This window comes from Streptomyces sp. NPDC002851 (assembly GCF_053591935.1).
Map to the genome: position 1 here is coordinate 56,094 of NZ_JBSFUT010000028.1, position 54,874 is coordinate 110,967.

A 54,874-nucleotide genomic window follows, 5' to 3' on the forward strand; every position below is an offset into this window, starting at 1 on the left:
CGCCGCAGGCGGCACACTGGGAGCATGACGACCGGCATTCCGACCCCGCCCACCCGTCCGGCCCGGCGCTCCGCCCTGCGCAGGTATCTGCCGCTCGGCGTCGCCGCAGGTGCGGTGCTCGAGATCTGGCTGCTCACCGTGGTGGCCCGCGTGGCCGGCGGGTTCACCGTCTTCCTGCTCGTGGCGGCCGGGATCGTGCTCGGCGCCGCGGTGATCAAGCGGGCCGGACGGCGCGCCTTCCGCACCCTGAACGAACAGGTGCAGCAGGTCCAGCGCGGTGAGGTCCCGGCGGAGCCCGCGAAGGGCGGCGGTAACGCCCTGACGATGCTGGCCGGGCTGCTCCTGATGATGCCGGGCCTGATCTCCGACGTGCTCGGCCTGCTCTGCCTGCTGCCGCCGGTGCGCTCGGTGCTCGGCCGGTACGCGGAGCGCGCCCTGGAGCGGCGGATGCGCGCGGCCACGCCCGGCAGCGTCGAGGACATGGTCCAGCAGGCCCGGATGCATCGGCCCGACGGCAAGGTGGTCCCGGGCGAGGTCATTCGCGACGACGACGCCGAGCCGCGCCGCGAGGACGACGGGCCCCGTCCGCCGCTCACCGGCTGACGGCCGCCGCCCCCTGGCACAGAGACGCGTTAAGGCCCCGCCCGGCACAGAGGCCCGGGCGGGGCCTACGCGTGCAAGGGGCCGCCCTCCGCGTGCAGGGCCTCCGCATGCGGGGCCTGCGCGGGCACGGCCTCAGGGCATAACAAAACCGCGGGGGACGGCACGCGCTCGGCGTGACGTCCCCCGCGGCGCTGTTGTTCGGCCGCCCGCGGGGTTATGCGGACTTGCGGCTGTCGCGCGGGTGCACGGCGATGTTCATGGCACCGGAACGCAGGATCGCCAGGCGCTCGGCCAGGACCTCCTCCAGCTCCTCGCGGGTGCGCCGCTCCATGAGCATGTCCCAGTGCGTACGCGCGGGCTTGCCCTTCTTCTCCTCCGGGCCGTCGCCATCAACGAGGAGTGCCTGGGCCCCGCAGACCTTGCACTCCCACTCCGGCGGGATTTCCGCCTCTACCGAGAACGGCATCTCAAAGCGATGTCCGTTCTGGCATGCGTACTCCACGGCCTGGCGCGGGGCCAGGTCGATGCCGCGGTCCGTCTCGTAGCTGGTCACCACGAGGCGCGTGCCGCGAAGAGCTCGCTCACTCATGAATCGTGCCTCCCGGGCTTGTCGCCCACAGGACAGGTGTCGCTGTCGTCGTCATCCGGTCAACGTCCGGTCGGCGCTGAAGATTCCCGTTGCGGGTCAGGTGTCGCCGTCGTAGCCGCAGCCTTTTCAACCAGTCAGTACCCACCGTCGCCCGATTTGTCACATGTGGCAGGAGATGTCACTCGGTGTCACTCGGTGTGCCACCTGCTCCACGTGACGTGTCGTGCTTTGGCGCGCAGTAACGGTCCGCCTGGTAGGCCAAAGGCGTATACTACCGGGCTTTGACCTCGCCTGTTAAATCCGGTCCGGAATCGGGTTCCCCGCGGCCGCCACAGCACGGCGGATCGGCACCCGCGCCAGGAGCAGAAAGCCCAGGGCGAAGAAGGCCACGAGCGAGACGATCGCGTCCCGATAGCTGCCGGTCAGCTGGTAGGTCAGGCCGAAAACCAGCGGTCCGAGCCAGCTCATGCCCCGGTCGCTCATCTCGTACGCGGCGAAGTACTCGGCCTCCTTGCCGCTCGGTACCAGGTGCGAGAACAGCGAACGTGACAGCGCCTGCGTACCGCCGAGCACCAGGCCGATCCCGACGGCCAGGGCGAAGAACCAGACCGGCGCGCGCTCCGGTAGAAAATATCCGGCCCCGATCGTCAGGGTCCAGGCCACCAGCGAGCCGAGAATGGTGCGCTTCGCGCCGTACCTCCGTGCGAGCCGCCCCATCGCGAGCGCCCCGGCCACCGCGAGCAGCTGCACCAGGAGCACCGCCACGATGAGGGTCGTCTGGTCCAGGCCCAGCTCCTCGGAGCCGTACACGGACGCCTGCGAGATCACCGTCTGCACCCCGTCGTTGTAGAAGAGGTACGCGAGCAGGAACGCGAGGGTGAGCGGGTGGCGGCGCATATCGCGCAGCGTCGCCGTCAGCTGCCGCCAGCCGCCGACGGCCGGGGTCGCGCGCTCCACCCCGTCCGCCCCGCCCGCGCCCGTACGCCGGTCCCGCAGCCGGCGCAGCGGGATCAGGGCGAAGGCGCCCCACCACACGCCCGCGGAGGCGAGGCAGATCCGTACGGCGGTCGCCTCCGACAGGCCGAAGGAGTCGTGCGCGGTGTAGAGCACCAGGTTCAGGACGAGCACCAGGGCGCCGGACGCATAGCCGAAGGCCCAGCCGCGCGAGGAGACCGCGTCGCGCTCCTCGGGCCCGGCGATCTCCGGCAGGTACGCGTTGTACAGGGCCATCGAGACGGCGAGCGACGCGTTGGCGACGACGAGCAGGAGGCCGCCGAGCAGATAGCGGTCGCCGTCCAGGAAGAACATGCCCGCCGTGGCGCCCGCGCCCAGATACGCGGCCACCGCGAGCAGCGGCTTCTTGCGGCCGCTGCGGTCGGCGGCCGCGGCGGTGAGCGGCATCACGAGGATCGCCACGATCACCGACAGGGACACGCTGTACGCGAAGAACGACCCGGCCCGCACCGGGATGCCGAGCGGGTGCACGAATCCGTCCGGGTCCGCGGCGGAGCGCGCGACCGACGTCAGATAGGGCCCGAGGAACACGGTGAGCACGCTCGTCGAGTAGACCGAGCAGGCCCAGTCGTAGAAGTACCAGCCGCGCTGCTCGCGCCGTCGCCTGCCGGTCTCGTCCGGCTCCCCCGCCCGCACGGTGTCCGCGCCCACCCGTGGCCCCTCGGTGTCGTGTCGTCCCCGTCGTATGGAGCGCGAGGCCGCCGCGGGCCGGTCACTCCCAGGCGCCGCGCTCCTTGAACACCTCGGTCAGTGTGCCGAGATGATCGGTCATGATGCCATCGACCCCGAGATCCAGGAGAGCCCCCATCCGTGCGCGGTCGTTCACGGTCCACACGTGCACCTGGAGTCCCAGGGCATGCGCGGTGCGTACGAAACGGTGGTCCACCACGCGCACCCCGGACTGGCTCTCCGGCACCTGGGCGCAGACGGCCGAGCGGCGCAGCCGGGCCGGGATCCCGTACGAGCGCAGGCGCAGCGCGAGGACGCCGCGCACGCCGTACGAGGTCGCCAGGCGCGGGCCCGCGAGGAGCTGCGCCCGGGCGACACGTGACTCGTTGAACGATCCGACACACACCCGATCCCACGCGCCGGTGCGGCGGATCAGCTCGACCAGCGGGACCAGCGCGGGCTCGGCCTTGATGTCCACGTTCCAGCGGGCCTCGGGGAACTCTTCGAGGAGGTCCTCGAAGAGCGGCACCGGCTCGCTGCCCGCCACGCGCGCGTGCCGCACGTCCGACCAGGGCAGGTCGGCGATGCGGCCGCGGGCGTCGGTGACCCGGTCGAGGGTCGCGTCGTGGAACGCCACGAGCCGGCCGTCGGCGGTGGCGTGGACGTCGGTCTCCAGATAGCGGTAGCCGGAGTCGACCGCGCGCCGGAAGGCGGCCGCCGTGTTCTCCAAGCCGTCCGCCGCGCCGCCCCGGTGGGCGAACGCGAGCGGGCCCGGGTGGTCCAGAAACGGGTGACGGATCTGTCGGGGATGCTGCTCTCTGCCGGTGCTCACGGTCGCAGTATCGCGCCCCCGCGTTGCGTCCCGGCGACCACGATGCTGCCGCCGCCCGCACCCGGGATGGCGAACACCCGCAGGAACAGCTGGGCGAGCGGCCCGATGGCCAAGGCGTACGCGACCGTGCCGATGCCGACCGTGCCGCCGAGGACGAAGCCGGTGGCGACCACGGCGACCTCCACACAGGTGCGCATCAGGCGGATCGAGCGGCCGGTGACCTGGTGCAGGCCGGTCATCAGGCCGTCGCGCGGCCCGGGCCCGAAGCGGGCCGAGATGTAGAGCCCGGTGGCCGCGCCGTTCAGGACGATGCCCGCGGCCAGGAGCGGGATCTGGAACGCCAGGCCGTGCGCGTCCGGCACCAGGGCGAGCGTGCCGTCCATCGCGAGGCCGACGACGAACACATTGGAGACCGTGCCGAGGCCCGGGCGCTGCCTGAGCGGTATCCACAGAAGAAGGACCGCCGCGCCGATGACGATCGAGACGACTCCGATGGTCAGGCCGGTCAGCTCGGCGAGGCCCTGATGCAGGACGTTCCACGGCTCGAGGCCGAGCCCGGCGCGCACCAGGAGGGCCGAGCTGGCGCCGTACAGGACGAGACCGGCGTAGAGCTGGATCAGGCGGCGGGTAAGGAGCGGGCCGCCGGGCCGCGGGCCCTGTGGGCGGCGCGGGCTCCGCGGCGGACGGCTTCCGGAAGGGGCGGGCTCGGGTTCGGAGGCGGGTTCGGGCACGGGTTCTCCCCCTGAGGTGCGGTGGACGGATCCGGACCCCGGCTGGTGGCAGTGGCCCGACCCGTGACACTCTGTGGCTTGGAATACGAGGCCAACCATGGCCAATTCGGGGAAGGTGGACTGGTCGCCATGGCCCAGTGGACATCAGCGGTAGGGGCCGCGCAGCTTGCCCGGCTCATCGCCTCCCAGCAGGAGCGGCCGACCGCGCCCGGCGGGCGCCGCCCACCCGCGTACCGGGCCCTGGCCGACGGCATCAGGCTGCTCGTCCTGGAGGGCCGGGTTCCGGTCGCCGCCCGGCTGCCCGCCGAGCGCGAACTGGCCGTGGCGCTCAACGTCAGCCGTACTACTGTTGCGGCCGCTTACGAGGCGCTGCGCGCCGAGGGCTTCCTGGAGTCCCGCCGTGGCGCCGGGAGTTGGACCGCCGTCCCCGCGGGCAACCCGCTGCCCGCGCGCGGCCTCGAGCCGCTGCCCCCGGAAGCACTCGGCTCCATGATCGACCTCGGCTGCGCCGCGCTGCCCGCCCCCGAGCCCTGGCTCACCCGCTCCGTACAGGGCGCCCTGGAGGAACTCCCGCCGTACGCGCACACGCACGGCGACTACCCCGCCGGGCTGCCCGCGCTGCGCCGGATGCTGGCCGACCGGTACACCGAGCGCGGCATCCCCACCATGCCCGAGCAGATCATGGTCACCACCGGCGCGATGGGCGCCATCGACGCGATCTGCCACCTCTTCGCGGGCCGCGGCGAACGCATCGCCGTGGAGTCGCCTTCGTACGCCAACATCCTCCAGCTCATGCGCGTGGCAGGGGCCCGCCTCGTGCCCGTCGCGATGGCCGAGGGGCTCGCGGGCTGGGACATGGACCGCTGGCGTCAGGTCCTTCGCGACGCCGCGCCCCGGCTCGGCTACGTGGTCGCCGACTTCCACAACCCGACCGGCGCGCTGCCCGGCGACGATCAGCGGCGCGCCCTGGTCGAGGCGGCCCGTTCGGCGGGCACGGTCCTGGTCGCCGACGAGACCATGTCCGAGCTCTGGCTCGACCCGGAGCTCGAGATGCCCCGCCCCGTCTGCGCGTTCGATCCCGGCGGCGCCACCGTGATCACGGTCGGCTCGGCGAGCAAGGCGTTCTGGGCGGGCATGCGGATCGGCTGGGTCCGGGCCGCGCCCGACGTGATCCGCAGCCTGGTCGCCGCCCGCGCCTACGCCGACCTGGGCACCCCCGTCCTGGAGCAGCTGGCGGTCACCTGGCTGCTCGGCACCGGCGGATGGGAGGAGGCCGTGGACGTGCGCAGGACTCAGGCCCGGGAGAACCGGGACGCCCTGGTCGCCGCTGTGCGCCGGGAGTTGCCGGACTGGGAGTTCGAAGTGCCGGGCGGCGGCCTGACGTTGTGGGTCCGGGCCGGTGGGCTCTCCGGCTCGCGGCTCGCGGAGGTGGGGGAGCGGGTCGGGGTGCGGGTGCCGTCCGGGCCGCGCTTCGGCGTCGACGGCGCCTTCGAGGGTTTCGTACGCCTGCCGTTCACGGTCGGCGGACCGCTCGCGGAGGAGGCGGCGTCCCGACTCGCGGCGGCGGCCCGCCTGGTGCGTGAGGGGGCGGCTACGGGGGCGGAGCCCCCCAGGACGTTCGTGGCCTGAGCTGTCCCAGCCCGTCCGGCGTTTGAGGACGAGCGCCTTCGGCGCGACAGTGGGGGTCCGGGGGCGCAGCCCCCAGGGGCGGTAACCAAGCCGACGGGTGCCTCAACCTTCCGCGACCACCGGTTCCGGCTCGTCCGCGTCGTCCGCCAGGTCTGCCGGAGCAGCACGTTCCGGAAGCAGCGCAAGCACCGCGCAGCGGTGTGCGTCGCTCGTAGCGTCGTCGTACGGGTCGGGCGTGGCCGGGACCTGGAGGCGGTGCACCGGCCCGGTGCCGAGGCGGGCGTAGCCGCGGCCGGGCGGCAGCTCGGGCGTCGGCGTGGTGCGCGGCGCGGCGCCGAGGAACTCGGCCAGCTGGTCCGGCGCCGCCGGGCCGAGCACCACGCGCGCGCGGGTGTGCTGCCGCACGGGCTCGCTCAGTGCGTCCAGGCTGTCGAACTGCTCGGCCACGACGACCGTCACATGTGCCGCCCGGCCGTGCCGCAGCGGCACCTGGAGCAGCGCCTGCGGGTCGCGCTGCCCGTCGGCGGCGGCCAGGTGGGCGAGCACGCTGGGCCGGTCGAGGAGGATCCACAGGGGCCGCTTGCTGTCCTCGGGCGGCGGGTCGCCCGCCTGCCGGGCCAGGTTCGCGGCGATCAGGCGGCGCTCGGTCTCCTGGGCGGCCCACTCCAGGGCGGCCAGGGCGCCGGAGAGCCCGCACTCCACGGCGAGTACGCCGCTGCGCCCGGTCAGACACGCGTACTCGCCGGTGCCCGCGCCCTCGACGATCAGGACCTCGCCGCCGTGCTGCAGCGCCTGGAGGGCCACCGAGCGCATCAGGGTCGTGGTGCCGCTGCCCGGCTGGCCGGTGGCGAGCAGGTGCGGCTCGGTGGAGCGGATGCCGGTGCGCCAGACGACGGGCGGTACGTCGCGCTGCTCCTCGCCGTGCGTCGCCACGGGCAGCGTGCGGCGCACGGTGGTCTTGTCGGTGAAGCCGAGCACGGTCTCGCCGGGGCCGGTGACGAAGGGCTGGGCCGCGATGTCGGTGGGCAGCGGCGGCAGCACCGTGACGGTGAGCCGGTTGTCCTCCTCGTCCCAACCGAAGTGGTACTCGCGGCCGCGGCCCGCCTTGGCGTGCAGGAGCTGCTCGATCCGGGCGCGGGACGCGGGCTCGCCGTCGGTGAAGTAGGCCGGGTAGCGGATCTCCAGGCGTGCGACTCGGCCGTCGCCGTCGAAGTCGTACGAGGCGAAGACCTGCTCCCACTCGCCGCCGTGCGCGTACATCGGGCTCGGGTCCTCGGGCACCGAGAAGTACGGCACCAGGGCCTCGTAGATGGCTTGGAGGCGCTGCACCTGTGCCTCGTCGGGCCCGGCCGGGCGTGCGGGTGTGCGGTCGTGGCCGGACCAGGCGGCGGCGCCCATCAGCGTGATCAGGCCGAGCAGCGGACCGTACGGAATGAGGACCACGACGAGGAGCACCGAGGCCGCGAGGAAGAGCAGCGGTCCGCGGCGGTCCTTGGGGGTGTCGGTCCACTTGCGCCGCCCGGCGGCAGCGAGGCGGCGCAGTCCCCGAGTGACGGTGATCAGAGGGTGCAGGACGTCGGTGGCGCTGTCAGCAGCCGATCTCGCCAGCTCCCTGCTCCGGGCGATCTGGGCGGTGCCGCTGGTCAGAATGCGGGGGAGTGGTCGCCTGGCCACGTCGTACTCCTGAAGGGGTGGTCTTGGGGATCGACGGTCAGAATTTGATCCCGCCGACCAGGCTGGCCAGGCTCGCGCCGCCCGCCTCGATGCTCGGGGCGATGGCCGTGCCCGCGAGATAGAAGCCGAAGAGCGCACAGACGACGGCGTGCGAGGCCTTGAGGCCGTCTTTGCGGAAGAAGAGGAAGACGATGATTCCGAAGAGGACGACGCCTGAGATGGACAGGATCATGAGGGTTCTCCTGGTCGAGGGGGACAGTCACCATGAGTTGTTCCAGGCTCACAGGATGTATCCATACGATAAAAGGTGCAACAGGGTGAATTTCCGCTGATTTCCCTAAGTTGGCGTAGTGCTCCTCGGCCACCCGGAGTCCTCCGGGTCCCCGGCCGGACGAAGCCGGGGACTGCGACGATCTTTGCCGTGGGCGGGCGCGGTCATGTGCCCAAAGGGGCAGTACGCTGGCGATTCACCCGTACGGCCGCACGGCCCGCGCCACCCCGGGACACGCGAACTCCGCGGCGTCCCGGAACCCACCCCCGTACAACCGACGCAGCGAAAGGCGGACCTGTCGATGACCGACGCACCCGACCCCGAGGTCGTGGAGCTCGCCACGAAGATCTTCGATCTGGCTCGGCAGGGCGAGACCGAGGCGCTCGCCGCATACGTCGACGCGGGCGTGCCGGTGAACCTCACCAACGACCGCGGCGACTCGCTCGTCATGCTCGCCGCCTACCACGGCCACGCCCCGGCCGTCCGCGCCCTCCTTGAGCGTGGCGCGGACGCCAACCGCGTCAACGACCGCGGCCAGACCCCGCTCGCCGGTGCCGTCTTCAAGGGCGAGCACGAGGTGATCAAGGCGCTGCTCGACGGCGGCGCGGACCCCACGGCCGGTACCCCGTCCGCCGTGGACACGGCTCGGATGTTCGACAAGGCCGAGCTCCTGGAGCTGTTCGGCGCCTGACGCCGCACCCGGGGCGCGGCCCGGTCTGCGGGGTCCGCGCCGATACGGGCGGAAATCTGGTCGCGGCGGGCGAAGCCGCTGGTCCATCATGACGTCGTGATTCACGGACACGACTGCTGGGCAGACGCTGCAGCACGCGGACCGTGAACGGCCCGTTCCGGGTCATCGACGAGAGGCAGAGGAAGATGGTCTTCAGCAAGCAAGAGACGACGGGCCGCCGTACGTGTTGTCGCGTGGCGAGGTAGTACGCGAACCCCTGCCCGGTCGACAGCTTGATGTGAGGCTCTTTCCATGTTCGACACAGTCATAGCGCCCAGCGGCACGCTGCTCGGGCTGCTCCAGCGGGGGCGCGGCGACGGCACGCTGCACGCCCTGACGGCGCCGCGCGCCGAGGCGCTCGCGGCCCTCGACCACTGTGTGCGCAGCGACCCCCGGCACGACTGGCAGGTGGAGAACCGCTCCCTCTACTACGCCCGGCTCTACCTCGATCTGCACGGTGGGCTCGGCGAGATCGAACGGCACCTGTTCTCCGCCGAGGACGTCCTCGACACCGACGAGACCCGAACCGGCCTCGCCCTCGCGGTCCTCGGCCACCTCGCCTCGTACGGCAGGGGCGACGCGCTCGCGCTGCTCCGCCGTTACGCCGCCACCGGCGCCAACTGGGCCTGGGCCCTGGACGAACTCGCCCTGCGGGACGAGGACACCGGCCTGCGCGCCCTTGCTGAGCCGGTCCTCGACCGCTTCCCGCGCACCCCCGAGGGCGAGGCCGAACTCGCCGCCGCGGTGCGGGACGCCTTCGAGCCACGGCCCTGGCGGCTGTGGGCCGAGGACCCGCGCGAGGCCGTCGGCGCCCGGGTGCGCGCCGCCCAGGAACGCGGCTCCTTCGACCAGTGGCAGCGGCAGCTCAGCCCCTCCGGGCCACGGCCCGGCTGGAGCGTGCGGGCCGTGCTCGACTGGGCCGACGAGGGCATCGACCGCGGCGCCCGGCTCCACGTACCCGCCGCGCGCTGTCTCAGCGCCGTCGCCGGGCCCGAGGACCGGGACGAGATCGTCCAGGCGGCCCTCGTCGGCGGGGACGGCGCGCGCGGCACCGCGCTGCGTTTCCTCTCCGGGCAGCGGGACCCCGAGGTCCTCGCGCTCATCGAGGCCGCCGTGAGCGACGGCTCCCGGATCGTCGTGGACGCCGCCCTGGACGCCTTCGAACGGATGCCCGGCGAGGCCGCCGTCGAGCGGGCCCGCGCCTGGGTGCACCGGCCCGACGAACTCGGCGCCGCCGCGGGCCGGGTACTCGCCTGCCGGGGCGGTGAGGCCGACGCGAAGCTGGTCCTCGGGGCGCTGCGCGAGGCGGTGCGCGCCGAAGGGCCCGACGCACCGACCCTGTGGTGCCTCGTCGACGGCGCCGGGCGGCTCGGCATCGCCTGCGCCGCGCCGGTCCTGCGCCATATCTACCGCGAGACCGCCTCCTCCCATCTGCGCGGCCGCGCCGCCCGCGCGCTCGCCGCCACCGACCCGTCGTTCGCCGCCGGATTCGCCGTCGAATGCCTGTGGGACTGCGAGGAATCCACCCGCGAAGTCGCCGCGCGGCACGCGGAGACCGGAGACGCGCGCGTCGTCGACCAGCTCAGGCGACTCGCCGCGGATCCCGCGGAAGAGGCCGAGGTGCAGACCGCGGTCCGCAGCCGGATCGGGCCGGACGCGTCTGCCGTGTAGCTGCTTCGTAGTTCATGGCTGCTTCATAGCTGCTCCATGGCTGCTTCGGTTCGGCGTCGCTTCTTCTGTGCGGCCGCTTCTCCTGTCCACCGCTCCTTCTGTAGTGGCCGCTTTTCCTGTCCGCCGCTTCTCTGTAGCGGCCGACTCTCCTGCGCGCCGCTTCTTCTGTAGTACGGGTTTACGGTTCGCGCCGCCGTGTGCTGCCGGGGCGCACACCGGAACGCTCATGGGACGTTCCACGTCAGGAAAGATCGACGTTGATGTGGCCATGCCGCGGGCGTGGACAACACGAGTATGCGTGTCGTCATCGTCACCGAATCCTTTCCGCCCGACGTCAACGGCGTGGCGCACTGCGCCCTGCAGACCGCCCGGCACCTCGCCGCCCGCGGTCATGACCCGCTCGTCGTCGCCCCGACCGTCGCAGGTGCCGCCGGTCCCGACGGAGCAGTCTTCGACGCCGCCGCCCCCTGCCCCGTGATCCGCGTCCGCTCCCTGCCCCTGCCCGGATACCCGCAGGTGCGGGTGGCGCTGCCCAGCCGCCGGGTGGCCGCGGCGCTCGCCGCGTCCCGGGCCGAACTCGTCCATCTGGCCAGCCCGTTCGTGCTCGGCGTGCGCGGCATGGCGGCCGCCGCGCGCCTTGGCATCCCCGCCGTCGCCGTCTACCAGACCGACCTCGCCGGATACGCCCGTACGTACGTCGGCGCGGGCGAGGCCGCCGCCTGGCGCCGCATCCGCAGCGTGCACGCCGCCGCCGACCGCACCCTCGCCCCCTCCACGGCCGCACTGCGCGACCTGACCGCACACGGTGTGCCGCGCGTGCACCTGTGGCCCCGTGGCGTGGACACCGACCGCTTCCGGCCGGACCGCCGCGATGATGCCCTGCGCCGCGAACTCGCCCCGAACGGCGAGCGGATCGTCGGCTACGTAGGACGGCTCGCCCCCGAGAAGCAGATCGAGCTCCTCGCGGAGGCCTGCGCCCTCGACGGCGTCCGCGTGGTCGTCGTCGGCGACGGACCCACCGAGGGCACGCTGCGCTCGGCGCTGCCCGGCGCGGTCTTCCTCGGCCGCCGCACCGGCACCGAACTCGCCCGGATCTACGCCTCGTTCGACGTCTTCGCGCACACCGGGCCGTACGAAACGTTCTGCCAGACCGTGCAGGAAGCCATGGCCAGCGGTCTGCCCGTGGTCGCGCCCGCCGCCGGAGGCCCGCTCGACCTCGTCGACCACGGCCGCACCGGGCTGCTCGTGCCGCCCGGCGACCCGGCCGCCCTGGCCGGGGCCGTACGCACGCTCACCACCGACCCCGCGCTGCGCGCGGCGTACGGGTCGGCGGCGCGCGCGGCGGTCGCCGGACGCACCTGGGAGGCCGTCGGCGACCGGCTGCTCGAGCACTACGCGGACGTGCTCGGCGGGCCACGGACGGCGGTGGCGGCATGAGCCTGCGCATTGTCAGACTCGCCAACTTCGTCGCCCCGGCCTCCGGCGGCCTGCGCACCGCACTGCACCAACTGGGCGCCGGGTACCGCGCCGCGGGCCACGAACCCGTGCTCGTCGTGCCGGGCGAGCGGGCCGAGGAGTACGACAGTGCGCAGGGGCGGGTGCACGTGCTGCCCGGACCCGTCCTGCCCGGCACCGGCGGCTACCGGGTCCTCGCCGACCGCCGCCGGGTGCGCCGCCTGCTCGAAGACCTCGCCCCCGACCGCCTGGAGGTCGGTGACCGCACCACACTGCGGTGGACCGGTGAGTGGGCCCGGCGTGCCCGCGTCCCGGCCGTGATGGTCTCGCACGAGACCGCCGACGGCGTGCTGCGCGCCTGGGGCCTGCCCCGGGCCGCCGCACGCCGCGCCGCCGACGCACTGAACTCCCGTACCGCCCACGCCTATGCACGCGTCGTGTGCACCACCGGATGGGCCGAGCAGGAGTTCTTGCGGATCGGGGCGCGCAACGTCGTACGCGCGCCGCTCGGTGTCGACCTGGAGCGCTGCCGTCCGGGGCTGCGCGAGCGGGCGGTACGGGAGCGGCACGCGCGCGTGGGGGAGGTGCTGCTCGTGGTGTGCTCCCGCCTGTCCGTGGAGAAACGTCCCGGCACCGCGCTCGACGCGCTCGGCGTGCTGCGCGAACGCGGCATTCCGGCCCGCCTGGTGGTCGCCGGGGACGGGCCGCTACGGGCGCGCCTGAGCGAACGCGCGCACACGCGCGGGCTTCCCGTCACCTTCCTCGGCCACCTCGCGGACCGGCACGCCCTGGCCGCCCTCCAGGCCACCGCCGACGTGTGCCTGGCACCCGGCCCGGCCGAGACCTTCGGGCTCGCCGCCCTGGAGGCCCTGGCCTGCGGCACGCCCGTAGTGGCCAGCGCGTCATCCGCGCTGCCCGAGGTCATCGGCTCGGCGGGCGCCGCCGCCCACGACCGGGGCGAGGCGTTCGCCGACGCGGTCGAGGCGCTGCTCGCCGTCCCCGAGACGGACCGCCGACAGGCGGCACGCGCGCGTGCCGAGGGCTTCTCCTGGGACCGGTCGGTGGCCGCCTTCCTCGCGGCGCACGATGCCGCGCCGGTACACCAGGGCGTACGACCGGACGCTCCAAGGCCGCACGTACCGACGGTGGGGCGGCCTGCCGTGAACGGTGTGCGGGGTGCGGTGTGAGCGGGATGACGCAGTCCGAAGTCAGCCGTGCCGTGCCGCCCTCCGGCGCGCGCGGGGCGGGGCGGCCGTTGCGGTTCGCCGCGCTCGGGGACTCGCTCACCGAGGGCGTCGGCGACCGGGTCGGGGGCGCCTGGCGGGGCTGGGCGGCGCTGCTCGCCGCCGGGCTCGCGCCCGCCGGACAGCCCGTGGAATTCCGTAACTTCGCGGTCAGCGGGGCGCAGTCCCGGGACGTGTACGAGGGGCAGCTGCCCGCCGCACGCGGCTTCGCGCCCGATGTCGCCGCCGTCGTGGTGGGCGTCAACGACACCCTGCGCCGCACCTTCGACATCCGGGCGCTCGCCGCCCGCCTCGACACGGTGTACGCCGCGTTCGCCGGGCACGGCGCGGTGCTGCTCACCGCCTGCCTGCCCGACCCCGGCACGATGCTCGGGCTCCCCGGGGTGCTCGGGCGTCCGCTCGCCCGGCGGCAGCGCGCCGTCAACGCCGTGGTGCACGCACTGTCCGAGCGGTACGGGGCCGTGCACCTGCACGCCGCCGACGGGGCGTGGGTCGCGGACCGCACCATGTGGAGCGCGGACCGCCTGCACCCCGGGGAGCGCGGGCACCGGCTGCTCGCGGCCCGTTTCCACGACCGGCTCGCGGCCGTCGGGGCGCCCAAGGGGCGGGAGTTGGGGCCGCGGCCCTCCTGCGAGCCGGAGCAGCCGCCACCGGGCCGCGCGGCCGGGGCGTGGTGGCTGGCCACGGCGGGCACCGGGTGGGTCGCGCGGCGCTGCACCGATCTGCTGCCCCAACTCCTCGGCCTCGCCGCGGACGAGGCCCGGCACGCGCTGCGCGGCACGAGCAGGAGCCTCGACGTGCGGGCCGCGCGGGCCGTGTCGGGGGCGTTGGCGGCGATCCAGGGGGCTTCGCGTCCTGGGGCGGTTTCTGGTACGGGGGTCGGGGCGGATGTGGGGGTGGAGGTGGCTTGACGAGGCCCGGGCCCTGGGGCGTGTCCGGCGGATCTTGGCGCCTGCGGCGGGCCCTTTCTCCTACCCGCCCTTCCCCCAATTGGGGCCCTGCCCCAGACCCTTGGGGTCCAGGGGGCGAAGCCTCCGGCTGGGGGTCTGGGAGGGCGGAAGCCCTCGGTGGGAGTTAGGGGCGAAGCCCCCAAAGGGGGCCTGGGGTCGCAGGCCCCCAGTTTCGGGAAGAGGCGGGTGAGGGGAAAGATTCGCCGGACAGGCCCGAGCCGCGCCCTCACACGAACCGGACCGGTGTGCCCGGGCGGGCCTGGGCCGCCGCTGCCAGGTCCGGGGCGCTGACCACCGCCACCACTGGGTAGCCGCCCGTCGTCGGGTGGTCGGCCAGGAACACCACCGGGCGGCCGTCCGGGGGGACTTGGACCGCGCCGGGGATCAGGCCCTCGCTGGGGAGCTCGCCGTGGTGTGCGCGCTCCAGTGGGGGGCCTTCCGTGCGCAGGCCGATGCGGTTGCTCGCCGGGGACACCCGGTACGCGCGCGTGGTGAGGGTGCGCAGGGCCGCGGGCGTGAACCAGTCGGCGCGCGGGCCCGGGGTGGTGCGCAGGACCAGTTCGGTGGGCGGGGCGGCCTGGGGGGCCACGTCCACGCGCGCGTGCGGCGGTCCGGGCGGGGCGCCCAGGGGCAGCACCGCGGCGTCGGTGAGCGGGGCCGGGCCGAGCCCCGAGAGCAGATCCGTGGCCCGGCTGCCCAGGACGGGCTCCACCGCCACGCCACCCGCCACGGCGACGTACGACCGCACGCCCCGCACGGCCGCCCCCACGTCGAGCACGGCCCCCGCCGGTACCCGCACCGGCGCCCCCCACGGCGCGGGCCGCCCGTCGACCGTGACCGGGCAGGGCGCGCCGGTCACGGCGACCGTGACGGCGCAACGGGGCCGCAGCGCACAGCCGTTGAGCGTGGTCTCCAAGAGCGCCGCGTCGGCGGCGTTGCCCACGAGCCGGTTGGCGAGCAGCCCCGCGGGCCGGTCCAGGGTGCCGGAGCGGGGCACCCCGAGATGGGCGTGCCCGGGTCGGCCGAGGTCCTGCACCGTGGTGAGCGCTCCGGCGCGTACGACGGCGAGTGCGCGGTCGGTCATGCCGCCGCCTCCGCCTCGATGGGTACGAATCGGACCAGGGTGCCCGGCGAGAGCAGCGCCGCGGGCGTGCGGGTCGCGTCCCAGAGGACCGTGTCCGTCGTACCGATGAGCTGCCAACCACCCGGCGACGAGCGCGGATAGACACCTGTGTACGGCCCGGCGAGCGCCACCGAGCCGGGTGGCACCGTGGTGCGCGGCGTGGCCCGGCGCGGTACCGCGTACCGCTCGGGCAGGCCGGTCAGATAGCCGAAGCCGGGCGCGAACCCGCAGAAGGCGACGCGGAATTCGGTACCGGAGTGGATCCGGGCGACCTCGTGCGGCGGCACGTCCCAGTGCACCGCGACGTCGGCCAGGTCGGGGCCGTCGTAGCGGACGGGGATCTCCACGGCCCGCTGCGCGCGCGGGGAGAGCGGTGGGATCTCCCAGGTGGCGAGGCGCGCCGCGAACCCCGCGGGGTCGTCGAGGCCGTCGAGGAGCACGGTGCGGGCCGCGGGGACGATGTCGCGTACGGGCGGCAGGGTGCCGTCCGCGCGGCGCCGGAGCAGTGCGGCGTGCAGCGCCTCGGCCGCGGCCCCGCTGTCCACCTCTACGAGGAGCGCGCGTTCGCCCATGGGCAGCATCCGCATCCCCGTACCGGTACGCATCGCGGACGTACTCATGCGAAGGCCGCCACGTCGACCCCGGCCGCCTCCAGGCGCGCCCGTACCTCGCGGGCCAGGTCCACCGCGCCCGGGGTGTCGCCGTGCAGGCACAGGGAGCGGGCGGGCACGTCGACCGTGCGGCCGGACTCGGTCGTGACCACGCCGTCCCGGGCCAGGCCGACCGAGCGGGCGACGACCGCCTCCGGGTCGGTGACGACGGCACCGGCACGCGCGCGTGGCACCAGAGTTCCCTCGTCGGTGTAGGCGCGGTCCGCGAACGCCTCGGTCACGACCGGCAGTCCGGCCTTCTCCGCCAGGCCGAGCAGCCGGGAGCCGGGCAGGCCGAGCACGGGCCGCGCGCCGCCCGCGAGGAGCACCCCGTCGACCACGGCGGCGGCCTGTTCCTCGTCGTGGACGACGCGGTTGTAGAGCGCGCCGTGCGGCTTCACGTACGACACGCGTGCGCCCGCCGCCTGCGCGAAGACCTCCAAAGCGCCTATCTGGTAGGCGACTTCGGCGGTCAGCTCGTCGGCGGGCACGTCCATGGCCCGGCGCCCGAACCCGGCCAGGTCCCGGTAGGACACCTGCGCGCCGATGCGCACCCCGCGGGCGGCCGCGAGCTCGCACACCCGGCGCATGGTCGCGGCGTCCCCCGCGTGGAAGCCACAGGCCACATTGGCGCTGGTCACGACGGAGAGCAGGCGCTCGTCGTCGGTGAGGCGCCAGCGGCCGAAGCCCTCGCCCAGGTCGGCGTTGAGGTCGATCACTGCTCGGGTCATGGGGGTGCGTACGTCTTTCGTGCTCGGGTTCCGGGGTGTACGGGTCGTGCGGCGGCGCTCAGGTTCCAGGTCTCACGGCAGCAGCTCCTTGCCGCGGGTCTCGGGCAGGCCGAACAGGGCGAGGACCGCGATCCCGTACGCGACCGCGCCGAAGATCAGCGCACCGCCGACGCCCCAGCTCTCCGCGAGGAAGCCCACCAGGGTCGGGAAGGCCGCGCCCACGCCCCGGCCGACGTTGTACGTGAAGCCCTGCCCCGTACCGCGTACCGCCGTCGGATACAGCTCGCTGAGGAACGAACCGAATCCACTGAAGATGGCCGACATACAGAAGCCCAGCGGGAAACTCACCACCAGGAGCAGTCCGTTGGCCCCTTCGGGGAGATACGAGAATGTCAGGATGCAGCCCGCGGAGAGGAACGCGAAGAGCGTGATGTTCTTCTTGCGGCCGAGCACGTCGGTGAGGTGACCGCCGGTCAGATAGCCGAGGAAGGCGCCGGAAATCAGCACGGCCAGATAGCCGCCGGTGCCCACGACGGACAGGCCGCGCTCGGTCTTCAGATACGTCGGCACCCAGGTGGACAGCGTGTAGTAGCCGCCCTGCACACCCGTCGAGAGCAGCGCCGCGTACACCGTGGTGCGCAGCAGGCCCGGCCGCAGGATGGCCACGAACGAGGCGCTCGCCCGCTCGCTTCGGCGCTCCGCGCGCGCGTGCGCGGCCTGCGGGGCGTCGGTGACGTTGCGGCGTACGTAGATGACCAGGAGCGCGGGCAGGGCGCCGGTGAAGAACATCACGCGCCAGGCCAGGTCCGCGTCGAGGAACTGGTAGACCAGCGTGTACGCGACCACCGCGAGGGCCCAGCCGACCGCCCAGGCGCTCTGCACGGCGCCCAGGGTGCGGCCGCGGTGCTTGGCGGTGGCGTACTCCGCGACCAGGATCGCGCCGACCGCCCACTCGCCGCCGAAGCCGAGCCCCTGGAGGGCGCGGAAGACAAGCAGCGTCTCGTAGTTGGGGGCCAGGCCGCACAGGACGGTGAAGACGGCGTACGTGATCACCGTGATCATCAGCGCGGGCACCCGGCCCAGGCGGTCGGCGAGCACCCCGGCGAGCGCGCCGCCGACGGCGGAGACGAGCAGGGTGACCGTGGTGAGCAGTCCGGTCTGGCCGCTGTCCAGGGAGAAGTAGGCCGAGATGGCCACCATGCTCAGGGGCAGCGTGAAGTAGTCGTACGAGTCCAGGGCATAGCCACCGAACGCGCCGCCGAAGGCGCGCCGGCCGCGCGGCCCCAGGGCCTTCAGCCAGCCGAACGGGCCGTTGTCGTCGCGGAGTTCGGCCGGGGCCGGTGGCGCGTCGGTGGCCGTGCGGCGGGGCGGTGGGGTCGTGCTCATCCGGCACCTCGCAGGGGTGGGAGGAGGAGAGGGGTACGTGCCGCCCGTCAACGTAGAGGATTGTTGAACAATCCCTCAATACCCTGGAGAGGATTGTTGAACGAGCCCACAATCCTCATGTTGTTTCGTCCCCGTGGAGTGCGCTTGAATTCGGGTATGACCGACCTGGCGGACCATCGCCCATCCCTGGACCGCACCAGCACCGCGCAGCGGGTCGCGGACGTCCTGCGTGGCCGCATCGCCGAGGGGTACTTCGTGCCCGGCGAGCAGCTCTCCGAGGCGGGGATCGGTGGCGCGCTGAAGGTGTCGCGGAACACCCTGCGGGAGGCGTTCCGGCTGCTCACCCATGAGCGGCTGCTCGTCCATGAGCTCAACCGGGGCGTGTTCGTCCGCAAATTGAATATCGAGGACATCGAGGACATTTATCGCGTACGGCAGCTTGTCGAGTGCGCCGTCGTGCGTGGCCTCGGCGAACCCCCGTACGCCCTCGACGAGGTGGCCCGCGCCGTGGACGCAGGCCGCCGTGCCGCCCACAAGCGGAACTGGAAGGCCGTCGGCACCGCCAACATCCGCTTCCACGCCCAACTGGTCGCCCTCGCGGGCAGCACCCGCACCAACGAGCTGATGCGCAGCGTCCTCGCCGAACTCCGCCTGGCCTTCCACGTAGTGGCCGACCCCCGCATCCTGCACGAGCCGTACGTCGACCGGAACCAGGCGATCCTCGACGCGCTCCTCGACGGGGACCAGGAGCGTGCTGTCCGGCTGCTCGCCGCGTATCTGGAGGACTCCCGGCTTGCCCTGGTCCACGCGTACGCGGTGGCCTCGCAGGACGCGGAGTAGCCCGGGGCGGGATCTGCCCGTTTCGGCCGTTGTCAGTGGCACCGCCTAATCTTTCCGTCGTGACTGCATCTGCCCAGGCCAACACCGCCCCCGGCGCCGGCACCCCCCGGCCCCCGGGCGGCTTCGCGTCCCCGGCCCCGGGCCCGGCCGCCGACGAGGGCCTGGCCCGCCGCCTTCGCGCCCTCGCCTGCACCGCGCCACTGCACGACCTCGACGTACGCAAGGCCAACCTCGCGGGCGAGTACTCGGTGTACGCGATGGCGGAGGTCGCCCTGGCCGCCATCGACCTCGTCACGCTGAACATGGACTTCGACACCGGCGCCGATCCCGACCAGGTCGTGGCCCGCCTGATCCCGCGCGTCGCCGCCCAGGCCCCGCAGCGGCCCGCCGCCGAGCACGAGCGGGTGGCCCGCTGGGTCCTGGAGAACCTGATCAACGTCGGCAGTGTCGACCGTGGCTTCCGCGCGGTGTACGGCACCTTCGGGCCCGACGGCTCCTATGTGCGCCGGGACTACGACTTCAAGCTCATCGAGGAGGTCCCCGCGTACGGCGGCGGGGTCTGCCTGCGCACCACCGACGAGGCGGTCAACGTCCTGGTCGGCGCCCTCGACACCGATGTGACCAGCGCCCAGATCGCCGCTGAGGTCAAGCTGGAGGTGCTGATCAGCCGCGGCCGCCTCGCCGACGCCCAGCTCGCCGCCGAGCAGGCCCGGTACCGCACGGTGCAGTACTCCGAGACCCTCCGCCGAGCCCTGGACGCCACCCGGCGGAACGTACGGGCGGTGGACTGGCTCGAGGCCGTCCCCGACATGATCGCCGAGGCCCTGGAGCACGTCGCCGACCGCTACCGGCACGAGAACGCGATACTGACCAACATCCGCAAGGCCCGGGACGAGGCCGAGACCGGCGCCGACCCGCGCACCGCCGAGCACAAGCGCCGCGCCGCCGAGCTGGTCGACATCGTCAAGGACTGCATCCGGCGCCATACGCAGTTGCAGTCCCGGCTCCTGGAGGCCGGGCCGCTGTTCCGCGCCGAGCAGGACCGGCAGGCGTTCGCGGCGCCCGCCGCGCGTGCGGGGCTCGATGTGTACGGGCAGTTGGTCGCCCCGGTGCTTCCGCTGCCCGTGGAGCAGGCGCTTCGGGTGACCGACGCGTTCTTCGCGCGCGGCACGGGGCTGCGGACGCCGTCTTCGGTACGGGTGGGGGACCTGGTCGACCTGCTGCTCACGCCGCCCGTGGAGCGGGAGCACCTCGGCGCGGAGATGCCGGAGCCCGATCTGATCGCCACGCCGGACGACAGCCGGTTCAGCGAGGAGCAGCTGGGGGCGGCGATGGAACTGCTCGACCTGGAGCATGACGCTCCGCGGCGGTTGTCCGGGCTGCTTGCCGAGGCTCGGCGGCGCGATCCTGAACTGCCCTATCTGGTGGCGCTGTTGGCGGTGCATGCGGCCAGTCCGCCGGTCGGTACCGCGTACCGGCAGGGGGAGCGGAAATTGTTGTTCGCCGTGGATGACGGGGTGCAGCTGGATGATCCCGAGTTCGGTGGGGCCGATCTGATTGTGGGGACCGCCTTGTTGGACGCGGTGGGGATGGCTACGGAGCGGGCGGAGGTGGCCTGATGCGGAGCGCGCCCCGAGACCTCACCGAAGCACGCAGCCCCGATCAAGGAGCAGTACCCGTGACCGACCACCACGCCGACACCCCCGGGTGGAGCGAGCCCGAGGCCCGCCCCGCTCCGGCAGCCGTCACCCCGGCCGACGCCGCCGATGCCGCGCGGCTCGTGTCGTTCGGGCTTCAGCCCAAGCTGCAGCCCGCGCGGGACGCGGAGTACACCGAGCTGCTGCGGCGGTACCGGGAGGATCCGGCGTTCGCGCGGCTCGCCGATGCCGTTGCCACCGGGCTCGGGCTTGTCGTGCTCGAGGTGTCGCCGCGGGCCGGGATGGCCGTGACCGCCGCCGAGGACTCCGTGTTCGCCGTCCGTATGGGCGACTACGCGCGGCGGGCCTCCTCCGATGCGGGGGACCGGTTTCTGCACGGCCTCGCCCATCTCGCCGTCGCCGCGCTGGCGTTCCCGCGGCCCGAGGACCTGGCCGATGACGGGTACATCGGGCGGCTCTCCGTGAACGGTGTCGACGCGTTCGTACGCCAGGCCTGTCGTCGTCTGGAGGAGCGCGCCGAGGAGCAGGGGGAGAACACCGACCCCGCGACCGATGCCCCCGGGCTCGAAGCGGCCTGGCGGATCTGGGCGCGGCGCAGCGCCACCGGGGCCACCAAGGACGCGCGCAGGCTCGCCGGTTCCACCACCGGCATCGTCGCCAAGGCGGTCGCCTTCCTGACCGACTCCGGCTTCCTGCAGCGCACCGGCGACGACGCCGGGGGTACGTACCGCACCACCGCCCGGTACCAGCTCCAGGTCCGTGACATGGCGGGCAGCGCCGCCATGGCCGAGCTGCTCGAACTCGGCGTGGTGCCCGTGACCGACGGCTCCGCCAGTCTGCTCCCGGCCCCCGAGGGCGAGGATCTGGAGCTGGTCGCCGGGGCCGGGCTGCCGTTCCACGCCGAGGAACGCACCTGATGTCCGGGTAACGCCGCCCGCCGCCCCTGTCGCCTCACCACGCCTTACGACGAGAGTCCGCCGCCATGTACGAGCTGTCCCGGGTCCGCCTCTACTCCATTGGTCCTGCCGGTGCGCGCTATGCCGACACCGTGCTCGACCTGCGCGGAGTGGGCGAGGCCGTGCCCGAACCCGCCCCCACCCAGGCGGAGTTCTTCGAGGAGGAGCCCACCGGTCCGCCGCGCCGCCCCGCGCCCGCCGGAGTGCTCTTCCTGGAGAACGGCGGCGGCAAGTCCGTACTGCTCAAGCTGATCTTCTCGGTGATGCTGCCCGGCCACCGGAACACCCTGGGCGGCGCCAGCTCCGGCGTACTGCGGAAGTTCCTGCTCGCCGACGACTGCGGGCACGTCGCCCTGGAGTGGCAGCACACCCAGACCGGCGAGTGCGTGGTCGTCGGCAAGGTCAGCGAGTGGCGCGGGCGGCAGGTCTCCAACGACCCGCGGAAGTTCGCCGAGAGCTGGTACTCGTTCCGGCCCGGGCCCGGGCTCAGCCTGGACAGCCTGCCCGTCGCCGAGTCCACGGCGGTACGGCCGATCGCCGAGGGCGCCTCCGGGGCGCAGGGGCGGCGCCGCACCATGAAGGGCTTCCGGGACGCGATGGTCGAGGCCGGCAAGGCGTACCCCCACCTCGAAGTGCACTGGGAGGAGATCCACGACCGCTGGAACGAGCACCTGGGCGACCTCGGCCTCGACCCCGAACTCTTCCGCTACCAGCGGGAGATGAACGCCGACGAGGGCGAGGCGGCCGGGCTCTTCGCGGTCAAGAAGGACTCCGACTTCACCGATCTGCTGCTGCGCGCCGTCACCGACACCCGGGACACCGACGGCCTCGCCGACCTGGTCAGCGGCTTCGGGAACAAGCTGGGGCGGCGCGCCGAGCTCATCGCCGAACGCGACTTCACCGCGGGCTCCGTCGACCTGCTCGGCCGGATCGTCGAGGCCACCGGGACCCGGGCACGCGCGCGTGACGTGCACGCGGGCGCCGAGCGCCGCACCCGCACCCTGGCCCGCCGCCTCTCCGCCCGCGCCGCCCAGGAGCGCGGCCGCGCCGCCGACCTCTCCCAGGAGGTCACCGCCGCCGCGCACACCGTCACCGCGGCCGAGGACGCCCGCGGCCGCAGCGCCCTGATCGCCGCCGAACTCGCCTACCGGCACGCCTCGTTGGCGCTGTCCGCCGCCGAGAAGGCCGCGGCCGCGCAGAAGCGCGAGCTGGCCGACGCGCGCACCCTGCACTCCGCCTGGCAGGCCGCCGAGGCGGTGCTCCGGCACCGCGCCGCCGCCGACCGCTCCGCGCGCGTGGCCGCCGCGATCCGGGAGGCCGAGCGGGACGCGGCGCCCGCGCTCGCCGCCCGCGCGAAGGCCGCCGCCGACCTGGTGCGCGCGCTGCACGCCGCCGCCGAGGACGGCGAGCGGCTCGCCAACGAGGAGGAGGAGCGCTCCGCCGCCCTCCAGGAGGTGGGCGAGGTCGCGCACCGCGACGCCACCGCCGCCGCCACCGACGCGCAGCGCGCCCGCAGCGAGGCCGAGCACCTGCGCCAGCGGCTCGCCGAGGTGGAGCAGGAGACCGCCGAGGCCGTCCGCGCGGGCTGGCTGGACGACGCGGCGCCGGACGCCGATCCGGCCCGCGCGGCGCTCGCCGCCAGCGACGCCGAGAAGACCGCGGTCGCCGCCTGGGACGAGGCCCGGGAGGTCGCACGGACCGCCACCGAGCGCGCCAAGGAGGCCGCCGCGGCCCAGTCCCGCGCCGAACTCACCGCCGCCCGCGCCGCGGACGCCGCGGACGCCGCCGAGCAGGCCCACGACGCGGAGCGCCGCGCGGCCGACGCCCTTGCGGGCGAGGAGCGCCTTGCGGAGCTGCTCGGGCTGCCGGGCGCGGTGGATCCGGTGGGCCCCCAGGGACGCAGTGCTGTTCCGCAGCCGCGGACCGCGGGGCCCGACGAGGCCGGAGCCTCCGATTCCACCACGCCGCCCGACGCCGCCGAGCCCACGGGCACCACGGACACCCCGGGCCGTCCGCTCACCGCAGCGGAGCTGGACCGCTTCGCCGACGACCTGAAGGACCTCCTGGACCAGGGCGTGGCCGCCGCCGAGCGGCAGCTCTTCGAGCTGCGCACCGCCGCCGCTGACGACTCCCGCATCCTCGGCGCCCTCGGCGACGGCGGCCTGCTGCCCCCGGGCCCGGACGTCCTCGCCACCGTCGAATACCTGGGTGAGCACGGCATCCCCGCGCTGCCCGGCTGGCGCTACCTCGCCCAGGCCGTCGACCCGGCCGACCACGCGCGCGTGCTCGCCGCCCGCCCCGAGCTGGTCGACGGCGTGGTCATCACCGACCCCGAGACACACGCCCGGGCCCGCGAAGCCCTCGGCGCCGCCGCCCTGTTGCCCCGCTCCGCCGTCGCCGTCGGCACCGCCGCCGCACTCGTCGCGCCCGTCCCGGACCAGGGCGCGGACGCGGCGAACGGCGCCGTTTTTCTCGTACCGCCGAACCCGGCCATGCACGACGAGCACGCCGCCGACGAGGAGCGGCAGGCGCTGCGGGACCGCGCCGCCCGCCGGGACGAGGAGATCCGCGCGCTCGCCGCCCGGCTCGGCAAGGACCGGGAGCTGGCGGCCCGGCTCGCCTCCTGGCGCTCCGGCTGCCCGGCGGGCCGCCTCGCCGAGCTGGCCGAAGCGGCCCGCACGGCCCGGGAGTTCGCCGAGGAGGCCGAGGCGGAGCTGGCCGAGGCCCGCACGGCGCGCGCCGAGGCCGACGAGGCCGCCGCCGACGCCGTCCGGGTCAGGGACGAGCGGCAGGAGGCCGCCCAGCGCGCGCGGCGCGCCGCCGACGCCCTCGCGGGCCTGGCGTTCCGGCTGCGTGAACGGGCCGGTTGGCAGGCCCGCCTCCGTGAACTCGCCGACGAGGCGGCCGAGTCGGAGGCCAAGGCCCAGCTCTGCCTGGAGCGCGCCCGCGCCGCCGACGAGGACCGCCGCGCCGCCCAGCGTGCCGCCGACGACGCCCACCGCACCGCCCGCACCCTGCGCGCCGAGCGCGCCGACATCGCGGGCGCCCCCGAGGACGTATCCCTCGAGGCAGAGCCGCCCAAGGCGCCGCTCGCCGCGCTGCGCGAGGCCTACCGCGCGGCGTCCCAGCTGTACGAGAAGGTCGGCGTCGGCGCCGACCTGCGGGCCGAACAGGCCCGCGCCGAGGGCGACGAGTCCGCCGCGCTCGCCGAACTCGACCGGCTCAGCAACAAGGTGCGCACCCGCGCCGCCCAGCTCCTCGAGGGCACCGACGGCGCCGACGGGCCGTCCCGGCAGGCCGCGGCCGCCCGCGCCGAGTCTCTCGTACAGACCCTGGAGACCCGCGCGTCCAGTGCGAGCGAGCAGCTCGGCCGCCTGCGCGGCGAGGCCGAACGCCTCGCGCCCGAGGACGGATCGGCCCACACCGAGCTGCCCGACGACCTGGTGCCGACCGACGCCGAGCACGCCCAGGCGCTTCTGCGTACCGCCACCGCCGAGCTCAACTTCCGTACGGAAGCGCTCACTCAGGCCCGTGACGCGCACGCCGAGCTGCTTCAGGCGCACCGCGCGGCCGAGGACGGCGCGAGCGGCTTCGACGAGACGGCCGCCCTGCTCAGGGACCTCCTCAGGGATCACCACGAGGACGAGGCGGCGGCCGAGGAGCCCGAGCCGTATCCGGGCAGCCCGGAGGAGGCGCGGCAGGCCGCCGCCGAGGCCCGCCGCTCGCTGCGCGGCTGCGCCGCCGACCTGTCCGCCGCCGAGGCCGCCGTGCGCGAGGCGAGCGACGTGCTCGTACGCCATGCCAACTCCACCCGGTACGAGCAGGTACGCACCCCCGCGCGGCAGCAGATCCGCGAGCTGCCCGCCTCCGCGCTGCCCGAGCACGCCGCCAAGTGGGCCGAGGCCTTCGCGCCCCGACTGCGGGTACTCACGGACGAGTTGGAGCAGCTGGAGCGCAACCGGGACTCGATCGTGGACCGGCTGCGCGGCCTGGTCGAGTCCGCGCTCGCCACGCTGCGCTCCGCACAGCGTCTGTCCCGCCTCCCCGAAGGACTCGGCGAGTGGTCGGGCCAGGAGTTCCTGCGCATCCGCTTCGACGAACCGGACCAGGCGACGCTCATCGAGCGGCTCGGCGAGGTCATCGACGACGCCACCCGCGCGGCCGTGAAGAAGAACTCCGATCTGCGGCGCGACGGAATGTCCCTGCTGCTCAGGGGAGTTCAGGCCGCCATCGAACCGCGCGGCGTGGCCGTGGAGATCCTCAAGCCGGACGCCGTGCTGCGCGCCGAGCGCGTGCCCGTCGGGCAGATGGGCGATGTGTTCTCCGGCGGCCAGCTGCTCACCGCGGCCATCGCCCTGTACTGCACGATGGCCGCGCTGCGCTCGAACGACCGGGGCCGGGACAAGCACCGGCACGCGGGCACCCTGTTCCTGGACAACCCGATCGGCCGCGCCAACGCCACGTACCTCTTGGAGCTGCAGCGCGCCGTCGCCGACGCGCTCGGCGTCCAACTCCTCTACACCACCGGCCTGTTCGACACCACGGCGCTCGCGGAGTTCCCGCTGGTGATCCGGCTGCGGAACGACGCGGACCTGCGGGCGGGCCTGAAGTACATCAGCGTGGAGGAACACCTGCGCCCGGGCCTGCCGCAGCAGGACCCGGACGGCGAGACGGTACACGGCGAGATCACGGCGACCCGGATGTACAAGCGCCCGGCGGCGACCGCTACGACGTGACCACCTCGCTCATCACAGGACCTCCCTCATCACAGCACCACCACCGAGCGCAGCACCTCGGAGCGTTGCATCTTGGCGAAGGCGTCCTCCACGCCGTCGAGCCCGATCGTCTCGCTGATGAAGGCGCCGAGCTCGAGGCGGCCGCTGAGGTACTGGTCGATGAGCATCGGGAAGTCCCGGGACGGCAGACAGTCCCCGTACCAGGACGACTTGATGGCGCCGCCGCGCGAGAAGGCGTCGATCAGGGGGATCTCGAGCTTCGCGTCCGGGTCCGGTACGCCGACCTGGACGAGGGTGCCCGCGTGGTCGCGCATGTAGAAGGCCTGGAGATACGTCTCCGGGCGGCCGACCGCGTCGATGGCGATGTCGACCCCGAAGCCGCCGGTCAGCTCGCGCACCGCCGCGACGGGGTCGGTGCCGCGGGAGTTGACGGTGTGCGTGGCGCCGAACCGTTCCGCCCCGTCGAGCTTGGCGTCGTCGATGTCGACGGCGATCACCCGGCGGGCACCGGCGAGCGAGGCCCCGGCGATCGCCGCGTTGCCGACGCCGCCGCAGCCGATCACGGCCACCGTGTCGCCCTGGCCGACGCCGCCGGTGTGCACGGCCGCGCCGTACCCGGCCATCACGCCGCAGCCGACCAGACCGGCCGCCTGGGGGCGCGCTGCCGGGTCGACCTTGACCGCCTGACCGGCGGCGACCAGGGTCTTCTCGGCGAAGGCGCCGATGCCGAGCGCGGGTGACAGCGGCGTGCCGTCGAGCAGTGTCATGGGCTGCCGGGCGTTCTGCGAGTCGAAGCAGTACCAGGGGCGGCCGCGGCGGCAGGAGCGGCACGCGCCGCACGGGGCGCGCCAGGCGAGCACCACGTAGTCGCCCGGGGCGAGTTGGGAGACGCCGGGCCCGACCGCGTCGATGGTGCCCGCCGCCTCATGCCCGAGCAGGAACGGGAAGTCGTCGTTGATCGCGCCCTCCCGGTAGTGCAGGTCGGTGTGGCACACCCCGCAGGCCTGCACGTCGACGAGCACCTCACCGGGCCCCGGATCCGGCACGGCGATCGTCTGCACCTCGACGGGTGCGCCCTTCTTGACGGCGACGACTGCCCGGACCTCGTGCGACACCACCCTCACCCCCTTCGTTGTCGCGCTCTGCACGTTGTGTTGCGTGATGAGAGACATAGTGGGAACGGCATCGAGAGGCCGTCAAGGGGGTCGAGTTAACGCGGGAAAATCCATGGAGCGGTGGCGAAACGACTCGGACGCACGGGGCCCGGCGCGGGCCGGGAGTGGCGGGGCGGCGCCGGGGGAGGGGCTGTCTTGCCTGGTCCGCGCAGACGAGAGCGGGGCCGGTCGCTGCTCGGCCCCGCTCTCGTACGTACGTCGTCCCAGGTGTCCGTCAGAAGCCGTAGCCCATCCGGCGCGACAGGTCGCCGGCGACCACGACCGCGCGCTTGGCCAGCTCGCCGAGCCGGTCCTCGGTGAGCCGGTAGACCGGTCCGGAGACGCTGATCGCGCCGATCACCTTGCCGTCGTGGGCCCACACCGGCGCCGCCACGGCCGTCAGGCCGACCTCCAACTCCTCCATGGCGAGGGCGAATCCCTGCTCGACCACGGCCTCGAGCTCGGTACGCAGGACCGCCGTGCCGGTCACGGTGCGCTCGGTGAACCGGGGCAGCGTCCGGGCTATCAGGCCCTCGCGCAGCGCGGGCGGGAGGTGTGCGAGCAGCACCTTGCCGCTGGAGGTGGCGTGCAGCGGGGTGCGGCGGCCGAGCCAGTTCTGCGCGGTGACGGAGGCCGAGCCGCGGGCCTGCATGACGTTGACCGCGGCGTCGTCGTCGAGCACCGCGATGTTGACCGTCTCGCCCAGCTCGTCGGCGAGTTCGCGGCAGACCGGGGCGCCCTCCTGGGAGATGTCCAGACGCACCGCGGCCGCCCCGGCCAGGCGAAGCACGCCCGCCCCGAGGTAGTACTTGCCGCGGTCCGCGGACTGGGTCACGAGCCCTCGGTTCTCAAGCACGCCTAGCAGCCGGAAGGCCGTGGAGCGGTGCACGCCGAGCGTGTCCGCGAGCTCCGCGGCCCCGGCCTCGCCATGCTCGGCGAGCAGCTCGAGGACGCTGACCGCCCGGTCCACGGACTGCACGGCACTGGCCGCGGCTCCCGTGGTCTTGCCCTGCTTGCCGGACGGGGGCTTCTTGGTGGGCTTGGTCCCGTCGCTGGTTCGTGGCTTCTTTGTGGGCTTGGTCTCGTCGCTGGTTCGTGGCTTCTTCTGTTGCCTTTCGTTCTTCCTGTTTTCGCTGGTCATGGCCTCTTCCTGGTCGCGCCTCATGGCTCGGCTCCCACCCCTGGCAGCCCGGTTCACGCCGCATCCGCGGGAAGAGCTTGACGTGGCTCGCTTCCCGCCCTGATTCTGTTGCGCAGAGCACGCGTGCGCGCGTCATACGCAACAAGGTGTTACCGAACAGTCGTAGTTCCGTGTCCGGGCAGACGGCCGGGCAATCGCTCGGATCATCCGCTCGTGCCGCCGCTCCGAGTCCCGCCCGCCATCCGACGTGCCATCCAAGTCGCGCACCCACAGGGGGATTCCGTGATGTTCGCTTGCCGCCTCGAAGACCTCCCCGCCGGCGAATCCGTCCGCCTCGACACCACCCCGCCCATCGCCGTCTTCAACGCCGACGGCGAGCTCTACGCCATCGACGACACCTGCAGCCACCAGGACGCCTCGCTCTCCGAGGGATGGCTGGAGGGCTGTCAGGTCGAATGCCCGCTGCACGCCGCGTCATTCGACCTGCGCACCGGGGAGCCGACCTGCCTGCCCGCGCGCCGCCCGGTGCGCACCCACGCGGTGACGGTGGCCGACGGCATGGTGTACGTCCACCAGAACGTGACCACGGCGCCGGTCCCCGCCTCCGTGGGCGCCGTGGCCGAAGAGGGCAACGCCGCCTGACTCCGCTAGGGCCCGCGGGCCCGCGAAGATCGAGGAGACGGGCCCTAGGCCTCCGAAAGCCCGCCGTGTCCCACCGCGGCCCCGCCGGTACTGCCAGGAGGCCGACCGCGGGCCGCCGCCCGGGCGGCGCGGCGGGCGCGGCGGCGTTCGCGGCGGAGACGGCGGGCTGTGCTGCGGGGCGTCGAGATCACGCCGTGGCGCTGGTTCCACACCTGCCGGGTCACCCATACGTCGAGCACCGCCCATGTGGCGAACACCGTGCCCGTCACGCTGCCGACCACCATCGGGAAGGCCAGCCAGGATCCGGCGAGGGAGCACAGAAACGCGATCACGCCCTGTATCAACGTCAGGGCCGTGATGATCACCGCGCGGACCGCCGCCGTCCGCACCGGATCCGGCAGCCGCTTCCGGCCCACCGGCTCCTCCACCCAGAGCGGTCGCCGCCCGCCCTCCGGGTCGCGCCCCCGCGGCGTCCCCCGCTCCACCGAACCCGTCACACTCTTCTCCCCATCACCGCGCAGCCGTACATCCGGAGCCCTCCCGTCCGGCAGCTCCCGCCCGACTCCTGAGTGACTGCCCGTCTTGCGCCGAAATACTCCGCCCTGTCCGACCCTTCGTCCGCACCAGGGAATCCCCAATTCCGCTCTGTTGGCCGCAGCTGGCGTTTTCCGTACCGACTCTCCGTACTCAACTCTCTGTGCCGAAACTCAACTCTCCGTGCCGATCTCGCGCCGACCTTCATACCAACTCGCCGAACTTCCTTACCTGCACGACGAATGGCGCCCCGCGAAGATTCCCGTTACTAATCAGTACGTCGAAACATTCCGGCCAACCAGCCTCTCCGTATGGCGAGATGCACACCCACGGCCATGGCTCCGCGACGGGTGGTCATCTCCCGGTAAGAGGGGACAACTCGGGGCGCCCCGCGCGCGTACGGGCAAAAATGCGGCCGGAGGTAACTGGACGTGTCTTCGAGTTGGTCATCCGGCAGTAGTAGGCTCGCGCCGTTTAAAGCCGTAAGTGCCCCCCGGAATCGGGGGTTGAGCTGGGGGAGGCCATGCGCTTTCGCGGGAAGTCCATCCGCCGGAAGATCGTGGCGTTGCTACTCGTGCCGCTGATTGCCCTCACCGCAATCTGGGGCTTCGCCACCGCCCTCACCTGGCGCGAGGCCGCTCAACTCCTCGATGTGAGCCATGTCGGGGAGGAAGTCGGCTCCCCCGTCGAGCGCGCCGTACGGGTCATTCAGGCCGAGCGCCGCCAGACCCTGGTCTATCTGGCCGATCCGCGTGCCTCCGACGCTCTCCCCGAACTCCGCCGCACGCGCGAGGCCACCGACGCCATGGTGGCGAAGGTCCGCAAGAACGCCGAAGACCCGGATGTCCAGGACAAGTTGGTCGATGACTCCGAGCACCGGCTCGCCTCCATCCTGGAGGCATTCGAGGGCATCGACGCGCTGCGCCGCACCGTCGAGGACGGCCCGATCAGCGCACAGCAGGCGCTGAAGTCGTACAACGACCTGGTCGACCCCTGCTACAGCTTTCTCCTGACCCTGCACGGCCTCGACGACCCGGAGCTCGACCGGCAGGCCCGGGCCCTCGTCGGACTGGCCCGCTCCCGCGAACTCCTCGCCCGCGAGGACGCGTTGCTCGGCGCCGCCCTCGTCGCGGACCGCCTGGACCGGACCCAACTGCGGCAGTTCTCCGACCTCGTGGCCCAGCGCGAGCTGCGCAACCAGATCGCCCTCGAGGTGCTGCCCGCCGACGAGCGCGCCCGCTTCGAGCGCTACTGGAAGAGCCCCGCCACCACCCCCTTGCACGAGCTGGAGAAGGCCGTCCTCAAGGCCGAACCCGGCGAACCGCGCGGCCTCACGGCGGAGAGCTGGGACAAGGCCGCGGGCAAGGTCCTAGACGACCTCGCCGAGCGCAACAGCGCCGCGGGCGACCGCTACCAGGAGCGGGTCATGCCCGAGGCCTTCGGCGTGCTCGCCCGGGCCGGCGTGGTCGGCGGCCTCGGCCTGATCGCGCTGCTCTTCTCGGTGTTCCTCTCCGTACGCATCGGCCGCGGCCTCGTCCGCGACCTGACCCGGCTCCGCAAGGACGCCCACGAGGTCTCCGGGGTCCGGCTGCCCAGCGTGATGCGCAGGCTCGCCGCGGGCGAACAGGTCGACGTGGAGACCGAGGCGCCCCGACTCGAATACGAGAAGGACGAGTTGGGCCAGGTCGGCCACGCCCTGAACACCCTTCAGCGGGCCGCCGTCGAGGCCGCCGTCAAGCAGGCCGACATGCGCCGCGGCGTCTCCGAGGTGTTCGTGAACCTCGCCCGGCGCAGCCAGGTCCTGCTGCACAAGCAGCTCACCCTGCTCGACACCATGGAGCGGCGCACCGACGACACCGAGGAACTGGGCGACCTCTTCCGGCTCGACCACCTCACCACCCGCATGCGGCGGCACGCCGAGGGCCTCGTGATCCTCTCCGGGGCCGCCCCGTCCCGGCAGTGGCGCAAGCCCGTCCAGCTGATGGACGTGGTGCGCGCGGCGGTCGCCGAGGTCGAGGACTACGAGCGGATCGAGGTACGCCGCCTCGCCCGGGTCGCCGTGACCGGACCGGCCGTCGCCGACCTCACCCACCTCACCGCCGAACTCCTGGAGAACGCCACGGTGTTCTCGCCCCCGCACACCGCGGTGCAGGTGCACGGCGAGCGGGTCGCCAACGGCTTCACCCTGGAGATCCACGACCGCGGCCTCGGCATGACGCCCGACGCGCTTCTTGAAGCCAATCTGCGCCTCGCGGAGACCCCCGAGTTCGAGCTCTCCGACACCGACCGGCTCGGCCTGTTCGTGGTCAGCCGCCTCGCGCAGCGGCAGAACGTGCGCGTTTCCCTCCAGCCTTCGCCGTACGGCGGTACGACGGCCGTGGTCTTCATCCCGGACGCCCTGCTCACCGACCCGCCGGACTCCGACTCCGTGGGCGGCGCGGGCATCCGCCTGGACCGCGCCCGCGGCTCCGCGCGGCAGGACGGCAACGGCACGTCCGACCAGCGCGGCGGCCCGCTCTCCCGTACGCCCCTGGTGCTGCCGGGAATCTCGCCGTCCGTCTTCGACGGCCCGGTCGAGCTGGAGGCACCGGTCGGCGCCACCGGACGTGGCCGCGGCCTGGGGCTCGGCCTCGGCGACTCCGCGCGGGACACGGGGGAGCTCGGCGTGGTCGACGGCATCGGCGCCGCGGGCGAGCTGGGTGACCTGGGCGAGCTTGGCGACCTCGAAGACATCGAGGACGACGACAGCGAGCGCGGTGGCCTGTTCCGGCCGCGCCGCCGCCCGGCCCCGGACGGCCGCACCGCCGAGTACCAGCAGGCCCGGGACAGGGACGCCAGGGACGGCTCCGGCGGCAGCTCCCGCCCCGGTGGCGGCGGCCCGGTGCCGCTGCCGCGCCGCCGCACCCCGAAGCTGGTCAGCTCGCACGGCCGCCCCGTGACCGGCACCGACCGGCCCCGCCCGAGTGCGCCGTCCCGCACCGCCGAGCGCCCCGCACCGCCGGCCGACGGTCCCGACCCGACCGCCCCGGCCCCCGACCCGGCGCCGGACGACCCCACCGTGGCCCTGCCCCGCCGCGTCCGGCAGGCCTCCCTGGCCCCGCAGTTGAAGGAGAGCCAGGGCCCCGAGCCCGTACGCGAAGAGGACACGGGCGAGCGGGACGCCGAGCAGGTCCGCAGCCGGATGGCCTCCCTTCAGCGCGGCTGGCAGCGCGGCCGCCGCGAGAACGGGGAGCCCGAGTCGGGACGGCCGACGGAGCCGCGGGCGTCGGACTCGGCGGGCGCCGACGCCGACGACGTACGAGAAGCCGACGACGAACGTGACGACGTACGTAAAGACCCGCAAGACCCGCAAGACCCGCAAGACCCGCAAGACCCGCAAGACCCGCAAGACCCGCAAGACCCGCAAGACCCGCGCGTCGACGCCGACATACGCGACCTGCCGCGACCGGACGCCGCGTCGCCCGCCCCGAACGCCACACCCCGACCACACCGCACAAGCACCACACCCGAGGGGGACGGTCTATGACCGCACCGAAGACCGCCACAGGAACCGGAAGCCGGGTCTCGGGCGAGCTGAACTGGCTGCTCGACGAGCTGGTCGCGCGCGTGGGGAGCATCCGCAAGGCGGTGGTGCTCTCCGGGGACGGCCTGCCCACCGGCGTCTCGGCCGACCTGACCCGCGAGGACGGCGAGCACCTGGCGGCCGTCGCCTCCGGGTTCCACAGCCTGGCCAAGGGCGTCGGGCGGCACTTCGACGCGGGCCGGGTCCGGCAGACCGTGGTCGAACTGGACGATGCCTTCCTGTTCGTCACGGCCGCGGGCGACGGCAGCTGCCTCGCGGTGCTCGCGGACGCGGACTCCGACGTGGGCCTGGTGGCGTACGAGATGACGCTCCTGGTGAAGCGGGTGGGCGTACATCTGGGCACCGCGCCGCGTACCGATCTGCCCGCCGGTGGGTAGTGGAATGGCATGACCATCCACGGGAACGACGGTCACGGGGCGCGCCACTGGTTCGACGACGACGCGGGCCCTGTGGTGCGTCCGTACGCCATGACGCGCGGCCGTACGAGCAGCGCGGGCCAGCACCGCCTCGACCTGATCGCCGTAGTGGTCGCGGAGGCCCGCGCGGACGACCCGGAGGCGGACCAGAGCCTCGCGCCCGAGCACGTCGACATCGTCGAACTGTGCCGCGCGGCCCCGCAGTCCGTGGCCGAGCTGGCCTCCGAGCTCGACCTGCCGATCGGCGTGGTCCGGGTCCTGGTCGGCGACCTGGTCGCCCAGGAGTTGGTACACGTCACCCGGCCCGTCCCTCCGGCCGAGCTGCCGGACGAGAGCATCCTGCGGGACGTGATCAACGGCCTGCGCGCGCTATAGGGGCCAAATCAAGCCCGTCCGCAACCACCAGCCCGTCCGGCGTTTGAGGACGAGCGCGTTGAGCGCGACAAGGGGGTCTGGGGGCGGAGCCCCCAGTTTCGGGAAGGGGCGGGACAGGGGAAAGAAACCCCGGACACCCCCCGGGCCGAGGCAGGAGACCCCGTGACAGCACCCGAACCGAGCAGCGCCGCAGGCCCCGGCTGGCAGTTCTGGGTCGACCGAGGCGGCACCTTCACGGACGTGGTGGCCCGCCGCCCCGACGGCCGTCTGCTCACCCACAAGCTGCTCTCCGAGAACCCGGCCCGCTACCGCGACCCCGCGGTGGCGGGCATGCGCGCACTCCTGGACGTACCGCCCGATGAGGCCCGGATCGACGCCGTCCGGATGGGCACCACGGTCGCCACCAACGCCCTCCTCGAGCGCACCGGCGAGCGCACCGCCCTCGTCGTCACCAAGGGCTTCCGGGACGCCCTGCGGATCGCGTACCAGAACCGCCCGCAGATCTTCGCCCGCGAGATCGCGCTGCCCGGCCTCCTGCACGAGCGGGTCGTCGAGGTGGACGAGCGGATCCTCGCGGACGGCACCGTGCTCACACCGCCCGATCTCGACGCGCTCGCCCCGGAGTTGCGGCGGCTCTACGACGACGGCATCCGGGCGCTCGCCGTCGTCTGCATGCACAGCCATCTGCACCCCGCGCACGAAGAGGCCATCGGGCGGCTCGCGGAGCGCGTCGGGTTTCCGCAGATCTCGCTCTCCTCCGAGGTCAGCCCGCTGATGAAGCTGGTGCCGCGCGGTGACACGGCGGTCGTGGACGCCTATCTCTCGCCGGTCCTCAGGCGCTATGTCGAGCAGGTCGCGGAGCAACTCCGGGGCGTACGCCTGATGTTCATGCAGTCCAATGGCGGGCTCGCCGAGGCCGGGCAGTTCCGCGGCAAGGACGCCATCCTGTCCGGGCCCGCGGGCGGCATCGTCGGCATGGCCCGGATGTCCCAGCGGGCCGGGTTCGACCACGTCATCGGCTTCGACATGGGCGGCACGTCGACGGACGTCTCGCACTTCGCGGGCGCGTACGAGCGCGTCTTCACCACCCAGATCGCCGGGGTCCGCCTGCGCGCCCCGATGCTGGACATCCACACGGTCGCCGCGGGCGGCGGCTCGATCCTGCACTTCGACGGCAGCCGCTACCGGGTCGGGCCCGACTCGGCGGGCGCCGAGCCCGGACCCGCCTGCTACCGCGGTGGCGGCCCACTGGCCCTCACGGACGCCAACGTGATGCTCGGCCGCATCCAACCCGACCACTTCCCACATGTGTTCGGCCCCGACGGCGACCAGCCGCTCGATGCCGACCTGGTCCGGGAGCGGTTCACCGCGCTCGCCGCCGAGATCCGCGAGCGGACCGGCGACGACCGCACCCCGGAGCAGGTCGCGGAGGGCTATCTGCAAATCGCCGTCGCGAATATCGCCGCCGCGATCAAAAGGATCTCGGTACAGAAGGGGCACGACGTCACCCGGTACGCCCTGACCACCTTCGGCGGCGCCGGCGGCCAGCACGCCTGCGCGGTCGCCGACTCGCTCGGCATCCGCACCGTCCTCGTACCGCCCATGGCCGGTGTCCTGTCCGCCCTCGGCATCGGACTCGCCGATACGACGGCGATGCGCGAGCAGTCCGTCGAGGCCCCGCTCGAAGACGCCGCCATGCCCCGGGTCCGGGAGACCGCCGACGCCCTGGAGAAGGCCGCCCGCGCCGAACTCCGCGCCGAGGACGTGCCCGAGGGCCGTATCCGTACCGCCCGCCGCGCCCAGCTCCGCTACGACGGCACCGACACCACGCTCACCGTCGACCTCACCGACCCGAAGACGATGACGGCCGCCTTCGAGGACCGGCACCGCGCCACGTACTCCTTCACGCTCGACCGCCCGGTCATCGTCGAGGCCCTCTCCGTAGAGGCGACCGGCGTCACCGAGCCGCCGGACCTCTCCGGCCTTGCCGAGGCACGCGCGCGTGGCGACGGCGGACCGGCCACCGCGACCCTGCACACGGGCGGCGAAAGTCGGGACGTCCTTCTGTACCGGCGATCGGAGCTGCCCCCGGGGGAGCGGGTGACCGGCCCCGCGATCGTCACGGAAGCAAACGCCACCACGGTCGTCGACGAGGGCTGGAGCGCGGCCCTCGACGACGAGGGCCACCTGGTCATGGAACGGGTGGCCGCGCAGGCGGGCCCGGAAGCGGGCACGGCCGCGGACCCCGTGCTCCTCGAGGTGTTCAACAACCTCTTCATGTCCATTGCCGAGCAGATGGGCGCCCGCCTGGAGTCCACCGCCCAGTCCGTCAACATCAAGGAGCGCCTGGACTTCTCCTGCGCCCTCTTCGACCCGGACGGCAACCTGGTCGCCAACGCCCCGCACATCCCCGTCCACCTCGGCTCGATGGGCACCAGCGTCAAGGAGGTCATCCGGCGCCGCCGCCCCTCCATGCGCCCCGGCGACGCGTACGCGGTCAACGACCCGTACCACGGCGGCACTCACCTGCCCGATGTCACCGTCATCACCCCGGTCTTCGACACCGAAGGCGCCGAGGGCGCCGAGGGCGCAGACATCCTGTTCTACGTCGCCTCGCGCGGCCACCACGCGGAGATCGGCGGCATCGCACCCGGCTCCATGCCCGCGAACAGCCGCCGGATCGAGGAGGAGGGCGTCCTCTTCGACAACTGGCTGCTCGCCGAGAACGGACGCTTCCGCGAGGACGAGACGTACCGTCTCCTCACCGAGTCGCCCTACCCTTCCCGTAACCCCGCCACCAACCTCGCCGACTTCCGCGCCCAGATCGCCGCCAACGCCAAGGGCGTCGAGGAGGTCGGCAAGATGATCGACGACTTCGGCCTGGACGTCGTGCAGGCCTATATGCGGCACGTCCAGGACAACGCGGAGGACGCGGTCCGCCGCGTCATCGACGCCTTGGACAACGGCAGTTACGCCTACGAGACGGACTCCGGAGCCGTCATCCGCGTCCAGGTCACCGTGGACCGCGCGAACCGCTCCGCGACGGTCGACTTCACCGGCACGTCCGACCAGCTGCCCGGCAACTTCAACGCCCCGTACGCCGTGGTCAACGCCGCCGTCCTGTACGTCTTCCGCACCCTCGTCGCCGACGACATCCCGCTCAACGACGGCTGCCTGCGCCCCCTGAAGATCGTCGTGCCGCGCGGCTCGATGCTGTCGCCCGAACCCCCGGCCGCCGTGGTCGCGGGCAACGTGGAGACATCGCAGGCCATCACCGGCGCCCTCTACGCCGCGCTCGGCGTCCAGGCGGAGGGCTCCGGCACCATGAACAACGTCACCTTCGGCAACGACCGCTACCAGTACTACGAGACGGTGGCCTCCGGCTCCGGCGCGGGTGACGGCTTCGACGGGGCGCCCGTGGTGCAGACCCATATGACCAACTCCCGCCTCACCGACCCGGAGGTCCTGGAGTGGCGGCTGCCGGTCCTCCTGGAGGAGTTCGCGGTACGCGAGGGCAGCGGCGGCCGGGGCCGCTGGCGCGGCGGTGACGGCGCGATCCGGCGCATCCGCTTCCGGGAGGCGATGACGGTCTCCACGCTCTCCGGGCACCGCCGCGTCCCGCCGTACGGCATGGCGGGCGGCGGGACGGGCGCCCTGGGCGCCAACTCCGTGGCACGCGCGGACGGTTCGGTGGTACGGCTCGGGGGCGCCGATTCGGCCCACCTGGAGTCCGATGACGTACTGATCGTGGAGACCCCGGGCGGAGGCGGCTACGGCACACCGTCATGATCAGTTCGGCCACGATCCGGCCACGATGTTTCACCACGGCTGAACCGGAATGCGCTCACCGCTAAAGTCGCCCCCGCAACTCTCGCATGTCGCACGGGTGTTCAAGGTCAACGCAGTTCAGGAGTGGAGTCGGTCCCATGGCGATCCTCGGGCGCTCGGCACGGCGCAAGCCCCCGATCGAGCCGGTCACCCTCAAGATCCTGGTGGCCGGCGGCTTCGGGGTCGGCAAGACCACCCTCGTCGGCGCGGTCAGCGAGATCAGGCCACTGCGCACCGAGGAGGACCTGACCGAGGCGGGCCGCCCGGTCGACGACACCGACGGCGTGGCGGGCAAGCGGACCACGACCGTGGCGATGGACTTCGGCCGCATCACGATCCGCGAGGACCTGGTCGTCTATCTTTTCGGCACGCCGGGCCAGGACCGGTTCTGGTTCCTCTGGGACGAGCTGGCCCAGGGCTCCCTGGGCGCCGTGGTGCTCGCCGACACCCGCCGCCTGGAGGACTGCTTCGCCGCCGTCGACTACTTCGAGCGTCGCGGCATCCCCTTCATGGTGGCCGTCAACTGCTTCGACGGCGCCGCCCGTTACCCCGAGGGCGCGGTCCGCCAGGCCCTCGACCTCGACGACGGCGTCCCCGTTGTGCTCTGCGACGCGCGCGAGCGCGAGTCCGTGAAAGCCGTCCTGATCACCGTCGTGGAACACGCCATGGCGCGAGCGGCCGCTCGCCGCCGCGCGGCAGCGAGCACCTAGGGCCCGTCTCCCCGATCTTCGCGGGCCCTAGAACCACCCCGGCGGAACGGCCCGTACCCCCGCCGACCGGGGTACGAGCCGCTGGCCGAAGCCAAACCGCTGCGGCGGCGTCAGAAGCCGGGCGCGGGCCGGCTACTCCGCGCCGTCCTCGTGCCAGCCGAAGCTGCGCTCAACCGCCTTGTGCCAGTTGTGGTATTCGCGCTCCCGCGCCTCCGCGTCCATCTGAGGCGTCCACTCCGCGTCCTTCTGCCAGTGCGCCTTGAGCTCGTCCAGGTCGCTCCATACGCCGGTCGCGAGCCCCGCGGCGTACGCGGCGCCCAGGCAGGTGGTCTCGGAGACCTTCGGCCGGACCACCGGCACGCCGAGCACATCCGCCTGGTGCTGCATCAGCAGATTGTTCTTGGTCATGCCGCCGTCGACCTTGAGGGTGGTGATCTTCACCCCGGAGTCCTGGTACATGGCGTCGACGACCTCACGGGTCTGCCAGCTCGTCGCCTCCAGGACCGCGCGGGCGAGATGCGCCTTGGTGACGTACCGCGTCAGACCGGTGATCACGCCGCGCGCGTCCGAGCGCCAGTACGGCGCGAACAGGCCGGAGAACGCGGGCACGATATAGGCCCCGCCGTTGTCCTCGACGCTCGCCGCGAGCGGCTCGATCTCGTCGGCGCTGCGGATGATGCCGAGCTGGTCCCGGAACCACTGCACAAGGGCTCCGGTGATCGCGATGGAGCCCTCGAGGCAGTAGACGGGCGCCTCGCCGCCGATCTGGTAGCCCATCGTGGTCAGCAGCCCGCTCTTCGACGGCACCGGCCGGTTCCCGGTGTTGAGGAGCAGGAAGCTGCCGGTGCCGTAGGTGTTCTTGGCGGTGCCCGTGTCATAGCAGGCCTGGCCGAAGACCGCCGCCTGCTGGTCGCCGAGGGCCGAGGCCACCGGCACCCCGGCGAGCTGCCCGGTGGCGGTGCCGTACACCTCGGCCGAGGACTTGATCTCGGGCAGCACCGACTCGGGCACGTTCATCGCCGCGAGGATCGACGGATCCCACTGCAGCGTCTCCAGGTTCATCAGCATGGTGCGCCCGGCGTTGGTCACGTCGGTGACGTGTACGCCGCCGTCGGTGCCGCCGGTGAGGTTCCAGATCAGCCAGGAGTCGATGGTGCCGAAGGCGATCTCGCCACGCTCGGCGCGGGCTCTGAGGCCCGGCACGTGATCGAGCAGCCAGGCCGCCTTGGGTCCGGAGAAGTAGCTGGCGAGCGGCAGCCCGGTGGCCTCGCGGAACCGGTCCTGGCCGTCGCTGCCGCCGAGTTCGGTGCACAGCGCGGACGTACGGGTGTCCTGCCAGACGATCGCGTTGTGCACCGGCTTGCCCGTGGCCCGGTCCCACAGGACCGTCGTCTCGCGCTGGTTGGTGATGCCGAGCGCGCTGAGCTGGTCGGCACGGAGCCCGGCCTTGGCGACCGCGCCGGCCACCACGGCCTGCACCTTGGACCAGATCTCGGTGGCGTCGTGCTCCACCCACCCGGGCTTGGGGAAGATCTGCCGGTGCTCGCGCTGGTCGACGGCGACGATCGCACCGTCCTGGTTGAAGATGATGCACCGGCTCGACGTGGTGCCCTGGTCGATCGCGGCGACGAACTTGTCCGTCATGACGTTCCCCTCAAGGAAGGCTGCGGTCGGGCCCGGAAGGCCGCGCTGCGTGGGTGAAGACCGCCCGGCAGGCGCCCGGAGGCGATCAGAAGGCCGGGATCAGAAGGCCGGGATCAGAAGGCCGGGATCAGAAGGCCAGCTTGAAGATGCCCGTGGCCAGCGCGGCCCCCACCAGCGGACCCACCACCGGGACCCACGAGTAGCTCCAGTCCGAGGTGCCCTTGTTGGGAATCGGCAGGATGGCGTGGGCGATCCGCGGACCCAGGTCGCGGGCCGGGTTGATGGCGTACCCCGTGGGACCGCCGAGCGACAGGCCGATGCCGACCACCAGGAAGGCCACCAGAAGAATCAGCGTCCCGGACTCGCCGAGCCCCTTCGTGAGGCCGAAGGCGAGGATCGGAAGCACCAGGGCCATGGTCGCGATGATCTCGGTGACCAGGTTCGCGGCGGGGTTACGGACCTCCGGGATGGTGGAGAAGACCCCCAGGGTCCCGATGGCGTTCTCCCGGTCCTCGTTCGCCTTGAACTGCGAGTAGTACGCCGCCCAGCAGAGCACCGCGCCCAGGAACGCACCGATCATCTGGCCCAGGACATAGAGCGGCACCTGGCTCCAGTCACCGGAGTTGATGGCGGTGCCCAGCGTGACCGCGGGGTTGATGTGACCGCCGGAGAGCGGCGCCGCCGTATACGCGCCCGCCATGACGCCGAAGCCCCAGCCGAAGGCGATGACGATCCAGCCCGAGGACTTGGCCTTGGACAGGCGGAGACTGACCGCGGCGACCACGCCCGCGCCGAACAGAACCAGAATTCCGGTGCCGATGATCTCGCCGACGAGAACATCCCCATTCGAGTACATGGCGGCTCCTAGGCCCTCGCCCGGGGCCCTCGCCCCGGTGCTCCGTGCAGGGTGCGTTTCCCACGGCTACGTCGGCCTGAGCAGGGGTGACCCGCGCCCCGCCCGGCGTCCGTGACGAGCGTGCCGTCGCAGCCGAATCGCCCGTGGGGAGTGGCCTGAAGCGCAAGCGAGCGCTGGTCAGGACCCTGCGGCGCCGTGTGGCGCCGTGCATAAGAGCGGCGATGCCGACTGACACCCGGAAGTGTTCACCGCGCCCGACAGAGCGTCAAGGTCGTGGACGACAACGGTTCTCGGCCGCATCGCCCGCCGCCGCTCCGGCCGACGCCTCCTGCCCCTTCCACGCCGAACGGTCAAGCACCCCGGGGCCGTACCGCCGTATCGCCGCGTCCCGCGGTCGCGGCACCGGAGCCGTATCGACACGGTACCCGCGCCCGACCGTTACGGCACCCCGCGCAGATCCCCGGCCGCACCCGCCCCGCATCCGGCCTGAGCGGGCACGATGCCCCGCCGGACCTCGTGCCCGGGCACCCCGGCGCGGCCGACCACCCAGCTCATGCCGCGCAGCGCCTTCGCCGCCTGCTTCAGGGGCGCGAGCCACCCCGCCACCTGCCGGTACTCCCGCACCGTGCCCGGTGGGCAGTCCACCGTGGCCAGGGACATCGTGACGTCGAGCCCGCCCGCCGCCCACGCCGTGTCCAGGACGGCCGCGGCCACCGGAGCCAGCGCCTCCGGGTCGGCCAGGAGCAGAAAGTCGTCGCCGCCGATGTGGCCCACTCGGGTCACCCCGGCCGCTCCGGAGGCCGCCCGCTGGAGCGCTCCGCCGACGCCCCGGATCACCTCGTCACCGGCCGCGAACCCGGCCTCGTCGTTGATCCGCTTGAACCCGTCCACGTCCAGCCAGCTCAGCGCGAACCGCCGCCCCGCCGCGATCCAACGGTCCACCTCGCGCGCGACCGCGTCCGAACCCGGAAGGCGGGTCAGCGGGTTGAGCGCCGCGGCCTCCTCGACCCGGCTCTCGGCGAGCGCCCGCACCAGGTCCGCCAGGCGTACGACGCCGACGCAGCGCCCGTCCCGGTCCACCACCGCCACATCGTCCCCGGCCCGGCCGCGCTCCCCGCCCGCGAGCACGTCGAGCACCTGCCAGGCGGTGGCGTCCGCACCGACCGTGCGCGGGGCGTCCGCGAGCCGGGCCGCCGGTCGTGCCGCGTAGAGCGCGTGCCCGTACCGCCCGGACAGCGAGAGCAGAAAGCGGTCCCGGTCGAGCGCCCGCACCGGCACGCCGGACGGGTCCACGAGCAGCACCCCGGAGACCTCGGGGGAGCCCATGAGCAGATCCCGCACCTGCCCGGCCGACGCGGCGACCGGCAACAGCGCCGCGGGCCGCACGAACTGCCGTACCGAAGGCCCGTTCCGGGTGGCAGGCTGCCGAGGTGCGGCACCGCCCGGACGGACCCCGTCCTCCGCTCCCGAAGCCCCCGCGTCCGAGTCGCCCGGCACACCGACAGCCAGGCCGTGCACGCCGCCGTCCAGGCCCGGAACATATACGTCCAGGGCGGGCCTGCGCGCGGGCGGCGCGAAGAGGAACCCCTGCCCCAGCTGTGCCCCGGCCGCACGGGCCACCGCGCACTGCCGCTCCGTCTCCACGCCCTCCACGGCGAGGAGCGCCCCCGTCTGCTCGCACAGCGCCCGCATCGCGTGTACGGCGGGCTCGCGGGCCAGCAACGAGGCGTCCAGCTTGATGAGTTCGGGCGCCATGTCGACCAGGAGACGCAGCGGTACGTCGCCCTCGCCGACCCCGTCCGCGCTGATCCGGAACCCCTCGTCGCGCAGCGCGCCGACCGCTTCGAGCAGCGCCCGGTGCGGTACGTGCGTATACGGCGGGGTGAGGTCGACGGTCACTTCCCAGGGCCGCCGTCCGGACGCGTGCACCGCGTCGCGCAGCGCCGCGAGGCCCCCGAGGTCGGCGGCGGTCGCCGCGAACACATTGACGTGCAGGGGCAGCAGCGTCTCCTGCCGGGCGGCCGCGCGCACCCCCAACGCGGCCAGCCTGGCGTCGAGTTCGGGATCGCGGCGGGCCTCGGCGAGGATGTCGCCGGCCTCCGGGCGGGCGAGTATCTCCAGCGCCGCCACGGCTCCCGTCGACAGGTTGACGACGGGTTGGAAGGCGAAGCGGAGCGTATCCGTCGAGGGGCGCACGGCAGCATGATGGCCCCTACGCGCGCGGTGCAGGAGCCCAGTTCATGCAGTGTTCACGCAGCTTTTCCGGGTGCTCACGCTGCGTACCGGCCGGGCGCTCGCCACCCCCACGTATGCCGTACGTTCATCAGGCGCGCCACGCACATCAGGCGTGCCGCACCCCGCTCACCGTACGGCGATCACCGACGACCCGTGCCCGAACAGCCCTTGATTGGCGCTGATCCCCACCCGCGCCCCTGCCACCTGCCGGGCGCCCGCGGCGCCCCGCAACTGCCAGGTGAGCTCGCAGACTTGGGCGATGGCCTGGGCCGGTACGGCCTCTCCGAACGAGGCGAGTCCGCCGCTCGGATTGACCGGAATCCGCCCGCCCGGCGACGTCGCCCCGTCCCGCAGGAGCTTGGCACCCTCGCCCTCGGCGCACAGCCCCAGGTCCTCGTACCACTGCAACTCGAGGGCGGTGGACAGGTCGTAGACCTCGGCGAGCGACAACTCCTCGGGCCCGACGCCCGCTTCCTCGTACGCCGCGTGCGCGATGGAGGCGCGGAACGGCCGCGCGGGCGGTGCCACGGCCGCGGCCGAGTCGGTCGCGATGTCCGGCAGGTCGAGCGCCGTCTGGGGGTAGGTGGGCGTGACGGTGGCGACGGCCCGGATCCGCACCGGGTCGGCCGCGCCGTGCCGCCGCGCGAACTCCATGCTGGAGAGCACCAGGGCGGCGCCGCCGTCCGAGGTCGCGCAGATGTCGAGCAGCCGCAGCGGGTCGGCGACCACGGCGGACGCGGCGACCTCGTCGGCCGTGACGGTCTTGCGGTAGCGGGCGTTCGGGTTCAGCGCCCCGGCCGCCGCGTTCTTCATCTTGACCTGCGCGAAGTCGTCGAGCGTATCGCCGTGTACGGCCATCCGGCGGCGTGCGTAGAGCCCGAAGTACGTCGGGTTGGTGGCCCCGAGGACGCGGAAGCGCAGCCAGTCCGGGTCGTCCGCGCGCTCCCCGCCCGCGGGCCGGAAGAACCCCTTCGGGGCCGCGTCGGCGCCCACCACGAGCACGACGTCCGCGAGCCCCGCCAGGATCTGGGAGCGCGCGGTGGCGATGGCCTGCGCCCCGGACGCGCACGCCGCGTACACGCTGGAGACCCGCGCCCCCTGCCAGCCGAGCGCCTGGGCGATGGTGGCCCCGGCGACGTACCCCGGATAGCCGCCGCGCACCGTGTCGGCGCCGACGACCGAACCGATGTCCCGCCAGTCCACACCGGCATCGGCGAGCGCGGCCCGCGCGGCCGCGACCCCGTACGCGACGAAGCTCCGCCCCCACTTGCCCCAGGGGTGCATTCCGGCGCCGAGTACGGCGATCTCCCGCGCGGTCACGCCTCGCTCACCGGCTTCCACTGCCAGGTGGTCCAGGTGGTGTCGGCGTCCTCATCGAGCACGCCGGGCACCACCTCCATCTCCATCCCGACCGCCAGATCCGCGGGCGTCACCCCGGGCACGGCCTGCCCGAGCACCACAAGCCGCTCGGCCGCGAGCTCGACGGCGACCAGGGTGTACGGCCGCCACTCCGCGTCCGGGTCCGAGACGTACGGCGCGGGCGGCCGGTACTGAGCATCCGTGTACGACCAGACGGTGCCCCGCCGCGACAGCGGCACCTCGGCCAACTCGCCGCCCGCGCACCCCGGGTTGCGGCAGAACGTGTCCTCGCGCGGGAAGAACACCGACCCGCAGTCGACGCACCGCGTCCCGAGCAACCGGAACTCCGCCGCCCCCGCCGGTCCTGCTGTCCCTTCATCGTTCCTGGTGAACCAGCCGTCCACCACGGGCGTCCGCGTACGCGCCACGTCCCCTCCTCGGCACTGGATCTGACGGAACGTCAGAAGTGTGCCATGCTCACCGATCGGTGAGCGAGCTCCGGGACACCGGAAAGTCGAAGTAGGTGTCGGGGAACAGCTCGGGCTTGTGCGTGAAGTGCCACCACTCCTCGGGCAGGTTCACGAACCCGACCTCGGCGAGCGTGCCCCGCAGCAGATCCCGGTTGGCGCGCTGCGCCGCACCGATCCGCGGGTCATCGGTGTGCGACAACGTGTCGAAGCAGTCGAACCCGGTCCCCATGTCAACGGAGTTGTCGGGAAAGCGCTCGTCCTGCGGCGCGTAACACGGCACGAGCGGCTCGCCCGGGCGGTACGGCCGGGTCGGCGCGGCAGGCAGCCGCACCACCGTCAGATCGACCGTGGACCCCCGGCTGTGCCCGGACTTCTCCGCGATGTACCCGTCCTCGAACAGCCGGTTCTTCTCGACCCGCGGATAGAACTCGTCCTTCATCCGCTCGTCGTCGAGGTCCTTGGCCCAGCGTACGAAGTGGTCGACGGCCCGCTGCGGCCGATAGCAGTCGTACACCTTGAGCGTGTAGCCCCGCGCAAGCAGCTTCCCCTGCGCCCGCCGCAGGGCCTCGGCGGCGGACTCGGTCAGAAGGCACAGCGGCTGTCTGTGCCCGTCGATACGCTCACCGACGAAGTTGTGCTGCGTGGTGTACCGCATCTCCTGCAGGATCGTCGGGTCCACATCGAAGAGCGCGACGAACTCCTCGGGCGCCTTGGTCTCCGGCCGTGCTTGGGCGTTCGCCGGAGCGACGGTGACGGTGAGCAGCGTGGCGGCGGCCACGGCGAGGGTCCGCAGTACGGAGGGGAGTCGAGTCATGACCCATGCGTCTATCAGGCGGGCGGGGTGGGCGGAAGGCCCGGAACTATCGGCCCGTCCGGCGTTCGAGGACAAGTCCCGCAAGGGTTCCCACTGTTCGAGCTGTGGCGCGCCCTACGCCGTCACCGACGGCTGGCCGCGCACCTGCCCCGCCTGCGGCGATACGGCGTACCGCAACCCACTGCCGGTAGCGGTGGCGCTCCTGCCGGTGCTGCCGGAACGCCCCGGGGAGCAGCCGGGCCTGGTCGTCGTGGTCCGCGCGATCGCCCCGGCCCGCGGCCGCCTCGCCCTGCCGGGCGGTTACCTCGACGACGGTGAGGACTGGCGGTCCGCCGTCGTCCGCGAACTCTTCGAGGAAACCGGCATCGCGGCCCCCGCCACCGAAGTCCGGCTCGCCGACGCCCTGAGCGCCCCGAACGGCCATCTCCTCCTCTTCGGCCTGCTGTCCCCACGCCATCCCCGTGACCTGCCCCCGTCGACCCCGACCCCCGAAACCACCGGCTACCAGATCCAACGCACTCCGGCCACCCTGGGGTTCCCGCTGCGCACCCAGGCCCTGCACGCGTGGTTCGAGGGCCGGTACGAGGGCCGATAGGCGGGGCGGTTTGCCTGGTTCGAGGAGCGATAAGCGGGGTCGGTACGCCTGGTCGAGGGCCGGTAGGCGGGGGCCGGTAGGCGGAGCTGGTGGGGGAGGACCGTCCCGGGACCAGCCCACCGACCGTCAGTTCCCCTCCGCCCCCCGCACCCGAACCCCCTCCACAGCCACCACGCTCCCGTCGTCCCCCTGCCGTTCGACCACCACTCGGTCCTTGCCGCCCCGTCCGACCCACCGCGTCGTGTACCGCTCGGCCTCCGGCCGGTCCCAGCCGTCGCCCGCGTCCCGGATCACCACGGACGAGACGGTGCGTCCCCGGGGCGGTGCCCAGGCTTCCAAATCGACGCTCCCGTCCGGGGACCGGACCGGCAGCACCGCGCCCGCCTGGGCGAACACCGGGATGCGGGAGAGCGGCGCGTCGACGAGGACCTGGCCCGGACCGTCGTACGCCCGGCCGGTCCCCGTGTCGTACCAGCGCCCGCGCGGCAGCCGTACCGCCCGCCGGTCCGTGCTGCTCTCCAGAACCGGCGCTACAAGGAGAGCGTCGCCCAGCAGAAACGCGTCCTCACAGTCCCGCAGCGCCCGGTCCTCCGGCGCCGACCACCACAACGGCCGTACATAAGGAGCGCCGGTGCGGTGCGCCAGATGGGCCAGGGACATCAGATAGGGGCGCAGACGGCGGCGCTCCTCCATGACCACGCGCGCGTGCTCCAGGACTTCGGGCCCGAACTCCCACGGCTCCCTGCGCCCGGCGCCCATCGCCGCATGCGTACGGAACAGCGGGAGATACGCCGCCAGTTGGAACCAGCGCAGATACAGCTCCGGCGACGGGCTGCCGTCGAACCCGCCCACATCCGGCCCGGAGTACGGAACTCCGCACAGCCCGACCCCGATGACCAGGGACAACGAGGCCCGCAGCCCCGGCCAGCCCGTCGCCACATCCCCGGACCAGGTGCCCCCGTACCGCTGCATCCCCGCCCAGCCGGACCGCGAGAACAGGAACGGCCGCTCGTCCGGCCGCAGTTCCCGCAGCGCCTCATGGGCCGCCCGAGCCATGCACAGGCCGTATACGTTGTGCGCGGCCCGATGGTCGCCGCCGACCCCGTCGAGGTCATGCCGGGCCGACCGGGGCAGCGTCCGCTCCCCGAACGCGGTGAACGACACCGGTTCGTTCATGTCGTGCCAGAACCCCGCGAACCCCTGCGCCAGGCGCTCCTCGTAGAGGCCGCCCCACCACTGCCGCACCTTCGGCGCCGTGAAGTCCGGAAAGACGGCCTCCCCCGGCCACACCACCCCTCTGACCTCCCGCCCGCGCGCGTCCCGCACGAACACGTCAAGGGCGTGCCCCGCGTCGTACACCTCGTTCCCGTGCTCCGCCTCGACCCCCGGATCCACGATCGACACCAGGCGTACGCCGTCCCGCCCCAACTCCTCGGCGAGGTCCGGCAGTCCGGGGAACCGCTTCCGGTCCACCGTGAACACCCGGTGCGCGTCGTAGTGGTCGATGTCCAGATGCACCGCATCCAGCGGAAGACCGCGCTCCTTGTACCCCCCGACGATCCGCCGCACTTCCTGCTCGCTGCCGAACCCCCAGCGCGCGTGGTGGTACCCGAGCGCCCACCCGGGCGGCACCGCGGGCGCACCGGTCAGCGCCACCAGCGTCTGCAGCACCCGCGCGGGCGGACCCACCGCCACCCAGCAGCGCAACGGCCCGCCCTCCATGCGCAGTTCGCTGCCCCCGAGCCGGTCGTGGCCCGACCCCGCACCCTCCACGCCCTCGCGCAGCGCCACGTACCCGTCCCACGGGTTGTCGTACAGGGCCAGATGCGTCCCCGCGTCGGCCACCACCAGCTGCGTCGGCATCGTCAGGTACAGCGGATCGTCGCCCGGCCCGAACGAGTTGTGTGGGTCCGTGTTCCACAGACGATACGTACCGTCTCGCAGCCGTGGCCCGCTCGCCCGACCGCCGAGCCCGAAGAACCGCGCGTCCGCGGCCACCTCGGACCGCTGCACCCAGCGCGCCGGACCGCCGCCTTCCGGCTCCCACCACCGCGGCGGCAGCTCACGCCGCAGCACCACACCGCCCGGCGTGCGCACCTCCACACCCCCGTGCCGCGACACCACGACCGTGACGCGCTCCGAGACGACCCGCCAGCCGCCCTCCTTGTCCGGCTCAAGGACGGCCCGCGCATCCGGCTCCGGGCCACCGCCCAGGACGGCGTACGACGGCTCGGGCCGCGCCCCGTCCCAGCCCCAGAACACCGCCCCGCCCTCGGTCACCCGGACCAGCAGCTCCGACCGGGCGAACCGCACCACACCACCGCCGGGCCCCGGCTCGACACCCGTCACCGCCCCGGGCACCCGCGCGCGCTCGGCCCCGCGCGGCGCCAGGCCGACCGCGTCCGCTCGCCGCCTGCGCAAGGCCGCCCGCACCTCGAGGAGCTTCTGCGCCGGGCGCCCAAGCCCCGCAGCCTTCACCGAACGCACGACGTCAAGACCGTTCATGCAGCTCAGCCTGTCATTACGCGGGGGCGCGAGAGGGCGCGTTCAACTCCCGTTCACCCGCAGTAGGGGCACACCTTCACAGCGCCGACCATGTGGCCAACCACCCTGGTGCGGAAGTCGATCACGTGGCATCGTCCTGTACGCCACGTCACGCGCACCACCTCAGCACGTGCGCGTGGCCGTCGCCCACACCGCGTACAGCTTGGGAGCCGCCCCGTGTCCACCGCCGCACCGCAGCCGCCGCAGCCCCTCTGGGCACCCGATCAGGCCCGTATCGACAGCGCCGCGATCACCCGCTTCCAGAGCTGGGCGGCCGCGCGGTACGGCGCCCCCGCCGAAGGCGGATACGCGGCCCTGCACCACTGGTCCGTGACCGAGCTCGAGACCTTCTGGAAGGCCGTCGTCGACTGGTTCGACATCCGGTTCTCCACCCCCTACGCGCGCGTGCTCGGCGACCGCTCCATGCCCGGCGCCCAGTGGTTCCCCGGCGCCACCCTCAACTACGCCGAGCACGCCCTGCGCGCCGCCGCCGAACGCCCCGACGCCCCCGCGCTCCTCGCCGTCGACGAGACCCAGGAGCCCCGCCCCGTCACCTGGGCCGAGCTGCGCCGCCAGGTCGGCTCCCTCGCCGCCGAACTCCGCGCACTCGGCGTCCGCCCCGGCGACCGCGTCAGCGGCTACCTGCCGAACATCCCGCAAGCCGTCGTCGCCTTCCTCGCCACCGCCTCCGTCGGCGCCGTCTGGACCTCCTGCGCCCCTGACTTCGGCGCGCGCAGCGTCCTTGACCGCTTCCAACAGGTCGAGCCGGTCGTCCTGTTCACGGTCGACGGCTACCGCTACGGCGGCAAGGAGCACGACCGCCACGACACCGTCGCCGAACTCCGCCGTGAACTGCCCACCCTGCGCGCCGTGGTGCACATCCCGCTGCTCGGCACCCCGGCCCCTGAAGGCACCCTCGAATGGTCGTCCCTCACCGAAGGTGACACGGAACCCGTCTTCGAACAGGTCCCCTTCGACCACCCCCTGTGGGTGCTCTACTCCTCCGGCACCACCGGCCTGCCCAAGGCGATCGTCCAGTCCCAGGGCGGCATCCTCGTCGAGCACTTCAAGCAGCTCGGCCTCCACTGCGACCTCGGCCCCGACGACCGGTTCTTCTGGTACACCTCCACGGGCTGGATGATGTGGAACTTCCTCGTCTCCGGCCTCCTGACGGGCACCACCGTCGTCCTGTACGACGGCAGTCCCGGCCACCCCGACACCGGCGCCCAGTGGGCCATCGCCGAACGCACCGGAGCCACCCTCTTCGGCACCTCGGCCGCGTACGTCATGGCCTGCCGCAAGGCCGGTGTGCACCCCTCCCGCGACCACGACCTCTCCCGCGTCCAGTGCGTCGCCACCACCGGCTCACCACTCCCGCCCGACGGCTTCCGCTGGCTCCACGACGAAGTGCGCGACAACCTCTGGATCGCCTCGGTCAGTGGCGGCACCGACGTCTGCTCCTGCTTCGCAGGAGCCGTCCCGACGCTGCCCGTTCACATCGGCGAACTCCAGGCCGCCTGCCTCGGCACCGACCTCCAGTCCTGGGACCCCCAGGGCAAGCCCCTCATCGACGAGGTCGGCGAGCTCGTCGTCACCAACCCCATGCCGTCCATGCCGATCCACTTCTGGAACGACCCCGACGGCAGCCGCTACCACGACAGTTACTTCGACACCTACCCCGGCGTCTGGCGCCACGGCGACTGGATCACCGTCACCTCCCGCGGCTCCGTCGTCATCCACGGCCGCTCCGACTCCACCCTCAACCGCCAGGGCGTCCGCATGGGCTCCGCCGACATCTACGAGGTCGTCGAACGCCTCCCGGAGATCCGCGAATCCCTCGTCATCGGCGTCGAACTCCCCGACGGCGGCTACTGGATGCCCCTCTTCGTCCACCTCGCCCCCGACGCCACCCTCGACGACGCCCTGCGTACGCGCATCAAGCAGGCCATCCGCGAACAGCTCTCACCCCGACACGTCCCCGACGAGATCATCGAAGCCCCCGGCGTCCCGCACACCCTCACCGGCAAGCGCATCGAGGTCCCCGTCAAGCGCCTCCTCCAGGGCGCCCCGCTGGAGAAGGCGGTCAACCCCGGCTCCGTCGACAACCTGGACCTGCTCCGCTTCTACGCCGACTTCGCCCGCGACAGCGACTGACCCACCGCTCCCCCCGGCCGTTGTCAGTGCTCGCCGCTACGGTGAGTGAGCACTGATCGACCATACGTTCCGATGTCCAGGGGGAGACATGACATCCGCAGACCACCGCACCCTGCGCCGCGCGCTGCGCCGAGAAGTCGCCGGAACCATCGGCCTGTTGGCCGACGAAACGGACTTCTCGGCCATGCGCCGGTACCGCACCTTCACCTTCGCCGACCACCCCACCTACCTGCGCGAGGTCGAGCGCCTGCTCAGAACCCTCCGCGCCGACGGCCGGCACACCACGCTCGCCCTCTTCGACCCCGAGGAGTACGCGGCGTACTGCACCGAGACCGGCCTCGACCCCGACACCCCCACGAGCCGCGGCCACTTCACCGCCCAACTCGCCACCGACAGCCCCACCGTGCCGTACGACGGCCGGGCCCTGACCGACCTCGTCCCCGACCTCATCGACACCACGGCCCGCCAGTCGATCTGGGAGTACGCCCAGCACATCCTCGCCACCATCGGCGACTGCGCCGACTGCGGCGAAGACATCGGCCGCGCCTCCTTCAACCGCGCCGCCGAACTCCTGACCAGCATCTGCGCCGCGCTCACCCCGGGCAGCCACCACCTCGTCACCAGCGTCAGCGTCGACGACACCGCACTCCTGGCAGCCCTCCGCATCGACAGCACGGCATCGCAGACGACGACCCTCGACGAGTCGGACGCCCTGGAATTCACCACCGTCCTGGCCGCAGGCCTCGCCACCCAGGCCCCCGGCGGCGTCGTCCTGCGCACCAGCAGGCCCGGCACCCCGGACCACGTCAGCGGCTGGCGCCTCGGCCCCGACCGGCTCGTCCCGCTCACCGAGGCCCAAGTCTTCGCCGCCTACTGCACCGACGCCGAGACGGGCGAACCCCTCGCACCGGAACCGGGCGTCGAGTACGGCACACCACCACCCCTCGCCCCCGACCCCGGCAACCATCCGCACTGACATCCGCGCTGAACAACCGAAAACACCGAGGGGTGCCCCGCACAGGCGGGACACCCCTCGGCAGAAACCGGCAGTTACCGGCCCCTCAACTCCTCACTCGCCGGACAGCACGGCCTGCGCCGCGGCCCTGGCCTCGTCCGCCGTGTCCGCGGCACGCGCCGCGGCGGCGGCACGCTCGCACTGCGCGAGCGTGTACTTGGCCAGCGTCGCGCGCACATACGGAATCGAAGCAGCACCCATAGAAAGGGAGGTGACCCCAAGACCCGTCAGCACACACGCGAGCAGCGGGTCGGACGCGGCCTCACCACAGACACCACAGCTCTTGCCCTCGGCCTTGGCGGCCTCCGCGGACAGCGCCACCAGGTCGAGCAGCGCGGGCTGCCACGGGTCCTGAAGCCGCGACACCGCACCGACCTGCCGGTCGGCGGCAAAGGTGTACTGCGCCAGGTCATTGGTGCCAAGCGACAGGAACTCGACCTCCTGAAGCACCGAGCGGGCCCGCAGCGCGGCCGACGGAACCTCCACCATCGCACCGAACTTCGCCTGCAGCCCGGCATCGCGGCACGCGTCCGCGAACGCCCTCGCGTCCACCCGGTCGGCCACCATCGGCGCCATGACCTCGAGGTACACCGGCAGCCCCTCGGCCGCCTTGGCCAGCGCGGTCAGCTGCGTCCGCATCACCTCGGGGTGGTCGAGCAGTGTCCGCAGCCCCCGCACACCGAGCGCCGGGTTCGGCTCGTCGCCCGGCGTGAGGAAGTCAAGCGGCTTGTCGGCACCGGCATCGAGCACCCGCACGACGACGCGCCCCTCGGGGAACGCCTCGAGCACCTTCCGGTACGCCTCGACCTGCTTCTCCTCGGACGGCGCCTTTTTGCTGTCGTCCAGGAACAGGAACTCGGTGCGGAACAGCCCGACACCCTCGGCCCCGGCCTCCACCGCCGCTGGCACATCGGCGGGACCGCCCACGTTCGCGAGCAGTGGCACCTTGTGCCCGTCGGACGTCGCACCGGGCCCGGTCGCAGCCGCAAGCGCGGCCTTCCGCTCCTCGGCCGCCCGCTCGAGCTCGGCCCGCTTCTCTGCGCTCGGCTCGACGAAGATGTCACCCGTGCTGCCGTCCACGGCGATGACCGAACCCTCGGCCAGCTCAGTGGCCCCCGGCAGCGCCACCACGGCGGGTACCCCGAGTGCCCGAGCGAGGATCGCGCTGTGGCTGGTCGGCCCGCCCTCCTCGGTCACGAAGCCGAGCACGAGCGTCGGGTCGAGCAGCGCGGTATCGGCCGGCGCGAGATCCCGCGCGATCAGGACGTACGGCTTGTCACTGTCCGGCACACCGGGCATCGGCACACCAAGGAGCCGCGCCACGATCCGGTTGCGCACGTCATCGAGGTCGGCAACGCGCCCCGCCATGTACTCACCGGCACCGGCGAGCAGCTCCCGATAGTGCGAGAAGGCGTCATAGACGCCCCGCTCCGCGGTGCTGCCAACGGCGATCCGCCGGTCGACGTCGGCCATGAGCTCCGGGTCCTGAGCAATCATGGCTTGCGCCTCAAGAACGTGCTGAGCCTCTCCACCGGCCAGATTGCCGCGCGCAATCAGGTCGGCGGCCACCGCTTCGACGGCCTGGCGGGCGCGCCCCTGTTCGCGCTCCGCCTCCTCCGCGGGAATCTGCTTGGCCGGCGGCTCGAGCACCGCCGTCCCCATGTGCCGAACCTCGCCGATCGCCACCCCGTGGCTCACGCCGACGCCTCGCAGCGTTGTCTCCATTTCACCCGTCTCCGATAACTGCGGTGGACTCGGCCACCGCGATGAATGAGGTACCTGCCGCTGCCCAGAGCGGCACTGACGTCAGTTCCAGCCGAACAGCGAGTCGCCGGCCTTCACATCGCCGTCCTCGTTGACGTCGGAGAGGGAGTCGGCCGTGGCCTCGAGCGCGACGACCGGGCAGATCGCCGACTTCCCGGCGGCCTCGACGGCCGCGGGGTCCCAACGCACGATGCTCTGTCCTCGCTGCACCGCGTCGCCCTTGTTGACGAGCAGCTCGAAGCCCTCGCCGTTCAACTGAACGGTGTCGATGCCGAGGTGCGTCAGTACGCCGTGCCCGTCACCGTCGACTACGACAAAGGCGTGCGGATGAAGAGAGACAACGACACCGTCAACAGGAGCGACAGCCTCCGACGGCTCACGCACGGGATCAATTGCCGTACCGGGTCCCACCATCGCGCCGGAGAACACCGGATCGGGCACATTGGTGAGCCCGATCGCGCGCCCGGCAAGTGGGGACGTCACGGTCGTCATGGGGAGCCTCCCAGGGGTGGAGAGTCATCTGCGTCGTCACTACCTGTCCGGGACGACGCACTGTTCAGAAGGGTAAGTCATAAGAAGTCCCGGTTCCGCACAACTGGTCCCACTTAACAGGCGTACGACGTACCGCAAACGATTTGCGTCCACTCCGTCGTGGCGTGTACTGTCGTGCCCCTGCCTGAGGCCGCACAGCGCGCCAAGCGCAAAGCCTCGGCGGCATCCTCATCGCGTCGATCCTATCCCTGGATCCGGTGCTGCATGTTCGCAAGCACCGTGGTCGGGAGTCCGGAAAAGACCTGATAGAGTTTGGAAACACCGAAGGGAAGCGCCCGGAGGAAAGCCCGAGAGGGTGAGTACGAAGGAAGCGTCCGTTCCTTGAGAACTCAACAGCGTGCCAAAAG

42 protein-coding genes are annotated in these 54,874 nt (G+C 72.9%); 20 read left to right on the forward strand and 22 right to left on the reverse strand.

Annotation, left to right across the window (positions count from 1 at the left end; translation table 11 throughout):
• Positions 1-24 precede the first annotated feature (24 nt).
• A complete protein-coding gene (fxsA, locus tag ACWD10_RS26360; protein ID WP_451095127.1) occupies positions 25-603 on the forward strand; it encodes an FxsA family membrane protein in 579 nt (192 codons plus the stop codon).
• A 214-nt stretch (positions 604-817) separates the two neighbouring features.
• Here fxsA and ACWD10_RS26365 read toward each other — a convergent pair whose 3' ends face one another.
• The 4 genes from ACWD10_RS26365 to yczE all read right to left on the reverse strand — a co-directional run bounded on the left by ACWD10_RS26365 (position 818) and on the right by yczE (position 4,327).
• On the reverse strand, positions 818-1,192 hold the full coding sequence (locus tag ACWD10_RS26365) for an RNA polymerase-binding protein RbpA (protein ID WP_451095129.1): 375 nt from the start codon (positions 1,190-1,192) through the stop codon (positions 818-820).
• Between the two features lie 294 nt (positions 1,193-1,486).
• Positions 1,487-2,857, reverse strand: a complete 1,371-nt coding sequence (locus ACWD10_RS26370) for an MFS transporter (protein WP_451095131.1) — start codon at positions 2,855-2,857, stop codon at positions 1,487-1,489.
• A gap of 61 nt (positions 2,858-2,918) precedes the next feature.
• Entirely contained in the window at positions 2,919-3,707 is a 789-nt protein-coding gene (locus tag ACWD10_RS26375; RefSeq protein ID WP_451095133.1) for a glycerophosphodiester phosphodiesterase, read from the reverse strand.
• Positions 3,704-4,327 (reverse strand): membrane protein YczE, encoded by a 624-nt coding sequence (gene yczE, locus ACWD10_RS26380; protein WP_451095217.1) that lies wholly within the window; start codon positions 4,325-4,327, stop codon positions 3,704-3,706. The genes ACWD10_RS26375 and yczE overlap by 4 nt, the downstream gene beginning before the upstream one ends.
• A gap of 240 nt (positions 4,328-4,567) precedes the next feature.
• Here yczE and ACWD10_RS26385 point away from each other — a divergent pair, with 240 nt between their 5' ends.
• Entirely contained in the window at positions 4,568-6,067 is a 1,500-nt protein-coding gene (locus ACWD10_RS26385) for an SCO1417 family MocR-like transcription factor (RefSeq protein ID WP_451095135.1), read from the forward strand.
• A 102-nt stretch (positions 6,068-6,169) separates the two neighbouring features.
• Here ACWD10_RS26385 and ACWD10_RS26390 read toward each other — a convergent pair whose 3' ends face one another.
• Entirely contained in the window at positions 6,170-7,741 is a 1,572-nt protein-coding gene (locus ACWD10_RS26390) for an ATP-binding cassette domain-containing protein (RefSeq protein WP_451095138.1), read from the reverse strand.
• Positions 7,742-7,778: 37 nt separating this feature from the next.
• Entirely contained in the window at positions 7,779-7,973 is a 195-nt protein-coding gene (locus tag ACWD10_RS26395; RefSeq protein ID WP_451095140.1) for a hypothetical protein, read from the reverse strand.
• A 340-nt stretch (positions 7,974-8,313) separates the two neighbouring features.
• Between ACWD10_RS26395 and ACWD10_RS26400 the strand changes: the two genes are divergently transcribed.
• From ACWD10_RS26400 to ACWD10_RS26420, 5 genes are all read left to right on the forward strand, one after another.
• Positions 8,314-8,703 carry an ankyrin repeat domain-containing protein gene (locus tag ACWD10_RS26400; RefSeq protein ID WP_451095142.1) on the forward strand — a complete coding sequence of 130 codons (390 nt, stop codon included), beginning with the start codon at positions 8,314-8,316 and terminating at the stop codon, positions 8,701-8,703.
• Between the two features lie 291 nt (positions 8,704-8,994).
• Complete coding sequence (locus ACWD10_RS26405; RefSeq protein ID WP_451095144.1) at positions 8,995-10,413, forward strand: HEAT repeat domain-containing protein; 1,419 nt, start codon at positions 8,995-8,997, stop codon at positions 10,411-10,413.
• A gap of 294 nt (positions 10,414-10,707) precedes the next feature.
• The gene (locus tag ACWD10_RS26410; protein ID WP_451095219.1) at positions 10,708-11,850 is read left to right on the forward strand and encodes a glycosyltransferase family 4 protein; all 1,143 of its coding nucleotides are present in this window, start codon (positions 10,708-10,710) and stop codon (positions 11,848-11,850) included.
• Positions 11,847-13,055: a glycosyltransferase gene (locus tag ACWD10_RS26415; protein ID WP_451095146.1), complete on the forward strand. Its 1,209-nt coding sequence runs from the start codon at positions 11,847-11,849 to the stop codon at positions 13,053-13,055. Before ACWD10_RS26410 ends, ACWD10_RS26415 begins: the two co-directional genes overlap by 4 nt.
• Before the next feature lie 5 nt (positions 13,056-13,060).
• Positions 13,061-14,023, forward strand: a complete 963-nt coding sequence (locus ACWD10_RS26420) for an SGNH/GDSL hydrolase family protein (RefSeq protein WP_451095148.1) — start codon at positions 13,061-13,063, stop codon at positions 14,021-14,023.
• A 265-nt stretch (positions 14,024-14,288) separates the two neighbouring features.
• On the opposite strand, the gene ACWD10_RS26425 is transcribed toward ACWD10_RS26420, so the two are convergent.
• The 4 genes from ACWD10_RS26425 to ACWD10_RS26440 all read right to left on the reverse strand — a co-directional run bounded on the left by ACWD10_RS26425 (position 14,289) and on the right by ACWD10_RS26440 (position 17,952).
• Positions 14,289-15,146, reverse strand: a complete 858-nt coding sequence (locus ACWD10_RS26425) for a 5-oxoprolinase subunit C family protein (RefSeq protein WP_451095150.1) — start codon at positions 15,144-15,146, stop codon at positions 14,289-14,291.
• The gene (gene pxpB / locus ACWD10_RS26430; protein ID WP_451095221.1) at positions 15,143-15,772 is read right to left on the reverse strand and encodes a 5-oxoprolinase subunit PxpB; all 630 of its coding nucleotides are present in this window, start codon (positions 15,770-15,772) and stop codon (positions 15,143-15,145) included. Before pxpB ends, ACWD10_RS26425 begins: the two co-directional genes overlap by 4 nt.
• Before the next feature lie 29 nt (positions 15,773-15,801).
• Positions 15,802-16,566: a LamB/YcsF family protein gene (locus ACWD10_RS26435; protein ID WP_451095152.1), complete on the reverse strand. Its 765-nt coding sequence runs from the start codon at positions 16,564-16,566 to the stop codon at positions 15,802-15,804.
• A 72-nt stretch (positions 16,567-16,638) separates the two neighbouring features.
• The gene (locus tag ACWD10_RS26440; protein ID WP_451095154.1) at positions 16,639-17,952 is read right to left on the reverse strand and encodes an MFS transporter; all 1,314 of its coding nucleotides are present in this window, start codon (positions 17,950-17,952) and stop codon (positions 16,639-16,641) included.
• Positions 17,953-18,096: 144 nt separating this feature from the next.
• Here ACWD10_RS26440 and ACWD10_RS26445 point away from each other — a divergent pair, with 144 nt between their 5' ends.
• The 4 genes from ACWD10_RS26445 (at position 18,097) to ACWD10_RS26460 (ending at position 26,142) form a co-directional block, all read left to right on the forward strand.
• Positions 18,097-18,792, forward strand: coding sequence for a GntR family transcriptional regulator (locus tag ACWD10_RS26445; protein ID WP_451095156.1), 696 nt, complete (start codon positions 18,097-18,099; stop codon positions 18,790-18,792).
• 59 nt (positions 18,793-18,851) lie between these two features.
• A complete protein-coding gene (locus tag ACWD10_RS26450; RefSeq protein ID WP_451095158.1) occupies positions 18,852-20,411 on the forward strand; it encodes a hypothetical protein in 1,560 nt (519 codons plus the stop codon).
• A gap of 59 nt (positions 20,412-20,470) precedes the next feature.
• Positions 20,471-21,367, forward strand: a complete 897-nt coding sequence (locus ACWD10_RS26455; RefSeq protein ID WP_451095160.1) for a hypothetical protein — start codon at positions 20,471-20,473, stop codon at positions 21,365-21,367.
• A gap of 65 nt (positions 21,368-21,432) precedes the next feature.
• The gene (locus tag ACWD10_RS26460; RefSeq protein ID WP_451095161.1) at positions 21,433-26,142 is read left to right on the forward strand and encodes a hypothetical protein; all 4,710 of its coding nucleotides are present in this window, start codon (positions 21,433-21,435) and stop codon (positions 26,140-26,142) included.
• 29 nt (positions 26,143-26,171) lie between these two features.
• Here the strand turns inward: ACWD10_RS26460 and ACWD10_RS26465 are convergent, their stop codons facing one another.
• Positions 26,172-27,257, reverse strand: a complete 1,086-nt coding sequence (locus ACWD10_RS26465) for an S-(hydroxymethyl)mycothiol dehydrogenase (RefSeq protein WP_451095223.1) — start codon at positions 27,255-27,257, stop codon at positions 26,172-26,174.
• A 274-nt stretch (positions 27,258-27,531) separates the two neighbouring features.
• Complete coding sequence (locus tag ACWD10_RS26470) at positions 27,532-28,275, reverse strand: IclR family transcriptional regulator (RefSeq protein ID WP_451095225.1); 744 nt, start codon at positions 28,273-28,275, stop codon at positions 27,532-27,534.
• Positions 28,276-28,719: 444 nt separating this feature from the next.
• On the opposite strand from ACWD10_RS26470, the gene ACWD10_RS26475 reads away from it, so the two are divergent.
• Positions 28,720-29,079 (forward strand): bifunctional 3-phenylpropionate/cinnamic acid dioxygenase ferredoxin subunit, encoded by a 360-nt coding sequence (locus ACWD10_RS26475; RefSeq protein WP_451095163.1) that lies wholly within the window; start codon positions 28,720-28,722, stop codon positions 29,077-29,079.
• Positions 29,080-29,123: 44 nt separating this feature from the next.
• Here the strand turns inward: ACWD10_RS26475 and ACWD10_RS26480 are convergent, their stop codons facing one another.
• Positions 29,124-29,576: a hypothetical protein gene (locus ACWD10_RS26480; RefSeq protein WP_451095165.1), complete on the reverse strand. Its 453-nt coding sequence runs from the start codon at positions 29,574-29,576 to the stop codon at positions 29,124-29,126.
• Between the two features lie 560 nt (positions 29,577-30,136).
• Between ACWD10_RS26480 and ACWD10_RS26485 the strand changes: the two genes are divergently transcribed.
• The 5 genes from ACWD10_RS26485 to ACWD10_RS26505 all read left to right on the forward strand — a co-directional run bounded on the left by ACWD10_RS26485 (position 30,137) and on the right by ACWD10_RS26505 (position 38,525).
• Positions 30,137-33,139 (forward strand): sensor histidine kinase, encoded by a 3,003-nt coding sequence (locus ACWD10_RS26485; protein WP_451095167.1) that lies wholly within the window; start codon positions 30,137-30,139, stop codon positions 33,137-33,139.
• The gene (locus ACWD10_RS26490; RefSeq protein WP_451095169.1) at positions 33,136-33,573 is read left to right on the forward strand and encodes a roadblock/LC7 domain-containing protein; all 438 of its coding nucleotides are present in this window, start codon (positions 33,136-33,138) and stop codon (positions 33,571-33,573) included. The genes ACWD10_RS26485 and ACWD10_RS26490 overlap by 4 nt, the downstream gene beginning before the upstream one ends.
• A 9-nt stretch (positions 33,574-33,582) precedes the next feature.
• Positions 33,583-33,987 carry a DUF742 domain-containing protein gene (locus ACWD10_RS26495; RefSeq protein ID WP_451095171.1) on the forward strand — a complete coding sequence of 135 codons (405 nt, stop codon included), beginning with the start codon at positions 33,583-33,585 and terminating at the stop codon, positions 33,985-33,987.
• Between the two features lie 162 nt (positions 33,988-34,149).
• The gene (locus tag ACWD10_RS26500; protein WP_451095173.1) at positions 34,150-37,776 is read left to right on the forward strand and encodes a hydantoinase B/oxoprolinase family protein; all 3,627 of its coding nucleotides are present in this window, start codon (positions 34,150-34,152) and stop codon (positions 37,774-37,776) included.
• 137 nt (positions 37,777-37,913) lie between these two features.
• On the forward strand, positions 37,914-38,525 hold the full coding sequence (locus ACWD10_RS26505; RefSeq protein ID WP_451095175.1) for a GTP-binding protein: 612 nt from the start codon (positions 37,914-37,916) through the stop codon (positions 38,523-38,525).
• 132 nt (positions 38,526-38,657) lie between these two features.
• Here ACWD10_RS26505 and glpK read toward each other — a convergent pair whose 3' ends face one another.
• From glpK to ACWD10_RS26535, 6 genes are all read right to left on the reverse strand, one after another.
• Complete coding sequence (glpK, locus tag ACWD10_RS26510) at positions 38,658-40,169, reverse strand: glycerol kinase GlpK (RefSeq protein ID WP_451095177.1); 1,512 nt, start codon at positions 40,167-40,169, stop codon at positions 38,658-38,660.
• 127 nt (positions 40,170-40,296) lie between these two features.
• Positions 40,297-41,025 carry an MIP/aquaporin family protein gene (locus ACWD10_RS26515; protein ID WP_451095179.1) on the reverse strand — a complete coding sequence of 243 codons (729 nt, stop codon included), beginning with the start codon at positions 41,023-41,025 and terminating at the stop codon, positions 40,297-40,299.
• Positions 41,026-41,463: 438 nt separating this feature from the next.
• On the reverse strand, positions 41,464-43,221 hold the full coding sequence (locus ACWD10_RS26520) for an EAL domain-containing protein (RefSeq protein WP_451095181.1): 1,758 nt from the start codon (positions 43,219-43,221) through the stop codon (positions 41,464-41,466).
• A gap of 165 nt (positions 43,222-43,386) precedes the next feature.
• Complete coding sequence (locus ACWD10_RS26525) at positions 43,387-44,580, reverse strand: lipid-transfer protein (RefSeq protein WP_451095183.1); 1,194 nt, start codon at positions 44,578-44,580, stop codon at positions 43,387-43,389.
• Complete coding sequence (locus ACWD10_RS26530) at positions 44,577-45,047, reverse strand: Zn-ribbon domain-containing OB-fold protein (RefSeq protein WP_451095185.1); 471 nt, start codon at positions 45,045-45,047, stop codon at positions 44,577-44,579. The genes ACWD10_RS26525 and ACWD10_RS26530 overlap by 4 nt, the downstream gene beginning before the upstream one ends.
• A gap of 49 nt (positions 45,048-45,096) precedes the next feature.
• Entirely contained in the window at positions 45,097-45,903 is an 807-nt protein-coding gene (locus ACWD10_RS26535) for a M15 family metallopeptidase (RefSeq protein ID WP_451095187.1), read from the reverse strand.
• On the opposite strand from ACWD10_RS26535, the gene ACWD10_RS26540 reads away from it, so the two are divergent.
• Positions 45,902-46,498 (forward strand): NUDIX domain-containing protein, encoded by a 597-nt coding sequence (locus ACWD10_RS26540; RefSeq protein ID WP_451095189.1) that lies wholly within the window; start codon positions 45,902-45,904, stop codon positions 46,496-46,498. The two genes, ACWD10_RS26535 and ACWD10_RS26540, sit on opposite strands and share 2 nt — an antisense overlap.
• A gap of 126 nt (positions 46,499-46,624) precedes the next feature.
• On the opposite strand, the gene ACWD10_RS26545 is transcribed toward ACWD10_RS26540, so the two are convergent.
• Positions 46,625-49,003 (reverse strand): glycoside hydrolase family 31 protein, encoded by a 2,379-nt coding sequence (locus ACWD10_RS26545; RefSeq protein WP_451095191.1) that lies wholly within the window; start codon positions 49,001-49,003, stop codon positions 46,625-46,627.
• A 216-nt stretch (positions 49,004-49,219) separates the two neighbouring features.
• Between ACWD10_RS26545 and ACWD10_RS26550 the strand changes: the two genes are divergently transcribed.
• Together ACWD10_RS26550 and ACWD10_RS26555 are read left to right on the forward strand one after the other, a co-directional pair.
• Positions 49,220-51,196, forward strand: coding sequence for an acetoacetate--CoA ligase (locus tag ACWD10_RS26550; protein ID WP_451095193.1), 1,977 nt, complete (start codon positions 49,220-49,222; stop codon positions 51,194-51,196).
• A gap of 88 nt (positions 51,197-51,284) precedes the next feature.
• Positions 51,285-52,172: a hypothetical protein gene (locus ACWD10_RS26555; protein ID WP_451095195.1), complete on the forward strand. Its 888-nt coding sequence runs from the start codon at positions 51,285-51,287 to the stop codon at positions 52,170-52,172.
• A gap of 93 nt (positions 52,173-52,265) precedes the next feature.
• Here the strand turns inward: ACWD10_RS26555 and ptsP are convergent, their stop codons facing one another.
• Both ptsP and ACWD10_RS26565 read right to left on the reverse strand, forming a co-directional pair.
• Positions 52,266-53,936: a phosphoenolpyruvate--protein phosphotransferase gene (gene ptsP / locus ACWD10_RS26560; protein ID WP_451095197.1), complete on the reverse strand. Its 1,671-nt coding sequence runs from the start codon at positions 53,934-53,936 to the stop codon at positions 52,266-52,268.
• Between the two features lie 81 nt (positions 53,937-54,017).
• Positions 54,018-54,467, reverse strand: coding sequence for a PTS sugar transporter subunit IIA (locus tag ACWD10_RS26565; RefSeq protein ID WP_451095199.1), 450 nt, complete (start codon positions 54,465-54,467; stop codon positions 54,018-54,020).
• Between the last annotated feature and the right edge of the window lie 407 nt (positions 54,468-54,874).

What these genes read in the sequence shown, in the direction of transcription:
- fxsA (WP_451095127.1), top strand. Translation starts at nt 25, where the DNA reads ATGACGACCGGCATTCCGACCCCGCCCACCCGTCCGGCCCGGCGCTCC.
- ACWD10_RS26365 (WP_451095129.1), bottom strand. Translation starts at nt 1,192, where the DNA reads ATGAGTGAGCGAGCTCTTCGCGGCACGCGCCTCGTGGTGACCAGCTAC.
- ACWD10_RS26385 (WP_451095135.1), top strand. Translation starts at nt 4,568, where the DNA reads ATGGCCCAGTGGACATCAGCGGTAGGGGCCGCGCAGCTTGCCCGGCTC.
- ACWD10_RS26395 (WP_451095140.1), bottom strand. Translation starts at nt 7,973, where the DNA reads ATGATCCTGTCCATCTCAGGCGTCGTCCTCTTCGGAATCATCGTCTTC.
- ACWD10_RS26400 (WP_451095142.1), top strand. Translation starts at nt 8,314, where the DNA reads ATGACCGACGCACCCGACCCCGAGGTCGTGGAGCTCGCCACGAAGATC.
- ACWD10_RS26405 (WP_451095144.1), top strand. Translation starts at nt 8,995, where the DNA reads ATGTTCGACACAGTCATAGCGCCCAGCGGCACGCTGCTCGGGCTGCTC.
- ACWD10_RS26410 (WP_451095219.1), top strand. Translation starts at nt 10,708, where the DNA reads ATGCGTGTCGTCATCGTCACCGAATCCTTTCCGCCCGACGTCAACGGC.
- ACWD10_RS26415 (WP_451095146.1), top strand. Translation starts at nt 11,847, where the DNA reads ATGAGCCTGCGCATTGTCAGACTCGCCAACTTCGTCGCCCCGGCCTCC.
- ACWD10_RS26420 (WP_451095148.1), top strand. Translation starts at nt 13,061, where the DNA reads ATGACGCAGTCCGAAGTCAGCCGTGCCGTGCCGCCCTCCGGCGCGCGC.
- ACWD10_RS26425 (WP_451095150.1), bottom strand. Translation starts at nt 15,146, where the DNA reads ATGACCGACCGCGCACTCGCCGTCGTACGCGCCGGAGCGCTCACCACG.
- pxpB (WP_451095221.1), bottom strand. Translation starts at nt 15,772, where the DNA reads ATGCGGATGCTGCCCATGGGCGAACGCGCGCTCCTCGTAGAGGTGGAC.
- ACWD10_RS26435 (WP_451095152.1), bottom strand. Translation starts at nt 16,566, where the DNA reads ATGACCCGAGCAGTGATCGACCTCAACGCCGACCTGGGCGAGGGCTTC.
- ACWD10_RS26440 (WP_451095154.1), bottom strand. Translation starts at nt 17,952, where the DNA reads ATGAGCACGACCCCACCGCCCCGCCGCACGGCCACCGACGCGCCACCG.
- ACWD10_RS26460 (WP_451095161.1), top strand. Translation starts at nt 21,433, where the DNA reads ATGTACGAGCTGTCCCGGGTCCGCCTCTACTCCATTGGTCCTGCCGGT.
- ACWD10_RS26485 (WP_451095167.1), top strand. Translation starts at nt 30,137, where the DNA reads ATGCGCTTTCGCGGGAAGTCCATCCGCCGGAAGATCGTGGCGTTGCTA.
- ACWD10_RS26490 (WP_451095169.1), top strand. Translation starts at nt 33,136, where the DNA reads ATGACCGCACCGAAGACCGCCACAGGAACCGGAAGCCGGGTCTCGGGC.
- ACWD10_RS26495 (WP_451095171.1), top strand. Translation starts at nt 33,583, where the DNA reads ATGACCATCCACGGGAACGACGGTCACGGGGCGCGCCACTGGTTCGAC.
- ACWD10_RS26505 (WP_451095175.1), top strand. Translation starts at nt 37,914, where the DNA reads ATGGCGATCCTCGGGCGCTCGGCACGGCGCAAGCCCCCGATCGAGCCG.
- glpK (WP_451095177.1), bottom strand. Translation starts at nt 40,169, where the DNA reads ATGACGGACAAGTTCGTCGCCGCGATCGACCAGGGCACCACGTCGAGC.
- ACWD10_RS26515 (WP_451095179.1), bottom strand. Translation starts at nt 41,025, where the DNA reads ATGTACTCGAATGGGGATGTTCTCGTCGGCGAGATCATCGGCACCGGA.
- ACWD10_RS26540 (WP_451095189.1), top strand. Translation starts at nt 45,902, where the DNA reads ATGACCCATGCGTCTATCAGGCGGGCGGGGTGGGCGGAAGGCCCGGAA.
- ACWD10_RS26535 (WP_451095187.1), bottom strand. Translation starts at nt 45,903, where the DNA reads ATGACTCGACTCCCCTCCGTACTGCGGACCCTCGCCGTGGCCGCCGCC.
- ACWD10_RS26545 (WP_451095191.1), bottom strand. Translation starts at nt 49,003, where the DNA reads ATGAACGGTCTTGACGTCGTGCGTTCGGTGAAGGCTGCGGGGCTTGGG.
- ACWD10_RS26555 (WP_451095195.1), top strand. Translation starts at nt 51,285, where the DNA reads ATGACATCCGCAGACCACCGCACCCTGCGCCGCGCGCTGCGCCGAGAA.
- ptsP (WP_451095197.1), bottom strand. Translation starts at nt 53,936, where the DNA reads ATGGAGACAACGCTGCGAGGCGTCGGCGTGAGCCACGGGGTGGCGATC.
- ACWD10_RS26565 (WP_451095199.1), bottom strand. Translation starts at nt 54,467, where the DNA reads ATGACGACCGTGACGTCCCCACTTGCCGGGCGCGCGATCGGGCTCACC.